A 57,045-nucleotide genomic window follows, 5' to 3' on the forward strand; every position below is an offset into this window, starting at 1 on the left:
GCGGGCGGCCCCCCGCCCGCCCCGCCCCCCCCCCCGGGGCCCCCCCCCGCCCCCCGCGCCGCCCCCCCCCCCCCCGCCGCCCCGCCCCCCCCCCCCCCCCCCCCCCCCCCCCCCCCGGGGGGGGGGCCCCCCCGCTTCGTCGTCGCTGGAACCACAAGACGTTGCCCCGGGTCGCATGCAAGCAGAGGCGAATCCCGGAGCCCACAACAAGCCACTTTACCGTAACACTAGGCAGGAGACTAGAGTGCATGCGACCAGTTTTCCAGTGACCAGGTTTGAGGAGGTGCCGGCGATGTGTTCACACGAATCGCCGCCGTCTGGTGCCACGCACTCAAGTACTCGCGGGATAGACAGCTCGCCAGAAATAGCTATGCCCCGGGCCGCTTGCAAGCAGAGGCGGGTCCCGGGGCGTACGCGAAGAAGGGTAGCACAGCTTCGGCCCAACCTGATCCTGCCGGAGGACTCCCGTGCTCACGTCTGAGGCCGAAGTCGAGTGGGTCAAGAGCTTCTTCTCCGTGCCGCGATTCGCGCCCTACGTTCAAAGCTGCGGAGGTGACGAATCGGCGGCAGTGCGCCTCTACTGGTGGAACGTCGAAGCCTCGGCTGCCTTCTACGCGGCGCTGCACTGTCTGGAAATCGTCTTGCGCAACGCTCTGCACGAGGAGCTGACCCTCTACTACGCGCGATCCGACTGGTGGACGACAGCCCGGCCGGCCGGCGACGGTACCCACCTGATCACCGATGCCTACCAGAAGCTCAGACGGACGAACGGTCGTCCTCCCAATGAGGACGACATCGTGGCGGCGATGCCGTTCGGCTTCTGGGTTTCCCTCACCAGCCGCAGCAACGAGGCGGCCATGTGGCGGCCGGCTCTGTATCGCGCCTTCCGACCGGGCTATCGCAGGTCGCGCCGCGAGATGTACACCCACCTGAACAGCCTCAGGCTGTTCCGCAACCGCATCATGCACCACGAGCCGATTCATATGCGTCATCTTGAGGCGGACCTGCACCGCGTCTGCGAGCTTGCGGAATACCTGGCGCCTGGGGTCACCAAGATTTTGGCGCGGGTGAGCACGATCGAGCGTGTCCTCGCGCGCCGGCCCACACCGAGCAGCGGAGGACGAAGGCGCGTGGCCGGTAGTGGCGGCTAGACGGTGATGTGGGCGAGCAGGTTGTCGACGATTTCGTCGAAGTTGGCTATCAGGGAGAGGTGGCCCTCGTCGGGGCTCAGGTGGACCTCGGCGCCGGGGACGTGGTGGGCCAGCCAGTGGCCGTGGGCGGGTGGGACCATGCGGTCCTGGTCGCCTTGCCAGATGGCTACCGGGACTCGGATGTCGGAAAGGGCAAAACCCCAGTCGGCCAGGAAGGCCAGGTCGTCCTCGCGCCAGCCGGCGATTCCGGCCGAGACGGCGTAGCGGGTCGACTCGGCCAGGTACTCGGCGAAGCCGCCGGTCAGGGCGCGCTTGTCCACCTCGGACAGCAGGTCGCCGAAGGCCGCTACCACGTCGGCTGCGGTTACCCGGGACAGGTCGTCGGCCATGCCGGAGAGGAACTTGTCCAGGGGCTGTACGCCCGTGGCCGCGGCCTGGAACTCGGCGATGTTCTCTTCGCCCATGCCGTCGAGCCAGTCCAGGCCGGAGGCGTCGTAGGGGGCCACGCCGGCGATGGTGGCGGCGCCGACGCAGCGGCCGGGGAGCAGGGCCGCGCAGGCCAGGGCGTGGGGGCCGCCGCCGGACCAGCCGACCGTCACGAAGTGGGCCGCCTCGAGGCCGTCGAGCAGGGCGGCGGTGTCGCCGGCGACGTCGGCCACGCGGCGGCCGGGGTGCGGGGTGGAGCCGCCGTAGCCGGGGCGGCTGGCCTCGACGAAGCGCAGGCCGTGGCGCAGGGCGGACTCGATGAGGGGCTCGTAGCGGACGGCTCCGCTCGGGGTGCCGTGATGCAGCACCAGGGGCAGGCCGCCGGGTGGGCCCTCGACCAGGTATTCGAGCGTGCGGCCGTCAGGCAGGACGATGCGTTCCACGGCACGAATGTACGCATGCGGACGCGTCGCCGCCGCCCAACCGACGGAGCACGACACGAAGGGGCCCGCGTACGGCGTACGCGGGCCCCGAAAGGAGTGACTGGTCAGTTGCGGATGATCGTGAAGGTGGAGGTCGGGTTCTCGATGTCGCGGTAGTTGTTGCTCATCTGCAGGTTGGTGAAGGTGGCCGAGCCCACCGCGGGCCCCTGACCGGCCTCGGGCAGCGGGTTGGCCCAGATGCCGTAGCCGGACTTGGCGTCGTACTCGTCACCGCTCTTACGCGCCCCGGTGATCGTCACGTTGGTGAAGATCGTGTCCTTGACGATGTTCTGCGGCTGCCCGCCCACGTAGTTGGTCTGGAACATGATTCCGGAGTAGGTCGGGTCGACGATGTCGACGTTCGAGACCCGGATGCCCTGAAAGACCTTCGACGCGCTGAACACCCAGATCGCCGGGAAGACCTGCGCGCCCCAGAAGTGGCCGCCGGCCCGGACGATCGAGATGTTGTCGAAGACCGTCGGCGGGTTGGCGCCGAACCCGTTCATCGGGTAGCCGAAGTCGAGCGAGCTGATCGTGATGCCCGAGTAGACCAGGGTGTCCGCGATGTAGATGTTCTTGAACGTGTTGGCGTACCCGCCGTAGACCGCGATGCCCGCGGCCCGCCAGGTCAGGATCGACGTGAGGTTGGAGTAGACGTTGTTGATCTCGTCGGCCCCGCCCGCGTCGATCGCCGAGAACAGCGCGAAGCTGTCGTCGCCGGTGGCCCGGGCCTCGTTGTTGTCGACCAGGTTGCCGACGCTGCCGTTGGTCATGTTGACGCCGTCGGCGAACGTGTTCCGGATCCGGTTGTTCTTGATCACCATGTTGTCGGTGTTGGCGCCCCAGTAGAGGCACACCACGTGCTCGGCCCAGATGTTGTCGATGGTGATGTTGGCCGTGTTGGCGAAGTCGAAGACCTTGCCGGGGCCGTCGATGCGGATCGTGTAGTTGCCGAAGAACGCGAAGTCGGCGAACGTCGACCCGTTGGCCGTGCTGTCGGCCCGGAAGCCGGCGTCCGTCTCGGTCTGCGACGACGGGGTGTTGAAGCGGGTGTACCAGGGCCCGGCCCCGACGACCCGGATCGACTTGCCGTACACCTGGAACTTCGACGACGTCTGGTACTCACCGGCGGGCAGGTAGACGCCGAGCTTCGACGAGTCCTGACGGGCCGTGTCCAGCGCGTTCTGCACCGACTGCTGATCGAAGCCGGAGGGCACGACGTAACGGGCGGCATCCGGGTTGGCCTTCGGCGCGACCTGCTCCAGGTTGATGAAGTCGATCGCGATGCTGCCCGAGTTGGCGCCATCCTTCTGCAGCTTGATCGTGCTGCCGGCCGGGAACGAGCCGGTGAGCAGGATGTTGGCCTCGTCGTAGATGTGCCGCGGCCCGGTGCCCGAGTTCTGCGGGGCCGCCTCGTTGCCGTAGAGCCACGCGTACTTCGAGGTCAGCGGCAGGGTCTTGTTGAGCGTGCCGTTGACGTAGACGTTGATCGAGCTGGTCGTGCCGTCCGGGATCGAGAAGCGCGCGACCACGGTGTTCGTCGCGGCCCGGCTGGTCCACTGCACGTACGCCCCGGTCTGGTTGAGCGTCACGGCCCGCCGCCCCGACGCCTCGCCGGCCAGGTCGCCGACCGTCCGGTTGGGCCCGATCACGGCCGCGCCGCCACCGGTCTGGCCGTCCTCGGCCTCGTACATGTCGAACGGCATGTTCGCGCCCCGGCCCACGAAGAACGGCTTCTCACTCGTGTTGTTGGCCTGCTTCACGGGCAGCTCGTTGGCGTCGTTGGCAATTACTGTACGTACGGTGTAGCGCCCGTTCGCGGCCGTCCACGTGCCCATGTTGATGGCCGGGGACGACGCGCCCGCGGCCAGTGTGCCGGTCCACGAGCCGGTCAGCGTGCGCACCACCGACGACCCGTTGAGCACGGTCAGCGTGACCCCGTGGGCGCCACCGGCCGAGGCCGCCGAGCCCTGGTTCTTCAGCGTGACCGAGAAGGTGACCGTGTTGCCCGCGGCCGGCGTGCCCGGCGACCAGCTGACCGCGGAGGCGACCAGGTCGGAGCTGCTGACCGGGGTCACCACCAGGGCCGAAGGGCTGGTGTACGAGTTGTTGGCCTCGTTGGACTCGATGACCGTGTTCGCCTCGTCGACCTTGGCCACGACCTGGTACGACCCGGCGTCGCGAGCCCCGATGTTGGCCGAGACGGTCGCCTGGGCGCCCGCCGCGAGCGCGCTGACGTTCGCGGTGCCGACTTTGGTCGTACCCAAGTAGAAGTTGACGTTGGAAGCCGGGCCGGCCACGCCGCCCGCGTTGCGCACGGTGGCCGACAGCGTGACGGAATCGGTCTCGACCGGGGAGGCCGGCGAGGCCGTGGTGCCGGTGATCGTCAGGTCCGGGTTGGGGGCCGCGGTGCCGATCGCCTGCAGCTCGGCGACCTGACCGCTGGGCGCGCCCGAGTTCGCGGTGAACGACAACCGCAGATCGGCCGCCGTCGCGCTGACCGGAATGGTCACCGTGTTGCCCGAGGCCGGGTTGAACGAGTACGAGGCCGAGCCCACGATCGTCGTGAACGTGCTCGAGCTCTGCTCACGGCCGAGGATCGAGAACGTCTGCTGCCGGGCGCCCCACGAGCTGTCCGGGTTGAGCTTGACCACGACCGACGACAGGGCCGCGTTCGCGCCGAGCTTGACCGTCAGCGTGGCCGGGTAGGCACTGCCTTCCCAGTACGTGGCGGTGTTGTTGTCGTTCGCGTTGGTGGCCGCGAACGTGTGGATCGTCGACGACGCCTCGATCGGCTTGCCCTGGGCCAGGTTGCTGCCCGGACCGGAGGTGCCGTTGCGGGTGACCGCGGTGCCGAGCGCCGAGGTGTTGCCCGCAGCGTCCTTGGCCCGCACCTGATAGGTGACGGTGGCACTGGCCGGCTGCGTGTCGGTGTAGGTCAGCACATTGCCGGCCACGCTGGTGCGCAGCACGCCGTTGGCGAACACGTCGTAGCCGGTGACGCCGACGTTGTCGGTCGAGGCCGACCAGGTGAGCCGGATCTGGTCGCTACCGGGCTGGGTGAAGGCCAGGTTGCCGGGCACGGACGGGGCCTGGGTGTCGCCACCCGAGACGGGGCCGTAGACCTCGAGCTCGGAGAGTTGCGCCGCGGGCCAGCCGGTGTTGCCGGTGACGTTGACCCGCACGAAGCGCGCGCTGGCGGCGGTGAAATCGATGGTCACGGTGTTGGCGCTCGCCGGGTTGAAGGCGTACCCGGCGCTGGCCTTGAGGGTGTCGTACGACGTGCCGTTGGTGCTGCCCTGCACCGAGAGGGTCTGCGTGCGGGCGGCCCAGGCGGTGGCCGGCGGCAGCTTGAGGACCACCTGGTTGACCTGGGTGGCGGTGCCCAGGTCGACCTGGAGCCACTGCGGGAAGGCGTTGTTGTTGCTTTCCCAGTACGAGCTGGCGTTGCCGTCACCGGCGTTGCCGGCCGAGTAGACGTCGTTGAAGCTACTTGCGCTGAAGGTCTTGCCGGCGGCCAGGTTCGGGCCGGCGGCGTTCGCGGCCGGAGCGTGGACGAGGGCGGCGACCACACCCGCGGCGACGGCCGCCGCGAGGAATCTTCTTCTCAATCTGGACATGCGGGAGCGCACCTTTCTTCGAGGCAGAGCGGGGACGGGCTCAGGAGGGATGGACCTCGAACTCGGAGAGCTGGCCGGCGGGCCAGCCGGTGTTACCGGTGATGGTCACTCGCACGTAGCGCGCGGTGGCCGCGGGGAAGGTGACGGTGGCGGTGTTGCCGGATGCGGGGTTGAAGGAGTAACCGGCGCTCGCCTTCAGGGTGGAGAACGAGCCGCCGTCGGTGCTGCCCAGAACCGACAGGGTCTGGGTGCGGGTGGCCCACGCCGTGGCCGGCGGGAGCTTGAGTACGAGCCGCGCGATCGACCGTGAAGAGCCGAGGTCGACCGTGATGGACTGGGGGAAGGCGTTGTTGCGGCTCTCCCAGTAGGTGTTGGCGTTGCCGTCGGTGACGTTGGCCGGGGCGTAAACATCGGTCTGGCTCGTCGCCGCGGCAGGCCGACCAGCCGCGAGGTTTCCGGCAGGCGGCGTAGTGGGGGGCGTGGTCGGCGGCGTCGTGGGAGGCGTGGTCGGATTGTTGTTGTACTGCGGCGCCGGCCACGGGCCGCAGTACGAGTTGGCGGTCGACCAGCCGGAGTTGCCGCCACCGTCGGCGATCTGCAGACCGGATCCCGCGCAGTTGTAGACGGTCTGGCTCTGCGCGATCCCCGAGGCCCGGACGTTGGTGAACCGGGCCGAAGCCGGCGCCTGGGCCTGCAACGCGAACGTCCCCGCCCCGGCGATGGTCACGTTGGTCAGGTTCAACCCGGTGGTCTGGTTGCCGATCCACTGGATGCCCGCGTACGAGCTGTCGAGGATGTCGGTATCGGTGACGTTGATCGTGGCCCCCGTGATCGGCCCCTGATCACCCCAGAACCACAGCGCCCCGATCCCGAAATTCCAGTTGTAGTCGGAGTTCCCGGCCCGGATCAGCGTGTTCCGGGCCAGCGTCCAGGTGCCCGCGACCGCGGTCGGCCCGGTCACCCCCGGATACCGGTTGCCCACGTGGATCCCGCCGCCGTTGGAGACCGACTCGCTGACCACGTTGTCGGTCATCACGATGTCCCGGCCGCCATAGCTGACGAGGTGGTTGGCCAGGATCGGGGCCACGATCGTGTTGCGGGTGAACGAGTTGCCGACGTTGGGCACGTTCTCGGCCCACATGGCCAACGCGTCGTCCCCGGTGTTGCGTACGAAAGTGTTGGTGACGGTCGAATTGGTGACGCCGATGTGGAAGTTGACGCCGTCGGCCGTCTGGTCCAGGATCCGGCTGTTCCTGATGGTGAACCGGTCCATGGGCCCGTCCATCCACGCCCCGACCTTGGTGTGCTGCATCCACACGTTGTCGATGGTCGAGTTCGACATGGCCCCGCCGAACGCGTTGACCTGGTCGTTGTCGACCCGCTCGCGGATGTCGCCGATCACGGCCAGATCGCGCACCACGACGTTCTGGCTCGGGCCGCCCTCCCCCACGTACTTGCCGTAGATGCCGGCGGCCAGATTGCGTTGCGTCGGGTGCCGCCCGCCGAGCACGCTGTACCAGGGTCCGGCGCCGGCCAGCGTGACCCGGTCGACGATGACGTGGCTGTAGAGCGTGAAGGTGCCGGGCGGAACGTAGACGACCCGGCCCGAGGAGGCGCCCGCGTTCACCGCCGCCTGGAACTTGGCCGTCGAGTCGGTGGCGCCGCTCGGGTCGGCCCCGTAGTCGGCCACCACGTCGATGGCCCCGGACGGCTTGGCGATCGGGCCCGGCACGTTCTCGAAGTCGGCCAGGTCGATGGTGAACGACGGCGACTGCGCGGTCGACGAGACCTGCAGCCGGATCTTGGTGCCCGCCGCATAGGTGGTGCCGAACATTGCCCGCGCCTCGTCGTAGAAGTGGTGCGGCAGCGGGTCACCCGGGTTGTTGGAGAACGGGTAGTAACCGTAGTACCAGCTGTACTTCGAGGTCACCGGGACCGTCTTGATCAGCGTAGAGCCGGTCCGCAGATCGAGCGAGGCGTCGCGACCGGTGCCGGCCGCGTTGTCCGGGATGCTGTAGCGAAAGGTCACCGCGTTGGCCGGCTTGGTCAGCGTGAACTCGACGTACTCGCCGGCCGCGTCGAGGGTGATCGCCTCGCGGCCGGACGCCTCCGACGACAGCCGGCCGTAGACGCGGCTGGTGCCGGTGGAGGTGCCGTTGTGCGCGGCCTTCTCGGCCTCGATCTCGACGAAGGGAACCGTCGCGCCGCGACCGGCGATGTCGAACGGGGACAGTCCGGCCGCCTCGGCCGGGTGAGCGATCCACAGAGAAACTGCGACGGTGGCGCCCGCTGTGAGGGCAGCGAGCGCACGCCGAGTGAAGCGGTTGGCCATGGGGAACCCTTTCTCAGGTGGCCAGCCCCCGAGGTTTCAGGAAAGGCGCATCCAAACGGCGGTGTCCGGGGGGAGGCGGTCACCGTCGAGAGGGCCACTGGCGAGCAGAACGGTCCGGTGCGGCGGGAGGGCGATGGGGGCGCCCGACATGTTGAGAACACAGGCGAAGTCGTGGCCGCGGCAGAACGCGAGCACCGACGACCCGAGGTCGAGCCACGAGAACTCCGGCCCCAGCGAGGCATGGCGCAGCTTGATGGCCGAACGGTAGAGCTCGAGCATCGAGTTCGGGTCGCCGGTCTGGGCCTGGGCCGTGCGGTCCTTCCACTCGGCCGGCTGGGGCAGCCAGGGCGTGGCGGTGGTGAAGCCGAACGGCGCCTCGTCGCCGGTCCACGGCAGCGGCACCCGGCAGCCGTCCCGGCTGTGCCCGCGGCGGCCCCACATCGGATCCTGGAACTGCTCGGGCGGGATGTTCTCGTTCTCCCAGAGCCCGAGCTCCTCACCCTGGTAGATGTAGGCAGCGCCGGGCAGCGACAGCGAGAGCAGCGCCGCCGCACGGGCCCGGCGGGTGCCCAGCTCGAGGTCGACCGGGGTGCCGTCGAGGTTGTTCTCGAAGCTGAACGTGGTGTTCTCGCGGCCATAACGGGTGACGTGCCGGGTGACGTCGTGGTTGGACAGCACCCAGGTGGCCGGGGCGCCGATCGCCTTGTGGGCGAGCAGGGTGCGGTCGACGCTCTCGCGCATCAGCTCCGGGTCCCAGGCGCAGCCGAGCAGGTCGAAGTTGAAGGCCGCGTGCAGCTCGTCGGGCCGCAGGTAGTTGGCGAAGCGCTCGATGTCGGGCATCCACACCTCGCCGATGAGGGCGCGGTCCCCACCGTACGAGTCGGAAACGCGCCGCCACGCCCGGTAGACCTCGTGCACACCGTCGAGGTCGTGGAACGGATGCGGAGTGTCCTCCAGCACCTCGGGCAGTTCGGGGTCCTTGAGCAGCAGCGCGGCCGAGTCGATCCGGATGCCGTCGACCCCGCGGTCGAACCAGAAGCGCAGAATGCTCTCGAACTCGGCCCGCACGTCCGGGTGGTCCCAGTTCAGGTCCGGCTGCTCGGGCGTGAACAAATGCAAATACCAAGAGCCGTCCGGCGTACGGGTCCAGGTGGTGCCGCCGAACTCCCCTCGCCAGTCCGTCGGCATCTCGTCGCCGTTCTCACCTCGCCCCGGGCGGAACCAGAAGTAGTCGCGCTCCTTCGCTTCTTTACTTTTGAGAGCGGCTTTGAACCACGGGTGCTCGCTGGAGATGTGGTTGGGCACGATGTCGACGATCATGCGGATGCCGGCCGCGTGCGCCTCCTCGATCAGCGCCTCGGCCTCGGCCAGCGACCCGAACACGGGGTCGATGTCGCGGAAGTCGGCCACGTCGTAGCCGGCGTCGGCCATCGGCGACGGGTACCACGGGCTCATCCAGATCGCGTCGACGCCGAGGTCACGCAGATGTCCCAGCCGGGCCCGGATGCCCGCGATGTCGCCCACGCCGTCGCCGTTCGCGTCGGCGTAGCTGCGCGGATAGACCTGGTAGATCACCGCGTCGCGCCACCACTGGGAGTCTTTGTCAGACACTGGAAACCCGCTTTCTGTGCACAGTGGGTTCGACGACCTGTCGCAGGCCGCCCGATTTGTGTATTAAGTCAGCCCTTGAGGCTGCCGGTCGTGAGGCCGGACATGATGTTGCGCTGGAAGAGCAGGAAGATGATCACCGTGGGGACGGCGGCGATGACACTGGCCGCGATGACGACGTTCTGCGGCGTGCCCCCGCTGAAGGCGTAGATGCCGACGCTGAGCGTGCGCGTCTCCGGTGACGGCATCACCAGCTTCGGCCACAGGAAGTCCTTCCAGACCGCGGTCACCGCGAAGATCGAGACCACGCCGAGGATCGGCCGCGACATCGGCAGGATGATCGACCACAGCGTGCGCAGCGGCGACGCGCCGTCCACCTGGGCCGCCGCGATCAGGTCCTCCGGGATCGAGTCGAAGAACCGCTTGAGCAGGAAGATGTTGAACGCGTTGGCGATCAGCGGCAGCCAGATGGCCCACGGCGAGTCGAGCAGATTCACGTGGATGATCGGCAGGTCGATGGCCGTCACGTACTGCGGCACGATCAGCACCATGGCCGGGATCATCAGCGTGGCCAGCATCAACCCCAGAATTACGTTGCCGAAGGCCGGGCGGAGCTTCGACAGGGCGTACGCCGCCGCGGTGTCGAAGACGAGCTGGAAGAAGACCGCGCCGGCCGCGTAATAGAACGTGTTGAACATCAGCTTGGCCAGGTCGAGGTTGTTCCAGGCGTCGACGTAGTTCTGCGTCTGCGGGTCCTGGGGCCACAGCGTCGGCGGGGTCTGCGCGATCTCTTGCCCCGACTTGAGCGCGCCCGTGACCATCCAGTAGAGCGGCCCCAGGAAGACGAGCGTGAAGCCGGCGACCACGACTGCGAGCAGCGTCCAGTAGAGGTACTTGCCGCGTCCGCGCCGCAACTGGGCTTGCGAGATGAGGGTTCGGGACATCGTCTCAGTCCTGTTTCGTCGTCAGTCGCACGTACACGGCGGAGAAGGCGGCCAGGACGATCAACATGATCACGCCGAGCGCGGCCGCGCCGTTGAGATCGTTCTGGAAGAAGCCGTGCTGATAGATCAGGTAGGCCACCGAGGTCGCCGAGTCCTGGGTGCCGGCCCCGTTGGCCAGGATCAGCGGCTCGATGAAGAGCTGCATGGTGGCGACGATCTGCAACATGGCCAGCAACGCGAGGATCAGGCGGGTCTGCGGGATCGTGACGCTCCAGATGCGGCGCCAGATGCCCGCGCCGTCGAGTTCGGCCGCCTCGTACAGCTCGCCCGGGATGTTCTGCAGCGAGGCGAGGTAGATCAGCACCGCGCTGCCCATGTTCATCCAGGTCGAGGCGATCACCATGGCCGGGATCGTCATCGTCGGCGACTGCATCCACTCCGAGGTCGGCAGGTGCAGGAACTTCAGGATCGCGTTGAACAGGCCGGCGTCGCTGGGGTCGTACGCGTAGTACTTGAAGAGAAAGAGCGCGGACGCCGGGGGCAGCATCACCGGCAGGTAGACCAGGATCCGCAGATAGCCCTTGGCGTGCCGGAACTCGTTGAGCAGGATCGCCACGAAGAACGGGAGCACGTAGCCGACGACCAGAGCCATGATCGTGAAGATGAACGTGTTCTTCCAGGCGACCCAGAAGCTGGGGTCGGCGATGATGCGGGTGTAGTTGTCCCAGCCGACCCAGGTCGTCTCGCCGCGCCGGGTGCGCTGGAAGCTCATCACGACGCCGCGGATCATCGGGTACCACATGAAGAGGGCGAAGCAGACGACCGCCCCGATCAGGAACGCGTGGCCGGTGAGGTTGTCCCTCAGCTTGCGGCCGCGTTTGGAGACTGTGGGCGCGGGCGTGGGCTTCGTGGTGACGGCCGGCGCTGTCATGATCGCCAACTTTGGCTCCTGTGTTGATGGCGCGGGAGCCGCTTTCCGGCTCCCGCGCGCTCTCGATTAGCTGCCGGCGGCCTGGAGCTGGTTGACCTTGGTCTCGGCCGTCTTGAGCAGGGAGTCGATGTTGGCGTTGGGGTTGGTCAGCACACCCGACATCGCCGAGTCGAGGACCGCGTAGATGGCCTGGGCGTTGCGGGGCTCGCCCACGATCGGCACCGGGTTGTCCTCGAACACCTTGAAGTTGGCGGTGTCGACGTTGGCGTTGGCCTTGCGCAGCTCGAGCTCCTGCTTCTGCGCGTCGCTGCCGTTGGTGAACAGCAGCGGCTGGGGCAGGCCGACCGGGTAGTTCTGCGGCTTGGCCCGGGCGTAGTCGAGCTGGCCCTTGCCCGGCGTCAGCTTCTGGTAGGCGATCCACTTCAGACCGGCCTTGACCTGCTCGGGGGTGAGGTCCTTCTTGAAGAAGTAGCCCTCGCCGCCGCCCAGCGTGCCCTTGGCCGGACCGTCCTGACCCGGCATCGGGCCCATCGCCCAGTCCTCGTACTTGCCCTGGAACTGGCTGACGATGGCCTGCGTGGCGTCGGGGGCGCCGATGAACATGCCCACCTTGCCCGCGCCGGCGTTGGTCAGCAGGTCGCCCCACTGCAGCAGCTGACGGGTGCCCATGCTGTTGTCGCCGTACCGCATGTCCTTGAGGTTCTGCAGCACCTGCTTGCCCGCGGCGTCGTTGAAGGCGGCCTTCTTGCCGTCCTCACCAAGGATCTTGCCGCCCTGCGAGTAGGTCATCGCGGTGAAGTGCCAGCCGCCGGTGTTGCCCGCGCTGTACTCCGAGTAGCCCGCGATGCCGCTGCCGGTCGCGGCGATCTTCTTGGCCGCTTCCCGCACCTCGGCCCAGGTCTTGGGCGGGTTCTCGGCGTCGAGGCCGGCCTTCTTGAACAGCGCCTTGTTGTAGACCAGGCCCATCGAGTAGTTCTTCACCGGGACGGCGTAGAGCTTGCCCTCCTCGGTGAAGACCTCCTTGAGCGCGGGGTCGACGCTGTCCCAGGTCGGGACGGTGTCCTTGGTCGCGTACTGGGTGATGTCCATGGCCTGGCCGCTGTCGAGCACCTGCTGCAGGTCGGTCATGTAGCCGTAGAAGACGTCGGTCATCGTGCCGCCGGCCAGGCGGGCCGTGAAGTCCGGCGGGTTGTTGCACTGCTCGCCGACGCTGACGCTCTTGATCGTGATGTCGGGGTTCTGCTTCTGGAACTCGGCGACGTCGGCGTTCCAGTTGGCCAGCAGCTCTTTCTGCGCGCCGACCGGCTGGCAGTCGACCGTGATGGTGACCTTGCCGGCGGCGTCTGTCCCGCCGTTGTCGTCGCTGCTCTTCGTGGAGCACGCCGTGAGGCTGAGCCCCAGGCCGGCCACGAGCGCGAGCGCCGCTGCCTTCCGGTACTGCGGTACGGACATCTGTCCATCCCTTCGGGAACGGGTATCCATGGCCATCGCTGATAGGCGTGATCTTGTGACTTGGGTCTCGCATGTTTCGTGGACGTGACGATACAAAGTCCAACGGCATCACCGCAAGAAGCCGACTGTAGAAAGAAAAAACGCGACCGCTTGACGATTGGGCCCGCACGACGAAGGGCGGGCCAGTTGGCCCGCCCTTCAGGAAGAAACTTGCTGGTCAGTAGCGCTTACGCGCGGGCGCGGTCGAACCGCGCACCACCAACTCCGGCTCGAAAAGAAGCTCGTCGGGCTCGACGCCGCTGCCCTCGATCTGGTTGACGAGCAGGTCGACGGCCGACTGGCCCATCAGCTCGATGGGCTGCCGCACGGTCGTCAGCGGCGGATCGGTGCAGGTCATGAGGGCCGAATCGTCGAAGCCGACGACCGAGACGTCACCCGGCACGTCGAGGCCGAGCCGGCGCGCGGCCCGGATCGACCCCAGCGCGAGCACGTCGGACGCGCAGATCATGCCGGTGACGCCGCGGTCGATCAGTTTGGCCGCGGCCAGGCGGGCGCTCTCCATCGAGAAGTTGGTCCGCTCGACCTGGATCTCCTTGCCCTCCAAGGCGGCCAGCTTGCGGCGCGAAGGCACGTGATCCTCCGGGCCCATGACCATGCCGATGCGTTCGTGCCCCAGCGACCGCAGATGCCCGTACGCCTGCTCGACCGCCACCGCGTCGTCCGTGGAGATGTGCGGGAAGCCCAGGTCGGAGACGCCGGCGTTGACCATGACGACCGGCATGCGGCGGTCGGTCAGCGCCCGGTAGTGCCCGTGCTCGGCGTCGGCCAGCGCATAAGAACCACCGGCGAAGACGACCCCGGAGACCTGATGGTCGAGCAGCATCTCGATGTAGTCGCGCTCGGGGACACCGCCTATGGTGCGGGCGGCCAGCAGCGGTGTGAAGCCGCGCTGGGCCAGCGAGGCCGTGACCACCTCGGCCAGCGCCGGGAAGATCGGATTCTGCAGCTCGGGCAGGACGAGACCGACCAGGCGGCCGCGCTCACCGCGCAGCTTGGTCGGGCGCTCGTAGCCCAGGACGTCGAGCGCGGTCAGGACGGACGCGCGGGTCGCCTCGCTCACGCCGTTGCGACCGTTGAGCACCCGGCTGACGGTCGCCTCGCTGACGCCCGCCTTCTTGGCCACCTCGGCCAGACGTTTGGTCATTCGGCAATACTAGGGCAGATTGCTGCAATTTTCGAACTAGGTCTTGCAGCGCAGCCGCGCACTTGCTTCGACCTTGCAAGAGCCAGCGGAGCGGTCCGACCGGACTACGGCCCGAAGTCGCACGCTGTCGCCGGCCACCCCCGATGAAACGATTAAGTCGTCGCTCACCGCAATGACGCACCGGACATCGACTTGCGCCACGGTTCCATAACGCCGTCCGCCGAAATCCGACGCCGCTCGCCCTCCGCCCTCCGCCCTCCTTCGCTGGAAACTCGGCAGACGGGAACTTCGCCCGACGGGGAACGATGGCGCGATGGCATTGGTGGAGGAGGCTGCCCGGGGCGGCGGGCCAGCGCTCGACGCGCTGTAGGAGTCACTGGCGTTCGGCCGGACCGAACTGGCCGTACTGATCGACCGCCCTCGGCTCACGGTCCGGCTCGACCAGGATCGCCGGCGCCGGCCGCCCGCTCCGGCCGAGCGCGACTTCTGGTTCGACCGGTTGCCGGCGGCGGGCCGCCCCGAGCCGGACCCGATGCCCCCGGTCGTGGCCGCGCGGCGGCCGATCGCGCGGCGACTCGCCTACACCGTCGGCGCCGAGCAAGGCCGATGGAACCAGGCTGACCTGCTGCAGTTCGCCCGGCGCGACCCCGACTCGGTGATCCGGCTGCGCGCGGCCGAACGGATCGGGCCCGAGGTGGCCGACCGTGTGCGTGCGATGCGGGTCGGCTGAGAGGATGAGCCCATGGCGTCGACGAAGCTTTGTCCCTGTGGCCGCGGGCTGCCCTACGCCGAGTGCTGCGAGCCGGCCCACCTGGGTCAACCCCCGGCCACGGCCGAGGCGCTGATGCGATCGCGCTACACGGCCTTCGCCCTCGACGACGACGCGTACGTGCTGAAGTCGTGGCACCCGAAGACCCGGCCGGCCCGCATCGAGCCCGACTCGAAACTGCGCTGGACGGGTCTCGACATCATCGGGACCAGCGGTGGCGGCCTGTTCGACGCCGAGGGCATCGTCGAGTTCCGCGCCCACTACAAAGATCACGGCAAGCCCGGCGACATGGTCGAGCGCAGTCGTTTCGTCCGGTCCGACGGACAATGGGCGTACTGGGGCCCGATCCTGGCCGACGGCTCGCTGAGCAACGTCTGACCAGGTGTGCTTCCCTTCAAGGGATGATCCGAGGAGGGATTTCGGCGTGGAGGAGAACCAACGGCCGATCGAGGACTCCGTGGTCCGCGATTTCAGGGTCAACCTGTCGTACGGCGCCTACCTGCACCTGGACGAGCTGCTGAACGCGCAACACCCGGTCAGCGTGCCCGAGCATCACGACGAGCTGCTGTTCATCCTGCAGCACCAGACCTCCGAGCTGTGGCTCAAGCTGGTGCTGCACGAACTGCGCGAGGTCACCCGCCGCCTGGCCAAGGACGAGTTGCGCCCCGCGCTGAAGGGCCTGGCCCGGGTCAAGCACATCCAGCGCACGCTCACCGAACAGTGGTCGGTGCTGGCCACGCTGACCCCCAGCGAGTACGCCGAGTTCCGCAGCTTCCTCGGCACGTCCTCAGGCTTCCAGTCGTATCAATATCGCGCCGTCGAATTCCTCCTGGGCAACAAAGACCGGCGCATGCTGTCGCTGTTCGAAGACGACCAGAGCGCTCTCGAAATGCTGACCGAAGCCCTGGAAGCCCCCAGCGTGTACGACGAGTTCCTGCGCTTCCTGCACCGCCACGGCCACGACGTGCCGGTCGAACTGTTGCAGCGCGACGTGACCTTGCCCTACCGCTACAACGACGACCTGGTCCCGGTGTTCGTCCGCATCTACAGCGACCCGGAGCAGTTCTGGGAGGCCTACGAGGCCTGCGAAGAACTGGTCGACATCGAGGAGAACTTCCAGCTGTGGCGGTTCCGCCACCTCAAAACGGTGGAACGCACCATCGGCTTCAAACGCGGCACCGGCGGTTCGAGCGGCGTCGCCTTCCTCAAGGCAGCGCTGGACCTCACGTTCTTCCCCGAGCTCTACGCCGTACGCACAGAAATCGGAACCCGCCACTGACCGTCACCCTCAACAACACGGCGGCCGCGGCCCGGGCATCACGGCCCCGCCGTCACGGCGCGGCGGTCATCAGTGAGCGCAGGGCGGGGACGAGTTCGTCGAAATCCGACGGGCGCCCGGTGAAGAACTCGGCATAGAAAAACGCCCCGACCATACGCACGTAGAGAAAAGCGAGATGCGGCAAATCGGTACCCGGCGGCAAATCGTCGGCCAGACCGGTCTCGCGGAAAATCTGAATCTGATTCGCAACAGCGCTCTCGTGCACCCCACCGGCCGGCGTGAACAATACTCGCGATGCCGCCTCGGGCTCTTGCCACAGAAAAGTCTCCAGCACCGGCGAGCGCAGCTGCTCCCCGAAATGCCGTGAAATCTCGACCACTCCGTCGAAACCCGCCGCCCGGCGAGCCGCCCGCGACTCGGCGAACATCACCTCGGTGAGCGCCCGCAGAACGTCGTCGAGCAGCGCATCCCTGCTACCCGCGACGCGATACAAGGTGGCCCGGCTGATCGCCATCCCGGCCGCCAGCGCCTCCATGTCTATTGTCGATCGCCCCAGGAATTGATCGACCCCGGCCCGCACGACCTGATCATGCGTGACCACCCGGCGGCTCGCCTTTTCCTCGCCCACTACCGCCGCCATGACTCGCATCCGATCCGATGCTCACCCCGTCCAGCACGGTGCAGTTTTCCTCTGCCGAATCTCATCCCCCACCGGCCCCTCTGTCCGCAATACCGTCGGACATCGAAGGCTGCCGCTACAGCCGCCGCCTCGCGATTCCCGCTCGCCGGTGAATACGGATCGGACCGTCCTCAGGATCGATTCCCCCGCGATTCGATCCCGCTCTCCCCTCGCTCCGCCCTCCCCGTTGCGCCCTGCTCTCGTCGTGCCGGCGCCTCGCACTCCCTCTTCCCGCGGGCCCCCGCTCGCTTCCGATGCCCCACTCTGCACCGGTCGGCGGCTGTCCGGAATGAGGCCAGCACCCGTTCCAGGGGTGTGGTTTTCCGCAGCAGAGCTCGGCGGCCGGCTTCATGGCCGGGTGCCTCCCCGATCCCTAGGGCGTATCTGGTCCACCTTCCAAAAGGCCGTGATCGTCGTCTGCGGCGTGGCCGTGGCCGCCTTCTCCGCCGTCCGCCTGACCCGGCGCCATCGCGTACGGTGACCGAGATGCTTTCTCGCGCTCGCCCACCCGGGCCGGGGGCCGGCGATGTGGCCGCTCGCCCGGGCCGGCCCGCGACGGCCCGGGCGCTCCGCCTGGTCATGCGAGCCGGGCGACCGCTGCCCGTGGTGTCGCTCGGTGCGCTGAGCGGGGTCGTCGAGGCGGTGTTCCTGGTCATCGCGGGCCTGGTGTGGGCGACGCGAGGGCGAGCCGGTGTGCTCGAGAGCGCGCGCGGCATCGTCGCGTGGGAGATGCGACGGCTGTCGCTCCCGCCCGTGAGCACCGACGGCCCGCGGATGCTGGGATTCACGGCCTTCGTCGCTCTGGCCCTTCGCGCTGATCGCCTGGCCGACTTCAGCTTTGCGGGTTCGGTCAGGCGACCTTCGTCCAGGTGGTGCAGCTGCTGGTCTTGAACACGCCGCCGGGCTTGATCGTGACCAGCAGCTGCCCCTGGGCGATCTCGTTGGCGATGATGTTGCTGGAGGCGCCGTCGGCCGAGCGGGAACGTTCCCAGTAGCAGAACTCCTTGTTGGCCGTTGAGCGGTAGGTGCCGGGGGTGAAGTCGGCTCCTACGAAGTAGACGCCGTTGCCGGGGATCGTCGTCCTGGTGGACTTAGCGGTCATCGCGGCGGGGGTCACGCGGGTGAAGGTCTTGCAGCCGCTGGTCTTGAAGACCTTGTCGGTGGGCTTGACGTAGACGAGCCGCTGGCCGTCGCCGATGTCGTTGGCGATGATGCTGCTGGTGGCGCCGGTGGCATCGGTCGCACGCTGCCAGTAGCAGGCGCTGTTGCCGACCGAGCGGTAGACGCCGGCCTGAAAGTCCTTGTTCACCAGGTACGTGCCGGTGCCCGGGATCGTGGCCTTGGGCGCGGCGGCCGCGGGAGCCAGGCCCGTCGACAGGCCGGCGATCCCGCCCACCAGGTACACGGCCGCCACGACGACCTGCCGCGTCGCCATCCCACGCCGAAGTGAAGCGCTCATCATGTTCCTTCGTTCTTGCCGGTAGCCGAGCCCGCACCACCGCCTTTGCCGGACGCGGAGAGCGTGCCGACAAATGCCCATTAACGGTCAAGCTAACCAAATCGGATTGCGCGGCCTCCTGCGCCCCGAACAGGCCCGGATCGACCATCCGCGTCCAAGATCGGCCCGAACGACCGACACCGTTCAGGTTCCGCGAGTCGACCCACGAACGAGCCTTTCCGGCAAGGCCCAAGCCTGGGGAGAGACAGCGCGTAACGCGCCCAGAAAACAGCACAGCTGGACAGCGGCGCGCAGCACGACGACAGCAGGGCCAGATGAAGGCACGGCAGCGCGGCTTGACGATTGGACGGCGTGGGAGCCAGACGGCGAGGGACGTCCGTGGGGTGGTGGGTGGCTGGGCCGCGTACAAAGGGGGGATGGGTTTGATCGTGATCACGGGTGCCAGTGGGCGTCTGGGCGGGCGGGTTGCTCGGAGGCTGGGCGGGGCGAAGCGGCTGATGGTGCGGAATGCCGCGCGGGCGCCGGAGGTGGCGGGGGCCGAAGTCGTCGTGGCCGAGTACCGGGACGGGGAGGCCGTGCGGCGCGGGCTGGAGGGGGCCGAGACCGTGTTCATGGTTTCGGCGGCCGAGACGCCGGAACGGGTGGATGAGCACCGGAGCTTTGTGGATGCGGCCGTGCGGGCGGGGGTTCAACGGCTCGTCTACACGTCGTTCATGGGGGCGGCGCCGGATGCCTCCTTCACGCTCGCGCGCGATCACTGGGCGACCGAGGAGCACATTCGGGGCAGCGGACTCGACTTCACGTTTCTGCGGGACAACCTCTATGCCGACTTCCTGCCGTTCATGGTGGGTGAGGACGGTGTCATCCGCGGGCCGGCGGGGGACGGGCGGGCGGCCGTCGTGGCTCAGGACGACATCGCGGACGCGGCTTTGGCGGTGCTGCGCGATCCGAGGGCGCATTCCGGGCGTACGTATGACCTGACCGGGCCGATCGCGCTGAGCCTGACCGAGGTGGCGGCGGCGATCACCGCGGCCACCGGGCGGACGGCCCGCTTCCACAACGAGACCCTTCCCGAGGCGTACGCGTCGAGGGCCTCCTACGGCGCTCCGGAGTGGCAGGTCGAAGCGTGGGTGAGCACCTACACCGCGATCGCCGACGGCGAACTGGAAGCAGTGAGCACGGCGATCCCCGACCTCACCGGCCACCCCGCCACGAGCCTCACCGAACTCTTGAAGCTGAACTCGACGACCCAGGCGTGACATGACATCATTGTTGTCATGTCTAGAGGGGCTTCGCTTTACGAGGTGCTGCGGAATGTGCGGCCGCTCGTGCTCAACTCGGTGCGGGTGGTCGAGGCGGACAGTGGGCTGACCGCCGGCACCCGGGCCGTGCTGGAAGTGCTGGCCGAACACGGCCCGGCCACCGCGCCGGCCATCGGCGAGCGGCTCGACCTCGCGCGGCAGGGCATCCAGCGGCACGTCAACGATCTTGTCGCGCTCGGGCTGGCCGTGGCTCGGGAGAATCCGGCGCACCGGCGGTCGGTGCTGATCGAGCTGACCGACACCGGCGCGAAGCGGTTCGAGCGCATCCGCGCCGATGAGCTCGGGCACCTCGACGCGATGGCCGCCGACTGCACGGACGACGAGATCGCCACCGCGCTCAAAGTGCTCCGCAGCCTCAACCGCGATGTGCGACGCCGGGCCGAGCGATGATCTACGAGCTCACCCGTCAGAACCGGCTCATGATCGCCGACCTGCTCGACACCCTCGACGACACGCAATGGGAGGCGGCGACCTTGTGCCGCGGGTGGACCGTACGCCATCTCGCCGCCCACTTCGTGCAACCGATGCTGGTCGGGTTCGGGCAGTTCTTCGTGGCCTCGATCCGGTTCCGGGGCGACACCGACCGGACGGTCGACCACTTCACTCGTAAGCTGGCCCGGCGTCCGCGGGCGGAACTGATCGCCCTGTTGCGCGCGCATGCCGGTGACCACGTCGATCCGCCGCGGGTCGGGCCGATGGGGCCGTTCGCCGAGACGTGCGTGCACCTGCGCGACATCGCCCGGCCGCTGGGCCTGACCGCCGACGTGCCGATCGAGCATTGGCGCCGGCTGCTCGACTACCTCTGTTCGCCCGGCGTCGCACCCGCACTGGTCCCGCCCGGCCGCCTGATCGGGCTGCACCTGGTCGCCACCGACACGGATTGGACCAGCGGCGCCGGCCCGACGACGGTGACCGGCCCGATCGAAGCCCTGGGCATGGCAGTAACCGGCCGCCGCGCCGCCCTACCCGACCTCAGCGGCCCGGGAGTCGAGCAACTCGCTTGAGGGGACGGGTTCGGCGGGCGACGGCTCCAAGCGTTGTCCACAAACGCGGTCTGTCCACAGGACGCCCGCGTGATCATGCAGAACCCGACGATAATGTCGAGCGGGGGCCTACCCCCTTGGGTGGGCGGGTTCTGGCCGGTTGGGCGTGCACTGGTTCGGACGTCGACGAATCACCAGCGCTGAAAGCTGGGCCAAGCCCGGCGTCTGACTACGTTGCGTTCACAGGCAACGGCTCGCGAACCCGGCGGTCCGGATCGACCGTGTACATGCGCGCCTCGGCCAGGTCGAAGTAGAGCCCGGTCAAATTCAACCTGCCCTCCGCCTCGGCCGAACGCACCACCGGATACGTCCGCAGATTGACCAGCTGCTGGGCCACGTTGGCCGTTACGCAGTGCTCTTCGTCGTCGCAGTCCGCGAAATCCACCCCCGACTGCGCCAGCCAGCGCCCCAGATCCTGGTCCTTCGCGAACCCGCCCTCCATCAGCGCCCGCACCGCCCCGCACCCCGAGTGCCCGCACACCGTGATCGCGCCGACCCCCAGCACTCCCACCGCGAACTCGATGGCCGCCCCCACCGACGAGTCCCCCGTCCCGTGCGGCGGCACGATGTTGCCCACGTTCCGCACGCAGAACAGGTCGCCCGGCCCGCTGGTCGTGATCAGGTTCGGCACCAGCCGTGAGTCAGCGCAGGTGATGAAGAGTTGTTCCGGCTGCTGCCCGTCGCGGGCCAGCCCGGCCAGGTGCGGCCGCACCAGTGGCGCCACGCTGCGTTCGAACTCGCGGATCCCGGTTTCCATCGCGTCGCGGCGCTGACGGTCGCGGCGCTGCCACTGCGTCCACGAGCCGAACCGGCGGGCGGGGGTGGTCTTGCCGTCGCCGAGGCGATCGTGGGTGGCTCGGGAGAACCAGCCGTCGTTGGTCTCGCGCATGGTCACGGTTCCGCCCGCACGCGTGTAGGCGGCGCGCCAGTCGTCGATCACCTGGAAGGCGCCGTGGTCGAGGTAGTCGAGGTGCAGTTCGACAGTGACCTTCTCGCCCGCCGGCACCAGGGCCAGCGCCTTCGCGACCCGGCCCGAGCCGACGAAGGCGAGCGAGCCGCTGATCGTGACCGTCCACTCGCCGGGGCCGCCCGCCAGCACCCGGGTTTCGCAGCGGGCGAGCCGCCACAGCATGACCAGCACCGCCGCGCCGAGGCCGAGCGCGACCCCGGTGAGCAGGTCCGTGGCCACCACGCCGGCCGCGGTGATCAGGTACGTCGGCAGTTCGCGGTGCCGGACGTAGGTGCGGATCTGAGCCAGGCTGATCAGCCGCAACCCGACCACGACCAGCACCGCGGCCAGCGCCGCCATGGGGATGGTCTCGAGCAGCGGCGCGCACAGCAGCACGAAGACCGCGATCCACAAGCCGTGCAGAACGGCCGACGTGCGGGTGCGGGCACCCGCGGCCACGTTGGTCGAGCTGCGCACGATGACGCCGGTGATCGGCAGGCCGCCGAGCAGGCCGGAGACGGTGTTGCCGGCGCCCTGGGCGACCAGTTCGCGGTTGAGGTCGGCCCGGGGGCCGTCGTGCATGCGGTCGACGGCCACGGCCGAGAGCAGGGATTCGACGCTGGCCACGAGGGCGATGGTCAGCACGGCCAGGGCGATCGCGCCCGGTCCGGCGTCGGGCCAGCGGGGGAAGATCAGTTCGTCGAGCGGCCGGTCGGGCAGGTCGACCCGTTTGACGTCGGCCCCGAGGGCGGCGGCCAGGGCGGTGGTGACCACGACGGCGGCCAGCGCAGCCGGCAGCAGCGAGGTTCTCACCAGGCGGGGCCAGACCAGCAGGATGGCGATGGCCAGCACGCCGAGCAGGGTCGAGACGCCGTGACCGCCGACGATCTGGGCCGGCAGGTCGCGCAGGTTCTTCCAGGCCTCGCTCTGGGCGTCGCCGCCGAGCAGCACGTGGATCTGGCTGAGCGCGATGACCAGGCCGATGCCGGCCAGCATGCCGTGGACGACGGCGGGTGAGAGAGCCAGGGCGGCGCGACCCAGGCGGGCCACACCAAGAATTATCTGTACGCCACCAGCCAGCGCGACGACGGCCGCAGTCCCCGCGAAGCCGAACTCGGCGATGGTCCCGGCGACGATCACCGTGAGCCCCGCCGCGGGCCCGCTGACCTGCAACGGCGCCCCACTGAGCAGGCCCACCACGACGCCCCCGACCACCGCCGCTATGAGGCCGGCCAGCAGCGGGGCGCCCGAGGCGGCCGCGATGCCGAGCGAGAGCGGGATGGCGATCAGGAAGACGACGATGGACGCCGGTACGTCATGCCGGAATGCCTTCAAGACGGACATTCCGGCAATGTACCCATATTGAGTTAACGCGCAGTTACGCCACCCGCACGCTCAGGAAGCTGCCCGGTAGTTCTAAGAAACCTTCCAGACGTCCTGGTTCGCCTCGTACATCTCGCGCAGGATGGCCGGGACGTCGTAGGTCAGCTTCCAGTCCGGGTAGTGCTGCTCGAACCGAGCCGTGCTGCTGATCCACCACTGGTGGTCACCGGTGCGGGCCTGGTCGACGTAGTCGGTGCGCGCCTCGAGCCCGGTGATCTCCGACGCGATCTGGAACGCCTCGATGTGGCTGCAGTTCGAGAAGCGCCCGCCGCCCATGTTGTAGACCTCGGCCACCCGCGGCGCCTTGTGGAAGGCCTCGAACGCCGACACCAGGTCGTGCGAGTGAATGGCGTCGCGCACCATTTTGCCCTTGTAGCCGTAGATGTGGTAGAGCCGCTGCTCCATCACACACCGCATCACGTACGCCAGGAAGCCGTGCAACTCCGCGGCCGAGTGACCCGGCCCGGTCAGCGTGCCCCCGCGGAACACGGCCGTCGGCATGTCGAAGTACCGGCCGTACTCCTGAACCAGCACGTCGGCCGCGACCTTGGACGCGCCGAACACCGAGTGCAGCGTCTGGTCGATCGACATCTCCTCGTCGATCCCCGCGTGCCACTGGTGGCCCTCGGGCAGCTCGTACCGCGTCTCCTGCTCGACCAGCGGCAGCCGGTTCGGGGTGTCGCCGTAGACCTTGTTGGTCGAGGTGAAGATGAACGGCGCGCTCGGCGCATGAGCCCGGGCCGCCTCGAGCATGTTGAGCGTGCCGACCGCGTTGACGTCGAAGTCGGTGAACGGCTCCTTGGCCGCCCAGTCGTGCGAGGGCTGCGCGGCGGCGTGGATGACCAGGCCGATGTTCTTACCGAGCGAGGCGAAGAGCTTGGCCAGCCCGTCCCGGTCGCGGATGTCGATCTCGTGGTGGGTATAGCGGTCGCCGACCTCCTTGGTCAGGCGGTCCAGGTTCCACCGGGTGGAGCCGTCCTTACCGAAGAAGTAGCTGCGCATGTCGTTGTCGATGCCGACGACATCCATGCCCAGACCGGCGAAGTGCCTCACGGACTCGGAGCCGATCAAACCGGCGGATCCGGTCACCACGACGACATTGCTCATCAAACAACCTCCTGGTGAGAGTTCGGCCCGAGGTTACAGCGTGTGTGCACAGACCCGGGTCACCGGCCGCTGTGTCGTCACAGTCATGCATGGCACTGATGTGAAACGGGCACGTGACAGATTCGGCACATGTGATGGCAAGGCTCCGACGAGGGCCACATGAGAGGCGGTCGGAATGACGGAGTCCCTGAGCGTCACGCCGGAACAGAACACGGCCGTCAACGGCCTCGACCTCGGCGTCGAGGAGGAGTTGCACGTCGTCGACCTGGTCACCCGCGAGCTCGTGCCGCGGGCCCAGGAGATCCTCGACCAGCTCGATCCGGCCCACTTCTCGGCCGAACTGCACCGGTCGGTGGTCGAGACGAACACCCCGGTGGCGCTGACGCTGGACGGCCTGCGCGACGCCATCGTCGGGCGCCGCCGCACCGCGATCACCGTGGCCGAGTCGCTCGGGCTGGGCCTGGTCGCCGCGGGCACGGTCCCGTTGGTCGACCTGGAGTCACTGCCCGTGACGCCGACCTCGCGCTATCGGCGGATGCTCGACGACTACCAGATGCTGGCCCGGGAGCAGCTGATCTGCGGCGCCCAGGTCCACGTCGGCGTCCACGACCGGGACGAGGCAGTGGCCGTCACGCAGCGGGTCGCCTCCGCGCTGCCGACCCTGCTCTCGCTGAGCACCAGTTCGCCGTACTGGATGGGTGAGGACTCGGGGTACGCCAGCGTGCGCTCGCTGGTCTGGCTGCGCTGGCCCACCGCGGGCGACCCGGGCGGGCTGAACAGCGCGGCCGAGTTCGACGAGCTGGTGGCCGAGCTGATCGCCTCGGGCACCATCACCGACCCCAAGATGGTCTATTTCGACGTCCGCCCGTCGGCCCATGTGCCCACCGTCGAGCTGCGCGTCACCGACTCCAGCCCCGACGTCGACACCGTCGTGCTGATCGCCGGCCTGTTCCGGGGCCTGGTGCTGCGGGCCCAGCAGGACTACCGCGCCGGGAAGCCGAACACCGCGACCCGGCCGCCGCTGCACCGCGCGGCCATGTGGCGGGCCGCCCGCTCCGGGCTCGAGGGTGAGCTGCTCGACCTGCCCCGCTCCCCCCAGCCGGTGCCGGCCGCGGTCGCCGTCGAGCAGCTCGTCGGCGACCTGCGCCCGCAGCTGGAGGAGCTGGGCGACTGGGAGCAGGTGTTCGACCTGTCGGTGCGGGCGCTGAGCCGGGGCAGCTCGGCCGCCCGCCAGCGCCGCGCCCTGGCCCGCCGCGGCCGCATCTCGGACGTGGTCGACCTGCTGGTGGCCGATACGCGCGGCGGCGCCACCGGCATCGGCCCCGAGGGGCAGAGCGTGCCGGCCGGGCTCTTCCCGTACGCCGCCGCTGGTGACGAGGCCTTCCCCTCCGGTGAGGTCGACCCGGCGTACACGGGAATCGCCCAGGTTCTGACCGCGCTCGGCTCGGCCGGTCTGCGGCGGCGGGAGGACGCCCGGGACGACGAGCAGCGCTCGCGGGGCATCACGTTCAGCGTGGCCGGCGAGGCCGCGACCCGGCTCTTCCCGTTCGACCTGGTGCCGCGCATCGTGCCCGCGGCCGACTGGGCGGCGCTGCGGATCGGGCTGGTGCAGCGGGTGCGCGCGCTCGACCTGTTCATCCAGGACGTCTACGGCGACCGCAACGTCGTGCGCGACGGCATCGTGCCCGAATGGGTGCTCGACGGCTCGCCCGAGCTGCGGCCCAGCGGCGCTCTGGTCACCCATGAGGGCGTACGGGCCCAGGTGGCCGGCGTCGACCTCGTGCGCGACGCCGACGGGGGCTGGTGCGTGCTCGAGGACAACCTGCGCGTGCCGTCGGGCATCGCGTACGCCATGCAGAACCGCCGCCTCACCCACAGCGTGCTGCCCGAGCTGCCCGAACCGGACGGCCTGATCTCGGTCGAGCGCACCCCCGAGCTGCTGCGCCGCGCGCTGGTCGAGGCGGCCCGCCCGGCCGCCGGCGACGATCCCGAGCTGGTCGTGCTCAGCCAGGGCCCGGACGACTCGGCCTGGTTCGAGCACCGGATGCTGGCCGAGGAGATGGGCGTCCCGGTCGTGCGCAGCACCGAGCTGTTCGTCGACGACACCCGGGTGTTCCGGATCCGGGACGGCAAGCGCTACCCGGTCGACGTGATCTATCTGCGGATGGGCGAGGACAGCCTGGTCCACTCCCCCGGCGCCGACGGCATGCCGCTGGGTCCGAGCCTGGTCACCGCCCTGCACGCCGACACCGTGGTGCTGGCCAACGCGCTGGGCAACGGCATCGGCGACGACAAGGCCGTCTACGCCTACGTGCCCCAGCTGATCGAGTACTACCTGGGCGAGAAGCCGCTGCTGGCCGACGTGAAGACCTATCTGTGCGGCATCCCCGAGCAGCGGGCCGAGGTGCTCGACCGCCTCGACGAGCTGGTCTGCAAGCCGGTCGACGGCTACGGCGGCGACCGCATCGTGATCGGTCCCCACGCGACACCGGAAGACCTTTCGGCCGTACGACGCCAGATCCGCACGGCCCCGCACCGGTGGGTCGCCCAGGAGGTCGTCAACCTGTCGACCCACCCGGTCTTCGACGGTCACCAGCTCGGCCCGCGGCACGTCGACCTGCGCGCCTTCGTCTTCACCGGCGCGGAGTCGGTGGTGGCCCCGGCCGCGCTGACCCGGGTCGCCCCGGCCGGCTCGATGATCGTCAACTCGTCGCGCGGAGGCGGCTCCAAGGACACCTGGTTGCTGGGGTGATCGGCGCGTTACGGCCCGGTGACCTGATCGAAACCGTCAACAGGGAGGTTCGGTAAATCATGTGCGGAATCGCGGGCGAACTGCGGTACGACGGCCACCTCGCGGACCCCGAGGCGGTCCGCCGGATGCTGCCGTGCCTCCAGACGCGCGGCCCCGACGGCGAAGGCCTGTGGGCCCGTGGCCCGGTCGCGTTCGGCCACCGCCGCCTCAAGATCATCGACCTCTCCGAGGCCGGCGGCCAGCCCATGACCGACGACGAGCTGGGTCTCACGCTGGTCTTCAACGGCTGCATCTACAACTACAAGCAGCTGCGGGAAGAGCTTCAGGGGTACGGCTACAAGTTCTTCTCCACGTCGGACACCGAGGTCATCATCAAGGCGTACCACCGCTGGGGCGCCGACTGCGTGCAGCACTTTCTGGGCATGTTCGCCTTCGCCATCGTCGAGCACGACACCGGAACGGTGACGCTGGCCCGCGACCGCCTCGGCATCAAGCCGCTGTATCTGACCGAGACCCGGGGCCGGCTGCGGTTCGCGTCGACGCTGCCCGCCCTGCTGGCCGCGGGTGACGTCGACAAGTCGATCGACAAGGTCGCGCTGCAGCACTACATGACATTCCACTCGGTGGTGCCGGCCCCGCGCACGATCGTCAACGGCGTCCGCAAGCTGCCCCCGGCCACCGTCCGGGTGATCCGCACCGACGGCACCACGACCGACCAGGTGTACTGGGAGGCCTCGCACACGCGACGGCCCGAGATCGCCGACGCCGAGTGGCCCGAGCTGATCCACGAGAAGCTCAAGCTCGCGGTCGAGCGCCGGATGGTGGCCGACGTGCCGGTCGGCGTGCTGCTCTCGGGCGGCATCGACTCGAGCTACATCGTGGCCCTGCTGGCCGAGCAGGGGCAGCGCGGGCTGACGACGTTCAGCATCGGCTTCGAGGCGGCCGGCGGCGAGACCGGCGACGAATTCGCGTACTCCGATATCGTCGCGAAACAGTTCGACACCGTGCATCATCAGATCCGGATCGGGAAAGACCGCTTCCTGCCCGCAGTCGACCGCACCGTGGCGGCGATGAGCGAGCCGATGGTGTCGCACGACTGCATCGCGTTCAACCTGTTGAGTGAAGACGTTTCGAAATCCGTCAAGGTCGTGCAATCTGGTCAGGGAGCGGACGAGATCCTGGCCGGCTACAGCTGGTATCCGCCGCTCGCGCACGTGACCTACGACGAAGCCGTGGATGCGTACGCGCAAGAATTTTTCGACCGCCCGCACAGCGACCTGGCCCGGCAGCTGAGCCCGGAGTGGCTGATCGGTGACGACGTCAGCCGGGAGTTCGTGGCGGCGAGTTTCGGCCGGTCCGGGGCCGAGACCGCGGTCGACGCGGCGTTGCGGCTCGACTCGCAGGTGATGCTGGTCGACGATCCGGTCAAACGGGTCGACAACATGACTATGGCGTGGGGCCTGGAGGCTCGCGTACCGTTCCTCGATCACGAGTTGGTGGAACTGGCCGCGGCCTGTCCGCCCGCACTGAAACTGGCGCACGGCGGCAAGGGGGTGCTCAAGCAGGCGGCCCGCGGGGTGGTGCCCGACGAGGTGATCGACCGCACCAAGGGTTACTTCCCGGTTCCGGGCATCCGGCACCTCGAAGGAGCCATGCTCGAGAAGGTGCGGGACGCGCTCCACGCACCGGCCGCCCGCCAGCGGGGGCTGTTCCGGCCCGAGTACGTCGACGCGCTGCTGGCCGACCCGAACACGCCGCGCACCACGCTCGGCGCCAACCAGTTGTGGCAGCTCGCCCTGCTGGAGATGTGGTTGCAGGACAAAGGAATCTAGACAACGAGGGAGGACCCGTATGACCGGTCAGTTCAACCGTGTCGACGTCACCGTGCTGCCGATGGGCTGGACGAATCGCGAGACGGGCTCCTTCCCCTCGGAAGTGTCGGGCAGCTGGTCGCCGGCGTTGTCGCCGGACGGCCGGCACGCCGCGTACGTCTCGGACCGCAGCGGCCGCCCCCAGGTGTGGGTCCAGCCGGTCGGCAGCGACCTGACCTTCCTGGTCGACACGGGCGAGGCCCCGGTGGCCGCCGTGCAGTGGTCGAGCGGCGGCGGCTGGCTGGCCTGCCTGGTCGCCCCGGGCGGCGCCCCCCGGCACGAGATCTGGCTGGTCCGGCCGGACGGCTCCGAGCTGCACCAGATCGCCGGGTTCGCCGACGGCACCGCCGACAACATGCGCTGGCTGCCGGGACGGCCGCTGCTGGCCCTCACCGAGAACCTGAACACCGCCCTGCTGGTCGACGCGGTCTCGGGCGAGCGGTCGGTGATCGCCCGGGGCGAGCTGATCTCACTGCTCGACGTCTCCCCCGGCCGCGAGCGCGCGCTGCTGCGGATCGGCCCGCGCGGCGACCGCCACATCGTGGTGCGCGACCTGCTGACCGGCGCCGACGAGTTCGTCACGGCGGGCGAGCAGGCGGTCTTCGGTCCGGACGGCGAGACCGTGTACGCCCGCAGCGAGTCCGGTGAGCTGCCGGTGCTCGTGCGCGTGAGCAAGGGCAGCGTGGAGGTGCTCGCCGCGTCCGCGACCGACGAGGTCGAGTCGTTCACGGTGACGGCCGACGGGCGTACGGCCGCCGTGTTGTGGAACGTGCGGGGCGGACTGTCCGAACTGAGCCTGCTCGACCTCGACTCGGGCGCGGCCCGGCCCGTCACCCCGCTGCCGGGCCTGGTCGTCAGTGGCCCGTCCTGGTCGTTCGACGCCTCGGCCCTGACCTTCACGGCCGAGGGACCGGGTCAGCCCCACGGCGTCTGGGTGTCGACCGCGTCCGGCGTGGAGGCGGTCGCGGCCGAACCGGCGGCGCCGAACGCGGTGCGGCCCACCCTCGAGACGTTCGCCGCGCACGACGGGCTGACACTGACCGGCTGGCTGTTCCGGCCGGCCGGCCCGGGCCCGCACCCGACCGTGCTGTGGTTCCACGGTGGCCCCGAGGCGCAGGAGAGGCCGGGTCACGGGCCGCTCTTCCAGTCGCTGACCGACCGCGGCATCGCCGTCTTCGCGCCCAACGTGCGCGGGTCGTCGGGCTTCGGGCGCAGCTTCGTCAACGCCGACAACCTGGCGTTGCGCTACGCGGCGATCGAGGACGTGCGGTCATGTGCTGTTTTTTTGGTGGAAACCGGCGTCGCTGCTGAAACAAAGCTGGGCGTCATGGGCCGCTCGTACGGCGGATACCTCACGCTGGCCGCGCTCACGACGTTCCCCGACCTGTTCGCGGTCGGCATCGACGTCTGCGGCATGTCCAACTTCGCCACGTTCTACGAGCACACCGAGCCGTGGATCGCCGCCGCCGCCGTCTCGAAGTACGGCGACCCGGTGGCCGACCACGACCTGCTGGCCGACCTGTCGCCGATGACCCGCATCGACCGGCTGCGGACGCCGCTGATGATCGTGCACGGCGAGAACGACAGCAACGTCCCGGTCATCGAGGCCGAGCAGGTGGTGGCCGCCCTGGCCGAGCGCGGCGTGCCGCACCGCTACCTGCTCTTCCCGGGCGAGGGCCACGAACTGCTGCACCGCTCGTCTCGGGCCGACTATCTGCGCGAGACCGTCGACTGGCTCACGACACACCTGTTCAAGTAAGAGGAAGCGCCGGCCCCGCGCGGTCCCCTCCCGCTGCGGTGCCGGCGCTCCCGTTCCATTCATCTGCGTGGCCGCCGCCCCGAACCCCACGCTCGGGACGGCATCGCAGACGTCTCTATCCGGTCAGACGTCTCTGTTCGGTCAGACGTCTCTGTTCGGTCAGAACGGCGAGAGCGTGATCCCGGCCTGACGCGGGTCGCCGCTGTGCACGAGCGACTCCTGGGCCTGCACGTCGTCGAAGGCGAACGCGTACGCCTTGCCGTCCACCATGTTCTCGTGGATGACCTTGCCGTACAGGTTGGCCGGGTTGCCCTGGTAGAAGTCGGCCGCCGTGCCGCTGGGCTGGGTGTCGAGCCGGCCCAGCGTGGTGCGGGTCAGCGCCGCGCACAAAGTGCGGGCGATCGGCCCCACGACCAGGTCGTTCGGTGCGCCCAGGGCGCCGTCGCAACCCCACACGTTCGCGGTGGACGGTTTGGTGAAGGAGGCGACCGTCTTGCCCGAGCCGTCGGTGAAGTTCATGACGTTGCCGCTGGTGCGACCCAGGAACTTCGTGTCCGGCCGATCGGTGAACGGCACGACAGTCAAAGTCTTTCCCGCGTACGCGGACCAAGCGCTCGAGATGTAGGAGTCCAGGTACGTGGGGCTCATCAGGCCCGCGTCGGCCGCCTTGCCCGGCGCCAGCACCCGCAGCACGGTCCCGTCGCCCCGAGTGACCACGCTCTTCGCGAAGTCGGGCGAGGCCTTGATCGCGTTGATGACCCGCTGCCGGCCGCCCGCCTTGACCTCGCCGGTCTTCGCGGTGCGCCCGTCGCCCCCGGTCACGCTGACCACGTGCGGCACGGCGAACATGTCGACCTGCGAGCTGTTGAGCCACAGGCCGGAGTCGTTGAGCGTGAACTCGCTCCAGTCGAACAGGATGTCGCGGTTGGGGTCGCCGCCCGCCCACGGGGCCGGCTGCACCAGGCCGTCGGTGGTGAGCCGGAAGTCCAGCTTCTGCCCGAACGACATGTAGATGCGGCCGGACAGGTTCTTCGGCACCTTGATGGTCGTGGTCGCGCCGTTGGCCGGGCCGCCGATCGACACGTCGGGCGCCGGCACCGGGACGGGCCCGCCGCCGGTCCACGCGGTGAAGGCGCCGGCCGCGTTGACGTAGCCGAGCTTGCCGGTGCTCAGGTTGGTGCCCAGCACGTACAGGAAGACGTTGTCGCCGCGGCCCGTCTCGTTCTTGACCGCCACCGGCAGCGTGCTGCCGGCCGGAGGCACCTCGGCTGGCTTTGTCGGCGTCGGCGCGGTGGTCGGCGCTTTGGTCGTCGGCGCGACCGTGGGCGCCTTTGTGGTGGGCGCGGTGGTCGGCTGCGTCGTCGGGGTACTCGCCCCGCCCTCGCACGACACGCCGTTGAGCTTGCAGTTCGTCGGCTTGCCGCCCGAACCCACGAAGCCGAACGTCACGCTGCCGCCGACCGGGACGCTGCCGTTCCAGCCCCGGTTGGTGAAGGTGCGGTGGTTGCCCGCGGTGACCAGGTCAGCGTCCCAGTAACTGCCGATCGCGCCGCCGGCCGGGAGGTCGACCTCGACCTTCCACGACGACATCACGTCCGCGCCGGTGTTCTTGATCGTGACTTCGCTCTGCCAGCCCGATCCCCAGTCGGAGACCACGCGCAGCGAGGCGGTCGGCGCGGCGGCCGACGCCGGCAGGGCGATCCAGGTGGTGACCCCGACCACCGCCGCGACCACGGCGGACAGGATGAAACTTCGTTGGCGACGCATGGGCCCCATTTTTTGGAGCCGCCCGCCGATCCACCCCATCAGAGTTGATCTTTAAGGTCTGTTTAAGGTCGGATTGCCCCTAAGACCTGCCCGCCCTGCCCGCCGGCCCCTCAGCCCAGTTCTTTGAGCTGCGCCTCGATGCGCTCGCGGCGCTGCTCGAGGACGTCGATGACGGCCTCGGTCTCGGCCAGACCGGTCAGCTCGGTCGCGACCTCCTCCGGCTCCTGCAGCTCGATCGAGGTGTCACTGCTGCGCCCCCGCCGAGCGGTGACGTCACCGGTCAGCCGGCGCAGCTCGGCCAGCTCCTCGTCGACGTCCTTGAGTTCCTGGCGCAGCTGGTCAGCCGTCTTGTCACTGGTCATGACGGCCATCCTAGGCGCGCGCCTCAGGAGTCGCGCAGGGACGGCTCGGTACCCGCTCAACGACTGCCTCGCACCCCCGCGGCACTGCTCAGGCCCCGCGCAGGGACTCGTAGTACGGCTTCATTGACGGGTAGTAGTCGTTGAAGTCGGGCAACGGCGCGTCGTCGCGGGCGGCGACCAGGTTGTCGAGGTAGTACTCCCAGCCCGGCCCGACGTCGCCCACGCCCTCGGTGGTCGTGAGGTGATGGATGAACTGCAACTCGGTCCCGCCGCCGGCCGTGGTGAGCAGCAACTCCATGTGCCACGCACCGGCCTCGTCGACCGTCGAGAGCACCAGCCGGTGCGGCGGCTCGCAGGCGTCGATCCGCGCCTCCATCCAGGGCGTACCTTCCTCGTACGCCATCTGGACCTTGATCGTGCGGCCGGGCCCCGCCTCGCCGCTCCACTGGCCGAACCACCGCGCGGTGCGGCTCGACTCGGTGACACTGGCCCAGACATCGTCGATGCCGGCCCGGAACGTACGGCTGAGAATGAGGTCGTTGCCGTCGAGCCGGCCGGTGGGTGCGTTGGTCATGCCGTTCGCTCCTCTTGGTCTGCGTCCTTGGGCGTTGCTGGGCTGAGTGCCGCTTCCCGGTGGTCGCGGCGGGTGCGGTAGACCTCGGTCTCGAGAGCGTCGAGCCGGCGGCTCCACACGTCGGCCGCGGAATCGGGGAACCCGGCCAGCCAGGTCTTGACCGCGGTCAGCGGCGCGGGGTCGAGCCGGTAGACGCGCTCGCGCCCCTCGGCCGTGTCGTGCACCAGCCCGCACTCGCGCAGCACCCGCAGGTGCCGGCTGACCGCGGGCCGGCTGATCGGGAAACGCCCGGCGATCAGCCGCGCGGGCAGAGGCCCGCCCCGCAACACCTCGAGAATCACCCGGCGCACCGGGTCGGCGAGGGCTGCCACGACGTCGTCCACCCCGGAAGCGTAACTCATCGGTTACGCTTCCGGCCATGACAGAACGCTTCCCGGCCCTGCGCGATCGCTTCCACGCCCTGCATCAGAGCGGCACCTTCCTGCTGCCGAACCCGTGGGACGTCGGCTCGGCCCGCCTGCTCGAATCCCTGGGCTTCGTCGCCCTGGCCACCACGTCCTCCGGCCTGGCCGCCACCCTGGGCAAGCAGGACCAGCAGGTGACCCGGGGCGAACTGCTGACCCACGTGGCCGCCGTCACCGCCGCGATCGGCATCCCGCTCAACGTCGACGCCGAGCGTTGCTTCGCCGATACCCCCGAGGGCATAGCCCAGACGGTCGACCTGCTGGCTGAGGCGGGCGCGGCCGGAATCTCCATCGAGGACTACGACCCCACCACCGCGCGCATAGAGACCCTGGAGGCGGGAATCGAGCGGGTCGCCGCGGCGGCCGAGGCGTGTGCCCGCCACAACATCGTGCTCACGGCCCGGGCCGAGAACCACCTTTACGGGTACGACAACCTGGACGACACTATCGAGCGGCTCCGCGCCTACCGGGCCGCCGGCGCCGACGTCGTCTACGCCCCCGGCCTGCGCACCCCCGACGAGATCGGACGCCTGGTGACCGAGGTCGCCTGCCCGGTCAACGTCCTGGCCGTGGCCGGCGCCCCGACAGTGGCCGAGCTGGCCGAACTGGGCGTCCGCCGGGTCTCCACCGGCGGCGCCCTGGCCTGGGCCGCCTACGGCGCCCTACGCGACGCAGCCCGCGAGCTGCTGGACACCGGCACTACAACCTTTCGCACCCGCTCGATGACCGAGGAAGAAATCGAGAACGCGCTGGGCTGAGGCCGCCGCTGTCGCGGGTTGCCGGGCCTCAATCTCCTCTTGCAGCCCGGCGGCCAACCCGTTGCGACAACCGACCAGGCAGCCCAACCGAGTGGGATCGTCACGATCCGAGGCAGGCTGGACATCTCCCCTCGCAAGCGGCCTCGCGGCCCGGCCGAGTGCAGCCGGGGTCTGGGCAGCTCACCACTCAAGCCCAGCGGGGCACCACGCGAGCCCAGCTGGGTGGAGCCGTTGCGCTGCGAGACGGGCCGGGCAGCTCCCCGTACGAGCAGCGTCGTGGCCCAGCGGAGCGCAGCCCGTCGCTACAAGGGGGCTGAGCAGTCCACCAAGCAGGCGGCGTCGCAGCCCAGCCAAGTACAGCCCGTCACGCCATAAACAGCGACCAGCTCACCACGCCGGCACCGTCGCAGCCCAGCCAAGTACAGTCCGTCACGCCACAAACAGCCGACCAATTCGCCATGGGCCGCGTCGCAGCCCGTCGCGCCACCAGAGGGCCCCGCAGGTCACCACGCGAGCAGCCTTCAGACCTAGCTGAATGAGGCCGCCCCCGCTATGAGACAGCTGGCAGCTCACCATGCCAGTGCCGTCGCGGGCCGGCCGAGCGCAGCCCTTTCCCGCTCGGAGGCGGCAGGGCAGCTCACCAAGACTGGTCGGCGGCGCCTGCCGGAGTTCTGAGTGCCACCGGCTGCGAGGCAGGCGAGTTCTATATGCCAAGCCCGGAACTTTCGAAAGACAATCCAGGCACAGAATCTTAGCCCGAGTCGATTTCGAATATAGCGCGGAGCCAGGTGGCCGCCTACGCTTCGCGTCCAATCTTCTGTCCTTCAATTAAAGGGTGGCCGGCGCCTTTCCAGTTGCAATGGAAGGGCGACACTAAGTCGATACAAAACCGCGACCCGGCCTCAAACTCAATCAAACGAGCGATCCGACTAATCCCGACCGGCCCGACCAGCCCCAACCGGCACGGCCAGCGCCAGCGGCTGCTGCAGCAGCGGCTGCTGCAGCAGCGGCTGCTGCAGCGGCGGCGGCAGCGGCAGCAGCGGCAGCAGCGGCAGCAGCGGCAGCAGCGGCAGCAGCGGCAGCAGCGACGGCAGCGACGGCAGCGACGGCAGCGACGGCAGCGGCAGCAGCGGCAGCAGCGGCAGCGGCAGCGGAGCAGCGGCAGCGGCAGCGGCAGCGGAGCAGCGGCAGCGGCAGCGGCAGCGGCAGCGGCAGCGGCAGCGGAGCAGCGGCAGCGGCGGACCAATAGCCCAAACACCCCATCTAGCCCAAGCGCGGGCACCGGATGGTGCAGTTCGTCGGTAGTCAGCCCAACCAGCCGCCCCGCCCAACCAGGCTGCTCAGCTAGGCCGAGCAGCCTCAGCCGGGCCAGCCAGCCCGCAAGCTGCTTGAGCACGTAACCGGACGCGCCGGCCATGACCCATCAACCCGCGCCCGCCAACCCGGCCAACCCGGCAACCCGCGCCCGCCAAACCGGCCAACCCCATCAACCCGCGCCCGCCAACCCGGCCAACCCGGCAACCCGGCAACCCGCGCCCGCCAACCCGGCCAGCCCGGTTGCTCTGATTTGGCTGCCGAATCCCGCTGATCAGAACTGACAATAATCGACTCGATTTAATCCTGGACCGAACGGTGGGTGCTCCGAATTGGCATGATCGACACTCCCGGCGAGTTAGCGTTTCGCCCTTCCGGGCGGGACAATATTGGCATGCGGCAGCTTCAGTTGTTCAGCACGTCAGAGTTGGCGAAAATGCGCGACCGGCCTCGGCGCCGGAACTATTCTGTCGCTGGTGAAGAATTTCGTCGTGAGCACGAGCGGCATCGGGCTTGGGGCTTGCAGCAGAGGCACGCCGCCAAGTTGAGCCGTCTTCGCCGAGCCGCCGCTGAAGATCCGAAGACCGCCTCCGCGGCGCGGCTCGCACTGATCGACCGTCTCGTGTCCGACCGCGACGACAGCCCCGCGCCGCCTCAGGTTCCCACCGCCACCGTCGCGGAACGCCGACCCGTCCTGGCCTCGGCGTCGCGACTGGCCGAAGCGCGGACCGCTCCCCCGACCGACACCGTTTCCGTCGCTCGACCCTCAGCGCCACCATCCGTAACAGCTCGGCCGGGCGGATCAGGTGAGGCGTGGCCAGTACCTTCGAACCCGCCACCTACCGCAGTCCACAAGTCGGGCAGCTCTACCCTGACGGCATCCGCCTCGTGCCCATGTGCCCGTTTCCTGCAGTCGGCCACAACCTCAGGTCAGCCGCGACACCACCGACCCGGGGCTGCGACAGCCAGCCAGGCCACGGCAACCCTCGCCCCGCCGGCAGCCCGGACTTCCCGTTACCGGAACCCGACGGAAACACCCCGCCTGCGGCAGCCCGCTCCGGCCGGCAGCCCGACTCTGTGCTGGAACCAACGGAAGCGCCCCCGCCCGCGACAGCCCGCACTTGCCACTCGTCAAGCGCCCCGGCGCATGGGCGGCGCGACTCCCAGGACCGACTACGGCCTGGAGTCGTACGTCAAGGAAATGAACATCCGCGGCGCGCGTCTGACGCCACAACGCCGGCACCCCGCCCCCGACACCCGGCCGATTCAACTACACACCGGCAACCGACCGCACCTCACACCAGCAGCCCCTCCCGAAAGCCCAGCCCAGCCCCGTCACCGACACTCACGACCGACCGCACCCAGCCCGATCACCCACACACGACCGCACCCAGCCCGGTCACTCACACACACGAGCGACCGCAGCCAGCCCGACACCGCAGCGCTGCCAGGTCGATAAGCCCTCAACCCCAAAAGGTGGCACCCCACCCAGCGGGCGGGATGCCACCGAAAGCTCGGCTCAGCCGGAACCCCAGGCGAGGCGCAGCCCACTGCGCCCGGTCCCGATGGGAGGCGTGGTGCCGCTGCCGCGACGGCACCACGCCGGATCAGGGGTGGGTCAGCCGCGGCGCCACTTCTGGTTGGCTCCGCCGGTGCACTCCCAGAGGACGAGTACGGCGCCCTCGTTGGCGTTCCAGGCGTCGATGTCGACGCACTTGTTGGCCTGGGGGTTGACCAGGTCGCCGGCGGCCGAGAGGACGAACTGCTGGGCGGGGTTGCCGCTGCAGTTCACGATCTGGATGGCGGCGCCGTTGGCTGTTGAGCCCCACGCCACGTCCAGGCACTTGTTGTTCGAGGTCTGCAGGGTGCCGTTCACGAAGTTCCAGCGCTGGGCGGCCGTGCCGTTGCAGTTCCACATCTGGACGCGTACGCCGTCGGAGAAGTTGCTGTTGGGGACGTCGAGGCATTTGCCGTTGAGGTTGCTGATCACGGCCGAACCGCCTGAGCCGCCGCCGGTGGTGGTCAGGGACAGGCCGTAGACCGACAGGATCTCGTTGACCGGCTGGAACCACATCGTGCCGCCGCTGGAGCAGTTGCCGGTGCCGCCCGAGGTGACACCCTGGGCCTGGTTGCCCGAGATCCAGCTGCCGCCGGAGTCGCCCGGCTCGGCGCACGCGTTGCTGCGGGACAGGCCTGACACCGCGCCCTGCGAGTACACGATCGTCTCGTTGCGGCCCAGCAGCGTGCCGCAGCGCCAACCCGTCGTGCGACCGGAGCGGCAGATCGAGCTGCCGATGGCCGCGTCCTGCGAGCCGGCGACCGTCACGTTGCCGCCCGAGTAGTTGTTGACCCAGGGCTGGGAGGTCCAGTTGCCGTTCGTACGCACCCAGGCGTAGTCGTTGCCGGGGAACGAGGACCCGGCGAAGTTGCCCTGCGACACGTTGTTGTACCCGAGTGTCGGGCTACCCGTGCCGCCGCAGTGGCCGGCCGTGACGAAGCCGCCCGCGACCGAGAAGCCGACCGAGCACAGCGTGTTGCCGTTGATCACGTACTGGTCGCCGCCGCGGGTGTCGTACATCGGGCGGGGCTGCTCGGCCGACGTGACCACCGTCACGTCACCGGCGCCCGCCGCAAAGTCACGGGCCGCCGAGGACGAACCCGGCGCGGCCATGACGACGACCCGGTTGTTCGGGGTGTCCACATACCAGCCGCGCACCACCGACGAATTGGCCGATTTGGCCCGTTTGTCAAGAGAAGCCCGCGTCGCGGCCAGTGAGGCGCCGCTGTGGGCCACGACACGAGCGTCAGCCCCTTCCGCCCGTACGGTCGAAGCAGCGGAAGCGTCGGTGACCGCGACCGTCAGTCGCGACGCGCCGGCGGGGATCCAGGCGCCGGCGAAGGACGAGCCGAGCTTGGTCCTGAGGCGCTTCTCGACCACGGGGGCCGCCGCCTCGGTGCGAAGCCGGGCCGCGATCTCGCCGTTGTCGATCTTGAGGTCCCGGCGCATCGCGCTGAGCATGCCGGGGTCGAGATCGATCGAGGGGTCGGCAGCGTACGCGGGCACGGGACTGAGGGTGCCGATCGTGATCGCCGCTGAGGCGACCGCGAGCCAACGAAGGCGCATGTCGGGGGTCCTTTCAGTGCGCCGGAACTTCGGGGATACATCGGAGGCTGTCTATGTGTGACAACGCTGTCAAGAAACAGGAAGGAACCCTGCCCGAACGAACCACGTGTGCTCCGTCGCCTGCCCTCGCCGATCGGGCGCCCGGCGTGCAAGGCTGTGCTCGGACAAAAAAGACGAGGACGGGGTAACACCGGATGGGCATGGTCAAGGTCGTCGGCCTGGTGCTGCACCCGAGGCGCGACTGCGGGTCGGCCATAGAGGCCATCGTGAAGTGGGCCGAGCGCCGCGACGTCACCGTATTGGGCCTGCACGACGAGATCGACCGGATCGACTGCGAGGCCGTCGCGGTCACCTCGGAAGAGATGGTCGAGCGGGCCGGTCTGCTGGTCAGCCTGGGCGGCGACGGCACCATGCTGCGCACCATGCGGCTGGTCGAGGGGCGCAAGACCCCGGTGCTGGGCGTCAACGTGGGCCGGCTGGGCTTCCTGGCCGAGGTCGACCTGCCCGATCTGCCGGCCGCCCTCACCGCGATCGACGAGCACAAGTTCACGATCGAGGCCCGCACCGCCGTCCGCACCACGCTGCCCGACGGCCGCGAGGTCTCGGCCTTCAACGACATCGCGATGGTGCGGGTGCCCGGCGAGGGGCTGGCCGCGATCGGCATCTCGGTCGAGAAGAAGAACTTCGTCAACTACGCGGCCGACGCGGTCATCGTGGCCACCCCGACCGGCTCGACGGCCTACAGCTTCTCGGCCGGTGGCCCGATCGTCTCGCCCAACGTCGAGGGCCTGATCGTCACGGCCGCGGCCGCACATTCCTCGTTCAACCGCCCGCTCATGCTGGCCCTGCAAGAGCAGCTCGACCTCGACGTCCTGCCGACCAGCGGCCGCCTCGCCATCGAGGTCGACGGCATCGTCGAGGGCTACGCCAGCCCCGACGACCGGCTCTGCATCGAGCCCGTCCCGGCGGCGGCCCAGGTCATCCGGCTCGGCCGCACCAGCTTCTACGAGCGGGCCCGGCGCAAGCTACGGGTCGAGGGCAGCGCCCAGGTCGGCGTGCCCGACGCGGACGACGCCGTCGTGGTCGACAGCTTCGAGCACCAGCGCTACGAGCTGCTGCTCGGCGGCGAGGTGGCCGGTGTGCTGCACTACCGCCGCCACGGCGACACCATCGAGCTCATGCACACCGACGTCGAACAGTCCTTCTCCGGCCGCGGTCTGGCCGGCCGGCTCGCGTCGGCCGCGCTCGAGGACGCCCGCGGCCGCGGCACCCCCGTCGTCCCCTCCTGCCCCTTCGTCATCGGATATCTGGACCGCCACCCCGAATACGCCGACCTGCTGGCCACGCCACCTGCCGATAGCTGAGGTATCTGCCATGGGCCACCCCGCGATCCTGACCGTCGACGACGACCCCGCGGTCTCCCGGGCCATCGCCCGCGACCTGCGCCGCCGCTACGGCGACTCCTACCGCATCGTCCGCGCCTCCTCGGCCGCCGAGGCCCTCGAGGCGCTGCGCGAGCTCAAGCTGCGCGGCGGGCGGGTCGCCGTCATCCTCGCCGACTACCGCATGCCCCAGGTCAACGGCATCGAGTTCCTCGAGCAGGCGATGGACCTGTTCCCCAACGCGCGGCGGGCCCTGCTCACCGCGTACGCCGACACCGACGCCGCCATCCAGGCCATCAACGTCGTCGACGTCGACCACTACCTGCTCAAGCCCTGGGACCCGCCGGAAGAGAAGCTCTACCCGGTGCTCGACGCGCTGATCGACGCCTGGCAGGCCACCGGCGACCGCGAGACCGAGGACATCCGCGTCGTCGGCCACCGCTGGAGCGAGCCGTCGTACGAGATCCGCGACTTCCTGGCCCGCAACCTGGTGCCGTACAAGTGGCTCGGCGCCGACGAGCCCGAGGGCCGGCGCCTGCTCGAGGCCGCGAGCGTCGGGCCCGAGTCGATCCCGCTGGTGGTGACGGCCGACGGGCGCGCCATGGCCCAGCCCACCACGACCGAGGTGGCCGAGGCGGTCGGCCTGTCCACCGCCCCCGGGCGCGACTTCTACGACCTGATCATCGTGGGCGGTGGCCCGGCCGGGCTGGGCGCGGCCGTCTATGGCGCCTCCGAGGGCCTCAAGACGCTGCTGGTCGAGCGGCGCGCGGTCGGCGGCCAAGCCGGGCAGAGCTCGCGCATCGAGAACTACCTGGGCTTCCCCGACGGCATCTCGGGCGCGCAGCTGACCGACCGGGCCCGCCGCCAGGCCGGTAAGTTCTCGGCCGAGGTGCTGACCACGCGCGACGTCACCGGCCTGCGACCGGACGGCTCGGCCCGCACGCTGACCTTCGCCGACGGCGGCGAGATCTCGGCCCACTCGATCGTGCTGGCCACCGGCGTCTCGTACCGGCCGCTGATCGCCGACGGCGTGGCCGAGCTGACCGGTTCCGGCGTCTACTACGGCTCGGCCTCGACCGAGGGCCCGTCCTGCGCCGGCACCGACGTCTACATCGTGGGCGGGGCCAACTCGGCCGGTCAGGCCGCGCTTTTCTTCTCGCGCTACGCGAAAACCGTCACCCTTCTCGTACGGGGTGATTCGCTCGAGTCATCGATGTCGTACTACCTGATCCAGCAGCTCAACAAGATCGACAACATCCGGGTCCGCACCCGGTGCGAGGTGCTCAGCGCCCAGGGCAACGGGCACCTCGAAGCCATCACCATCTGCGACAGCAAGGAAGGCGTGAGCACCACCGTCGAGTGCGGTTACCTCTTCGTCTTCATCGGCGCCGAGCCCCGCACCGACTGGCTGGGCCAGGCCGTCGCCCGCGACGAGAAGGGCTTCGTCTACACCGGGCCGGACCTGCTCTCGAACGGCACCCGTCCGAAGGGATGGAATCGCGAGCGGGATCCGTTCTACCTGGAGTGCAGTGTTCCCGGCATCTTCGCGGCCGGCGACGTCCGGGCCAACTCGGTCAAACGGGTGGCCTCGGCGGTCGGCGAGGGCGCGATGGCCGTCACGCTGGTCCACCGCTACCTGGAGGCTCAGTAAGCCATGGCTGACCCGACCGACGAAGTCCGCCTCGTCCCCTGCGAGCCCGGCGCTCTCACCCCCGACGAGCTGCGCACCCTGTTCCTGTTCGAGAAGCTGACCGACGAGCAGCTCACCTGGATCTCGCAGCACGGCTGCACCATGAGCATGCCCGCCGGCGGCGTCGTGATCCGCGAGGGCGACCCCGCCGAACAGTTCTTCGTGCTGCTCAGCGGCACGATCGCGCTGACCCGGCGGATCGGCCAGGACGACGTCGAGACGACCCGCACCGAGCAGCGCGGCGTCTACATGGGCGCCACGCAGTCCTACCTGCGCGACGACGGCGTCGAGCGCAAGTACATGGCGTCGATGCGCGCGCTCGACGACTCCGAGTTCTTCGTGCTGACCGCCGACGACTTCAGCCACATCATGCGCGAGTGGTTCCCGATGGCCCTGCACCTGCTCGAGGGGCTGACCCTGGGCATGCGCAGCACCCAGGCCGCGGTCAGCGAGCGGCAGCGCCTGACCGCACTCGGCGCGCTCTCGGCCGGTCTGATGCACGAGCTCAACAACCCGGCCGCGGCGGCCGGGCGGGCCACCAGCGCGCTGCGCCAGCGGGTGGCCGGCATGCGGCACAAGCTGGCCATGCTGGCCGCGGGCAAGGTCGACCCGGAACGCCTGGTGGCGCTGGTCGAGCTGCAGGAAGACGTGATCGAGCGGGCGGCCAAGGCCAAAGTGCTGACCGCGATGGAGATGTCCGACCGCGAGGACGAGCTCGGCGACTGGATGGACGAGCGCAACGTCACCGGCGGCTGGGACCTGGCCCCCGTCTTCGCCCAGGGCGGCATCGACATCGAATGCCTCACCCTGATCGAGGAGCGGGTCGGCGGCCGTGAGCTGCTCGACCAGGCCATCCACTGGATCGGCTACGCGCTCGAGACCGAGCAGCTGATGACCGACATCGAGGACGCCACGAGCCGGGTGTCGTCGCTGGTGTCGGCGGCCAAGCAGTACTCGCAGATGGACCGGGCGGCCCACCAGTGGATCGACGTGCACACCGGCCTCGACAGCACGCTGGTCATGCTCACCCACAAGATCGGTGACGGGGTCAAGGTCGTGAAGGACTACGACCGCTCGTTGCCGCAGGTGCCGGCCCACCCGGCCGAGCTCAACCAGGTCTGGACCAACCTGATCGACAACGCGGTGCAGGCCATGAGCGGCGCCGGCACGCTGACGGTCAAGACGTACCGCGAGGACGACCACGTCGTCGTCGCGATCGGCGACACCGGCCCGGGCGTGCCCGACGAGTTGAAGAAGCGGGTGTTCGAGCCGTTCTTCACGACCAAGCCGGTGGGCGAGGGCACGGGGCTAGGCCTCGACATCTCGTACCGGATCGTGGTCAACGGGCACGGTGGGGACATCCGGCTCGAGTCGAAGCCGGGCGACACCAGGTTCCTGGTGCGGCTGCCGCTCACCGAGCCGTCGTCGGCCTGAGAACAGCGGGCGGGGACATTCCCCGCCCGCTCAACTACAACAACCCTCGTAGGTACGCGGCCTGGCCCGCGTGCTGCGCGTCGTCGTCGTACACGCTGATCAGCCGCACCCCCAGGGTGACCGGCGGATCCCAGTTGTCGTCGACCACCCGGTCGAGGTCGTCGCCGGTGAGGCCGGCCAGATAGCCCACCGTGCGGTCGTGGACCGCCCGGTAGTAGTCGAGCAGGACCTGCGCGCTCTCCGGGGCCACGGCCGCCACCTGCGCGGCATCGTGGCCGTACCCGGTCTCGCTCGCGTCCTTCAGCCCGAACCGGGCCGGCCAGTCACCGCTCGCGTAGACCTGCTCGGTCCCCATCACCTCGGCCACGTGGTCGTCCTGGACCCGGGTCAGGTGCCAGACCAGCCAGCCGATCGAGTTGGCGCCCTTGGCCGGCTGATAACGCAGTTGCTCGGGCGTGAGGCCCTGCACCGCCGTCTCGACCAGCTCCGGGAGCCGTCCGAAGGCCTCGGCCAGTACGTCTTTCGCGTCCATCCGTCACTCCCCGCTCTGCTGCTGGGTCGAGCCGTCCTGGGTCGAGCCGTCCTGGGTCGAGCCGTCCGTCGTCGACCCGTCCGGCTGATCCGGCCCGTCAGTGGGCTGGTCGGTGGGCGCTGTGCCGGGGTCGGTCCCCCCGGTCTGCTGCGGGTCGGCGGGCTCGGTCGTCGGGGTCGGTGTGGCCGAAGGAGCGCCGGTGGGCTCGCCGGTCGGCGCCTCGGTCGGCTCGGTGGCCGGACCGGGCCCCTCGGAAGGCTCGGTCGACGCGGACTCCGAGGGGGTCGGAGTGGTCGCGTCCCGCTTGCCGTTGTCGCCGCTGAACGCGGAGCCGAGTGTCGTGCTCGAACTGGTCTTCACCCCGACCGCGTCGGCCATCGAGCGCTGGGTCAGCAGCTCGAAGGTGGTCAGCGTGCCCACGGCCAGCACGAAGACCGCGCCCGCGACGGCGGCGATCCGCCCCCAGCGCATCTTCTTCGGGCCCGTGGGGGCCGGCGCCGGCTCGTCGGACGGAACCTCGTCCTCGGCCGCCACCACTGCCGGGGTGCCGACGGCAGCCGGCGCGGTCACGAAGGTGGACGCGATGGTCTTGGTCCCGCGATTGATGAACCGGGTGTAGAGCTCAGTGCCGACCGATCCGATGACGCTCGCGACGGCCGCGCCGATCAGCGTTCCTGCGACGCCGAGAAAGGAACCCACGACCGCGGCCGAGACCGCGGCGAGTGTTCCGGCGATGGTCTTGGGGATGTCGATGCCGGACCACAGACGATCCGGTGCGTGCTCGGTCATGTCCTCCTCAGCCTCTTACTTCGGTCCCGTGGAAGCCTTGGCCTTCTCCGCACGGGCGATTTGTAAACCCCGCCGATGCGCCCATACCTCGCGCAGGGGACGGACGACGACACCCTCCTCGGCCATGCGCCGCCGGGCCAACCTGCGGGTTCGCAGGATTCCGACGACGCCGATCACGATGAAGGTGTATTGCACCGACATGGCCACTTTGAAGTCGGCGATGTCATAGTTCGTGCCGCCGCCGGTGCGCGCGTCGAGAATCAGGCCGATCAATTCGATCGACAGCAACGAGGCGACGAACCCGCCCACGTTGACGACGCCGGTGGCCGTGCCCAGCCGATGCGGCGGGTTGAACGTCCGCGCGTAGTCGAAGCCGATCATCGAACCCGGCCCGCCCAGACCCAGCGCCACGATCAGCAGCACCAGCACCGGCAGCGGCGCCTGTCCGGGCCAGGCCAGCACCAGGGCCCAGCCGGCCGAGTTGACCGCGATCACCCCCAGCACCAGCCACGAGCGGCGCAGCGGGTGCCGCTGCACGAGGATCCCGATCAGCGGGCCGGCCGCCATGCCGACCAGGACGAAAAGGGTGAGCAGCACGCTCGCCGTCTCGCGGGGCAGCCCCTGCCCGGCGACCAGGAACGGGAAGCCCCACATGAGCGCGAACACCGTGCCCATGAACTGGGTGGTGAAGTGCGTCCACAGACCGAGCCGGGTGCCCGGGTGCCGCCAGGCGCTGCCCAGGCTCTCGGCGAGCTGGCCCATCGTCATCGACTCGCCCCGGTTCATCCGCCGGTCCGGGCTGTCGTGCAGGGCGGCGAACGCGGCCACGGCCACGAAGACCCCGGCCCCCGCGGTCGCGAAGAACGCGGTGCTCCAGCCCGGGCCGGCCAGCAGGATCGCCAGCGGCACGGCCGACAGCACCTGCCCGGCCTGACCGACGATGCCGGTCATCTGGGTCAGCACCGGCACCCGCTTGGCCGGGAACCACTGCGGCACCAGGCGCAGCACGCTGATGAAGGTCATCGCGTCACCCGCACCGACCAGGACGCGGGCCAGGACGGCGCCACCGACATGATCGGTGGTTGCCATGATCGCCTGGCCGGCCGCCATCAGCACACCGCCGCTGACCACCAGTCGCAGTGACCCGAAGCGGTCGAGCAGCAGCCCGACCGGCACCTGAAGACCGGCGTACACGAGAAGTTGCAGCACGGCGAACGAGGCGAGCGCTCCGGCGCCGATGCCGAAGCGGTGCTGCGCATCCAGCCCGGCCACGCCGAGCGAGGTGCGGTGCAGCACTGCGACGATGTACGCGGCGAGGCCGACGGCCCAGACCGCCCAGGCCCTCGTTGAGGGACGCAGGGGCATGAGACGCCTTCCACTCGCTTTCTTGCACGTACGGATCCCAGCCTTGTCCGCCGGGCCGCCGATCAGCAACCGAATCCGGCCGAAACCACACGTGCGTCCGGTCACTGATGGACTGAGCAGGGCGTCAAGCCCATTTCCGCGATTCGAGCAGGTTGTGACCACTATTACCGGGCGGAAGAAAGCCGCCCGACGGAGGCTTGAACACGAATATGCGCCAAGACCCTGCCGGCCGCCGCTTAGGCGTGGTCCTCGTCCTCGGTTTTCTGTCCGCTCTCGGGCCGTTGACCATCGACATGTACCTTCCGTCCCTCCCCACGATCACCACTGACCTGCAGACCACCGAGGCCGCGGTGCAGCTCACGCTCACCGGCACGCTCCTCGGTCTGGCGCTCGGCCAGTTGCTGATCGGCCCGCTGTCCGACGCCATCGGCCGCCGGACACCGCTGCTCATCGGGGTCGGCGTGCACGTGCTGGCCTCGGTCCTGTGCGTCATCGCGCCCAACCTGGCCGTCCTCGGCACCCTGCGCGTGCTGCAGGGCCTGGGCGCCGCGGCGGCCGCGGTCGTCGCCATGGCGATCGTGCGCGACCTGTTCAGCGGGTTCGCCGCGGCCAAGCTGCTCTCCCGGCTGATGCTGGTCATCGGCGTGGCCCCGATCCTCGCGCCGACCATCGGCGGCACCGTGCTGCACTGGACGTCCTGGCGCGGCGTCTTCGTCGTGCTGACCGTGGTCGCGATCGCGATCCTGACCGCCACGGCGCTGTTCCTGCCCGAGACGCTGCCGGTCGAGCGCCGGCGCAACGGCGGGGTCGTGGGCACGCTGAAGGACTACGGCACGCTGTTCACCGACCGTACGTACGTGGGTCTGATCGTGGTCGCCGCGCTCGCCTTCTCGGCCCTGTTCGCCTACGTGAGCGGCTCCTCCTTCGTCTTCCAGGAGGAGTTCGGGATGAGCGAGCAGCAGTTCGCGTACGTCTTCGCCGGCGGCGCGATCGGGCTCATCGGCGCCACCCAGCTCAACGTGCGGCTGCTCCGCCGCTGGTCGCCGGCCCGCATCCTGGGCTCGGCGCTGATCGCGGGGGCCGGCTTCGGCGTCCTGCTGCTGATCACCGCCACCACCGGCTTCGGCGGCCTGGCCGGCATCCTGGTGCCGCTGTGGCTGGTGCTGGCCACCGTCGGCCTGGCCATGCCGAACGCGCCCGCGCTGGCCCTGTCCCGCCACGGCGAGGCCGCCGGCACCGCGGCCGCCCTGCTCGGCGCGGTGCAGTTCGGCGTCGGTGCGCTGGCCGCCCCGCTGGTCGGTGTGCTCGGCAACAGCTCGACGGCCATGGCCATCGTGGTCGCGGGCGGCATGAGCGGCGCGGTGGTCGTGCTGTGGACCGTCGTCCGCCCCAGCCGGCTGCCGGCTGAGGTCGAGACGGGCGAGCCCGTGATGGCTGTCGCACACTGAGCGACGCGCGTCGCATTACCGTGAGTCGATCCCGGCGGTGGGGTAGCAGCGTGCCATGCGCGAACACACCCCCCGCCGGTGGGCCTGGCTCGGCGTCCTGGTCACCGGTCTTGCCCTGTACGCCGTCGTGCTGTGGACGCTGGTCCACACGCAGAACCCCAACTTCGTGCCGGCCCTGATCCTGCTCGGCGCGACCGTCGTACCCCTCGCCTTCCTCACCTTCGCCCAGGCCCGCACCGGCCGCTGGCAGGTGCCGACCTCGGCCCTGGTGATCTCCGCGTTCTTCGGCGGGGTCATCGGCATCGTGGTCGCGGGCACCCTCGAGTACGACACGTTGCGCGGCCTCGGCGTGCTGCCGATGGTGCTGGTCGCGGTCATCGAGGAGTCGGCCAAGCTCATCGTGCCGCTGATCCTGCTGCTCACGATCATGAGCCGGCACGAGCGCCGCCTCCCGTCGGACGGCCTGATCATCGGCGTCGCGTCGGGCATGGGCTTCGCCGCCCTGGAAACCATGGGGTACGGCTTCACGGCGCTGCTCGCCTCGGGCGGCAACATCGGCAGCGTCGAGCAGACCCTGTTCCTGCGCGGGCTGACCTCGCCGGCCGGGCACACAGCGTGGACCGGGCTGACCGCCGGGGCGCTGTGGGCCCTGATCGCGGCGCCCAGCCTGCGGCGAGCGCTCGCCTTCATCGGCACCTTCGCCGGGGCCGTCGTCCTGCACACCTGCTGGGACACGTTCGGCGCGCCGATCCCGTACGTCATCCTGGCCGCCATCAGCCTCGGCTGGCTGTTCCTGGCCCTGCGCCACTACCGCACCTTCGCCGAGCACTCCCCCGCCGCCGTCTCGCTACGGCCCCTCACGATCTAGATCTTTTCGCTACGGTCTCCCCCATGCGCAGTCCTACCCAACCACTGATCGACGTCGATGACATCGCCGGGATCGTCCACGACGGTCTCGGTGTCGGCGTGACCGGGGCGTCGGAGCTGAGCGGGGGCGGGTTCGCCGCAGTCTGGCGAGCTTCGCTCACCGACGGGCGCGAGGTGGTGGTCAAGGTGGGGCCGCCGGCGTCGGCTCGACTACTGGCGTACGAACGGAAGTTGATCCCGGCCGAGGCCGTGTACTACTCCCTCGTACGCGAAAAAGCCCCCGTGCCGGCCGTGCTCGCCCACAGCGACAACTGGATCATCTCGACGCTGCTGCCCGGCGAGCCGCTCACGGCGGTCGAGTCGGCCGTGGCCCGGCAGCAGCTGGGCGCGGCGGTCGCGCGGGTCCACACGATCACCGGGCCGTTGTTCGGCTACACCGGCGACCGCCCGTCCGGGCCGGACTGGCCCACCGCCTTCCACGCGATGATCGAATCGCTGCGCTCCGACGCGGCCGACTGGGACGTGCCGCTGCCCCCGCTGGACGGACTGGTCGACCGGCACCGCACCCTGCTGGCCGAGGCGACCCGGCCGGCGCTGCTGCACTTCGACCTGTGGGACGGCAACGTGCTGGTGGCCGACGACGGCTCGCTCAGCGGCCTGGTCGACGGCGAGCGCTACCTGTACGGCGACCCGCTGCTCGACTTCGTGTCGCCCGCGCTGTTCCGGCGCATCGACGAATCGCATCCGTTCGCCCAGGGGTACGGGGCCGGGCCGTTCACCGCGGCCGAGCTCACCCGCATCGCCCTGTACCGCGTGCACCTCTACGTGCTGATGCTGGCCGAGGGGCCGAGCCGGGGCATCGCGCTCGACGCCGACCGCCAGCAGCTGGTGACGTCCCTGCTCGAGGCCGAACTGGCGGACCTCTGATGCAGATCACCTGGACGACGGACGTGGCCCGGGTGGCCGTGCTGTTCGACGAGTACCGGGTCCACTACGGTCAGCCGGCCGACGTCGCGCGCACCCACGCCTGGCTGACCGACCAGGTCACGGCCGGTCACCTGCGCCTGGCCGACGCCGGCGACGACGGCTTCGTCACGGTCGCGGTGCTGCCCGCCTCGCTGACGCTGGGGCAGGCCTGGCTCGTCCGCGATCTGTACGTCCCGCCGCGGGCCCGCCGCCGTGGCGTGGCCCGGGCGCTGCTGAACCACGTCGTCGAGGAGGCCCGGGCGGGCGGCGCGCGGCGCGTCTCCCTGCAGACCGAGAGCGACAACGGGTCGGCGCTGGCCCTCTATGCGTCGGCCGGCTTCCGCCCGGTCCCCGGCCTCGAGATGCTCAACCTGACTCTCTGACCCGATCCAGGCTCCAGTCGCCTGGTCGAGGCTGGTCGGCCGATCGTTCGGGCCGTCGCGGGGTCGAGGCCGCCCGCCGGCCGCTGGTTCGCGCCGTCACGGAATCGGGGCCGCCCGCCGGCCGCTGGTTCGCGCCGTCACGGAGTCGAGGCCGCCCGCCGGCCGCTGGTTCGCGCCGTCACGGGGACGGGGCCGTTCGTGCCGTCACGGGGACGAGGACGGCCTGCTGGCCGTTCGTTTGGGCCTCTTGTCCGTCCGGACCAAGGCGCCCCTTGCGCCCAACTGGTTGAGTAGAGTGCGGCCGAGTTCTGTCGACCGGGGACCGCCGCTGCTCATCCGCCACCGGTCTGCTCGGAGCGCTCGTGTCCAACCCGCCGCCCCCGTACGGTCAGCCGCAACCTCCGTACGAGCCGCCGCCGTACGGTCATGAGCCGTCCCCTTACGGTCAGCAGCCGCTTTACAACGGCCAGCCCCACCCCCCGGTGCAGCCGTACGCCCCGGTGCAGCCGTACGCCCCGGTGCAGCCCTACGGCGCGCCGCCGCCCGGCCATCCGGCGCCGCCGCTCGGTTCTGTGCCGCCGCCCGGCAATGTGCCGCCGCCCGGTTGGGTGCCACCGCCCGGGTTTGTGGCGCCGCCGCCGCGGAAGCCCGACAAGACTCTGCGGGCCGTACTGATCGGCATCGCCTGTCTCTTGGTCTTCTGCTCGGGTGCCGCCGTCATCGCGGGCATCACCACCAACTCGGTGCCCGACATCGACGCCGCCCCGACCGAGGCTGCTGAGGTCGGCCAGTTCGACCTGGAGCTGGGCGCGACCGCGAAGTTCTCGGACAGCGACGGCGCCCAGTCGGTGACCGTCAAGTCGGTCAAGTCGTTCAAGGAACCCTGCAACATGTTCGCGCCGGAGCCGGACAACGACCTCTACGTCGTCGTCGACGTGGTCGTTTCGGTGACGGCGGGCACGGCCTCGGTCAGCTCGATGAACTTCGAGTGGATCGGCGACGACGGCGTCGCGGTCAGCGCCCTGTCGGGCGCTCTTTCCGGCTGCGCCAAGAACAGTCTGAGCTCGGCCAACGACGTCCGCGCGGGTCAGAAACGGGCCGGCCAGGTCGTCTTCGACGTGCCGTCGGCCCGGGGCTCGATCGAGTTCACCCCCAAGACGTTCGGGCCCGCCAAAGCGTCCTGGAAGGCTTAGCCGACGCCCCGCTGATCATGCGGAACGGCAGCACGGCCCGCACGGCAGCACGGCCCGGACAGCAGCACGGCCCGGACAGCAGCACGGCCCGGACAGCAGCACGGCCCGGACAGCAGCACGGCCCGGACAGCAGCGCGGGCGCGGCCGGGCCCGCGGCTGAGGGCACGGCGCGGGGCGCGAACTAGGTCCGGTGGGTGCGGTGGCGGCGTTCGATGTCCTGCTGGATCTCGGGGTCCCAGGCCGAGGCGTCCCAGTCGCGGGGCTGGATCTCGACCGGTGGCAGCAGCGGGCGATGGAACGGCTGGGCCCCGGCCCCCGGCGGCTCGGCGCGGACCTCACCCGGGGTGTGCGGCTCGGCCAGCCAGCGCTGCAGCTTGGCCCGGCTGATCAGCACGCCGACGAGGAACAGCAGCGCACCGGTGGCCCGGCCGACGTGGAACACCGCCGAGGTGCTCGCGGTCAGGAAGACCGACAGCAGAAGGACAACAGACCCGCAGTACATGGCCCAGTTGCGGATCACCGTGCCCCGCCCGCCGTAGGTCTCGACGACCCGTTTTGTGAGCCGGGCCCACACGATGATCGACACACCCAGGGCCACCGACACGACCAACGACAGCACGATCACGAGCGGCCCGGCCGTGATCACCGCTTGCAGCAACGAGAACGCGGCGAACAGCAGCGTCAGCACCACCACCGCGCCGAGGGCGACCCGCCAGTGTCGCGGCGGCTGCGCCCCGGCAACCGGGCCGTTGTGGCACGGGTGGCCCTGGCCCGCGTGATCGAGCCGGGTGCCGCACCGGGGACAGTTCATAGTGGACGACCTCCGTGCGTGACCGGGCTGCGACGGCACGTTGTCAAGGCGCCGCCGTCCTGGCGACCCCTTCGATCAGGATCGATCGAGCCGAAGCAGCATGGTGTCGGAGTTGCCGACCCGGCCCACCATTGTGAAGCCGGCCCGTTCGTACAGCCGGCGGGCGGTGTTGCCGTCCTCGACGCTGAGGCTCAGCCCGGGCAGTCCACGCTGCCCGGCCGCGTCGATCACAGCAGCCAGCAGACTAGTGGCCACACCGCGCCCCCGGGCCGCAGGCAGCACGCCGAGGGTCAACTCGGGAGTGCTCTCGTCCACAAAGCCGTACCCGGCCCGCTCGGCCGGCAGCGCCCGCCCCCACACGGCACCGACCGGCGCACCGTCGATCAGGGCCAGCACACCCAGGTCACCGAGCGACGGAAACCCTTCGAGATAACGCCGCGCCATCTCATCGGCGCGGATCTCGTCGAGGGTGAAGCGCTCCGCCGACCAGTTGTAGGCCGCCAGCAGGATCTGCTCCAGAAAGAACACGTCGCGGGCGTCGGCCTCCCGTAGTTGCATCCGCCCAAGCTACCGGCCGGTCATCGGCCACCAACTGCCGCCCGGACAGCGGGACGGAGCTCTACTCTGCTGCTGTGATCGACGTTCAGGTGCGTAGCGAGAACGGAAGCATCCTCGAGCACGGAACCCATGGCATCGAGTGGACCCAGGACCTGATCGACCTGGACGCCGCGACCTTTCCGATGCTGGCCGGACTCTGCGCCTATCTCGACACCATCTTCAACCAGCGACAGGTCTATCAGTTGCTGGATGAACTACAGCGACTGCCGACCGGCGTGATCCCGGAGCCGGCCACGACCGAGATCCAGCGGCTCGCCACGAAAGTCGGGGAAGGCCAGCACCTGTACCTGTGGTTCTGTGGCGACTGACGAGCTGAAGGCCAGGTCAGCTGCGGGTGTTGTCGTAGGTCAGGGTGGTGGTGAGGGCGCCGTCGGTGGTGGCGGCGAAGAACATCCGGTCCGTGTTGCCGTAGCTGGTGATAAGGCCTCGCCGACCTCGGCCGGGTCGGGGTGGGCCACCGTGCGGACGGCCCAGGCGGCCAGGACCTCGCACGCCGATGGCATGTCCACTGTGGTGGTCCAGGTGGCGGTGAACCCTGTCTCGGCCTTGCCGTCTCGGTGGATGCCGACCAGGATGCCGTCGCGGGTTTCCGTCCGGCCGGTCGCCGGCGAGGGGGGCGCATCGATCGACATGCCCTCATGGTGCGCCGGGCGTGCAACAGGCCCTACCGGGCCAGCCACGGGCCGGTCACGCTGGCCGGGTTCGCGGCGACCTCGGCCGGGGTGCCCTGGGCGATGATGCGGCCGCCGCCGGGGCCGCCGGTCGGGCCCATGTCGATGATGTGGTCGGCGGCGGCCAGCACGTCCAGGTCGTGGTCGATGACGACGATCGTGGCGCCGGCGTCGAGCAGGCGGTCGAAGACGCCGGCCAGGGTGCCGATGTCGACCGGGTGCAGGCCGGTCGAGGGCTCGTCGAGCACGTACAGCACGTTGCGCTGGCTGCTGCGCAGGCGGGCGGCGATGCGCAGGCGCTGGGACTCGCCGCCGGACAGGGACGGGGTGGGTTCGCCGAGGCGCAGGTAGTCGAGGCCGACGTCGAGGATCGGGCGCAGCGGGCGGACGATCGCGGGCACGTCGGCGAAGTGGTCGAGGGCCTCGCGGACGGTCATCGTGAGCACGTCGGCGATGGTGCGGTCGTCCACGCGTACGGAAAGGGTGTCGTCGTTGAATCTGGCGCCGTGACACGTGGGGCATTCGACGTTGATGTCGGGCAGATATTGCACGTCGAGGTCGATGGAGCCCAGGCCCAGGCAGGTCGGGCACTGGCCCTGCTTGGTGTTGAACGAGAAGTGGCCGGCGGCCCGGCCCGACGCGGCGGCGAAGTGGGCGCGGATCGCGTCGAAGGCGCCCGAGTACGTGCTGGGGGTGGACCGCGCGTTCAGGCCGATCGGGGTGGCGTCGATCTCGACCACCTGGCGCAGCGGGCCCAGGTCGAGCGACTTCACGTGGGCCGGCAGCGGCTCGCCGGCCACCTGGGCCCGGGCCGCCGGCACCAGACTGTCGAGCACCAGTGCGGTCTTGCCCGCGCCGGACGGGCCGGCCACCCCGGTCAGCCGGTTGACCGGGAAGGAAGCGGTCACGCTGCGCAGGTTGTACAGCCGCTCGACGGCAATGTTGATCACCGAGTCGGTGGCCGGCCGCGGCGACCGTGAGACCGCGGGACGGCCGGCCAGGTACGGCCCGATGATCGACCGGGGGTCCCGCGTGACCGCGGACACCGGGCCCTGGGCCAGGATCGTTCCGCCCAGCCGGCCCGCCCCGGGTCCCATCTCGATGAGCCAGTCGGCGGTCCGGATCACGTCCAGGTCGTGTTCGACGATGACCACCGAGTTGCCGTTGGCGGCCAGCGCGTCGATCGTCCTCCACAGCCCTTCGACGTTGCTCGGGTGCAACCCGACCGACGGCTCGTCCAGCACGTAGAGCATGCCCGTGGTGTTCGTCCGCACGGTCGAGGTCAGCTCGATCCGCTGCCGCTCGCCGGTCGACAGCGTGGCCCCGGCCCGGTCGAGCCCCAGATAGCCGAGCCCCAGGTCGAGCAGCGGCTTGATCGACCCGGTCAGCTCCCCGATCAGCCCGGTGGTCAGGCGCGCCAGCTCGGCCGGGAAGGAAAGCCCGGCCGCGAAGTCGACCAGTTCGTCGAGGTCGAGCGCGCTGATCTCGGCCAGGTTCCGGCCGTCGAGCCGCGAGGTCAGCGCCTCGGGCCGCAGCCGGCTGCCGTCGCAGACCGGGCAGGTGTGCGAGTTCAGATACTTGCTGTTCCCGGACTTCTGGGCCGCGGTCACGGCATTGTCGTACGTGACATTGAGCCGGACCGGACGGCCGTCCCGCCCGGACACGGTGACCGTCTGTTTCACCGGCTCACCGGTCATGACCTGCTCTTTCTCGCGGCGCGAGAGTTTTCCGTACGGCACGTCGAGCCGAACCCCGAGCTCGCCCGCCGCGAACAGGCTGAGCCGCCGCCCGCCCACGTTCCAGGGCTGCACCGCCCCCTCGTTGATCGTCTTGCCGGGATCGGGCACGAGCGCTGCCGGGTCGACCTCGTAGACCGTGCCCAGTCCGGTGCAGCGCGGGCAGGCCCCGATCGAGTTGAAGGCGAACGTCTCGGCCCCCGGCGCCTCGAACCGGACGCCGCAGGTCGGGCACTGGATCTCCATGGCCTGGGTGGCGATCGACGGCGGCACTTCGTGCCCGTTGGGACAGCGGTGGGTGCCGAGCCGCGACATGGTCAGCCGCAGCACGTTGAGCACCTCGCTCATCGTGCCGACGGTGCTGCGCGGCCCCGGCACGGGCGGGCGCTGGCGCAGGGCGAGGGCGGGCGGCAGGTTGTCGATGCGGTCGACGTCGGGGCGCTCGGCCTGGATCAGGCGCCGGCGACTGTACGTACTCAAGCCCTCGAGAAACCGGTGCAGGCCCTCGGCGTAGAGCGTGCCCATGGCCAGCGACGTCTTGCCCGAGCCGGACACCCCGGCGATGACGACGGTGCGCCACAGCGGCACATCCACATCGAGGTCGCGCAGGGTGTTGTGCCGGATGCCCCGCGCCTGGATGGCCCGCGGCAGCGAGTCAGGCGGCGGCGGGATCTTGGAGGTGGCCATGACTCCTCTTCATAGCCGCAATCGGCCGCCGATGGCTGTCACTTGCCTCACAGCCGGACGGCGAGCGCGAGAAAGCGGTCGTCGTCGTCCTCGTACCGCGACAGACTCCAGCCAGCGCCGTCGAGCAGCGAGGCGAGGTTGGCGGAATTCAGGGGCTCGTCGGCGGTCAGCGTGCGGCCGTGGCGGGCGGCCAGGGCGGCCCGGCCGCTCGGATGGAAGAGCACCAGCCGCCCGCCGGGCCGGGTCACCCGGGCCAGCTCGGCCAGGCCCGCCGCCGGGTCGGGCAGGTGGTGAACGAGACCGGCCGCGAAGACCACGGCCGCTGTCGCATCGGGCAGCGGCAACCGCCGGGCGTCGGCCTGGATCAGGTCGGCCGAGCGGTCGCGCCCCTGGGCCCGGGCCTCGGCCAGCATGTTCCGCGTGCAGTCGAGCCCGAGCACCCGGCCGGTCGGGCCCACCGCCGCGGCCAGCGCCGGCAGCGCCCGCCCGGTGCCGCAACCGATGTCGAGGACCACGTCGCCCGGCTCCGGCTCGGCCGATTCGACCGCCTCGGCGTACGCGGGCAGGTCGTCACCGAACTTCTTGTCCCAGCCCGCCGCCCGCGGGCCGAAGAAGGCCTGGCTCTCGGCCAGGTGCCAGCGCTCGGGGTCGGCCAGGCGCGGGTGCAGCTCGCGGATCACCGGCCACTGGGGATCGTTGTTGTCGATCACCACCTGGGCCCGCCGCTCACCCACCCCGGCCGGGCCGCGCGGGCCCGAGCGCAGATAGACGATCACCCGGTCGGCCGCCGGTTCGAGCACGTTCAGGGCCGAGTCGAGCACTCCCCCGGACGGCCCGGTGAGGCCGAGCACGGCGTCGACGTTCCAGGCGCGGGCCGAGGGCGGGAACGCCGCCGCCAGCCGCGCCGCGAACCTGGTGGCAGCGCCGTGATCGCCGCCGTCGACGATGACGGTGAGCGGCGCGCGGGGCGTGAGGATCTCGGCCAGGAACGCCGTGACCTCGGTGACTCGCTGGGACACGCCCTCCAGCATGCCGTCGCGGATGTGAGCTCGGCAACGGTTCCGCATCTGCGAGCCCGATCGGGTTCTCAGCCTCGCAGATGCAGGCCTATGGTGATCCCTGTGACGACATACCGCATCGGCGAGGCGGCCGAGCTGCTCGGCGTCAGCGTCGACACTGTCCGGCGCTGGGTCGACGCGGGCCGGCTCGCGGCCGATCGCGACGAGCACGGCCATCGGCACATCGCCGGGGCCGGCCTGGCCGCGTTCGCCCGTTCGATCGCCGACGAGCCCGATCCGGGCATCGGCCGTTCGTCGGCCCGCAACCGGTTGCGCGGCATCGTCACCGCGATCGCCCGCGACTCAGTCATGGCTCAGGTCGACATCCAGGCCGGCCCGTTCCGGGTCGTGTCGCTGATGAGCCGCGAGGCGGTCGACGAGCTGGGGCTCGAGGTGGGTTCGACGGCAGTGGCCGTGATCAAGTCGACGACGGTGGTCGTGGAGCGAGGGGACGACAGATGAAGCGCGCGCTCATCGGTTTGGCGCTGGTCGCCACACTCGCCGCCTGTGGCGGCGAGGCGAGCAACGAC

Annotated in this window: 49 protein-coding genes (1 of these 49 only partly in view); 23 read left to right on the top strand and 26 right to left on the bottom strand. The window is 69.8% G+C overall.

Annotated elements, in window-relative coordinates; genetic code table 11:
* The first annotated feature begins 467 nt into the window (after positions 1-467).
* Positions 468-1,151: a hypothetical protein gene (locus M1L60_RS08080; protein ID WP_253236692.1), complete on the top strand. Its 684-nt coding sequence runs from the start codon at positions 468-470 to the stop codon at positions 1,149-1,151.
* Here the strand turns inward: M1L60_RS08080 and M1L60_RS08085 are convergent.
* The 8 genes from M1L60_RS08085 to M1L60_RS08120 form a co-directional block, all read right to left on the bottom strand.
* Positions 1,148-2,020: an alpha/beta fold hydrolase gene (locus M1L60_RS08085; protein ID WP_253236693.1), complete on the bottom strand. Its 873-nt coding sequence runs from the start codon at positions 2,018-2,020 to the stop codon at positions 1,148-1,150. The genes M1L60_RS08080 and M1L60_RS08085 overlap by 4 nt on opposite strands.
* A gap of 104 nt (positions 2,021-2,124) precedes the next feature.
* Positions 2,125-5,679, bottom strand: a complete 3,555-nt coding sequence (locus M1L60_RS08090) for a galactose-binding domain-containing protein (protein WP_253236694.1) — start codon at positions 5,677-5,679, stop codon at positions 2,125-2,127.
* A 40-nt stretch (positions 5,680-5,719) separates the two neighbouring features.
* The gene (locus tag M1L60_RS08095; protein WP_253236695.1) at positions 5,720-8,011 is read right to left on the bottom strand and encodes a galactose-binding domain-containing protein; all 2,292 of its coding nucleotides are present in this window, start codon (positions 8,009-8,011) and stop codon (positions 5,720-5,722) included.
* A 36-nt stretch (positions 8,012-8,047) separates the two neighbouring features.
* Positions 8,048-9,622: a glycoside hydrolase family 13 protein gene (locus M1L60_RS08100; RefSeq protein ID WP_253236696.1), complete on the bottom strand. Its 1,575-nt coding sequence runs from the start codon at positions 9,620-9,622 to the stop codon at positions 8,048-8,050.
* 68 nt (positions 9,623-9,690) lie between these two features.
* Complete coding sequence (locus M1L60_RS08105; protein WP_253236697.1) at positions 9,691-10,563, bottom strand: carbohydrate ABC transporter permease; 873 nt, start codon at positions 10,561-10,563, stop codon at positions 9,691-9,693.
* A gap of 4 nt (positions 10,564-10,567) precedes the next feature.
* Positions 10,568-11,503 (bottom strand): carbohydrate ABC transporter permease, encoded by a 936-nt coding sequence (locus M1L60_RS08110; protein ID WP_438862082.1) that lies wholly within the window; start codon positions 11,501-11,503, stop codon positions 10,568-10,570.
* A 57-nt stretch (positions 11,504-11,560) separates the two neighbouring features.
* Complete coding sequence (locus M1L60_RS08115) at positions 11,561-12,946, bottom strand: ABC transporter substrate-binding protein (protein ID WP_253236699.1); 1,386 nt, start codon at positions 12,944-12,946, stop codon at positions 11,561-11,563.
* Positions 12,947-13,163: 217 nt separating this feature from the next.
* Positions 13,164-14,150, bottom strand: a complete 987-nt coding sequence (locus tag M1L60_RS08120; RefSeq protein ID WP_253236700.1) for a LacI family DNA-binding transcriptional regulator — start codon at positions 14,148-14,150, stop codon at positions 13,164-13,166.
* A gap of 532 nt (positions 14,151-14,682) precedes the next feature.
* Between M1L60_RS08120 and M1L60_RS08125 the strand changes: the two genes are divergently transcribed.
* Genes M1L60_RS08125 through M1L60_RS47740 form a run of 3 tightly spaced genes read left to right on the top strand, consistent with a single transcriptional unit; the run spans position 14,683 to position 16,198 of the window.
* Positions 14,683-14,880, top strand: coding sequence for a hypothetical protein (locus tag M1L60_RS08125; protein WP_253236701.1), 198 nt, complete (start codon positions 14,683-14,685; stop codon positions 14,878-14,880).
* A 12-nt stretch (positions 14,881-14,892) separates the two neighbouring features.
* Positions 14,893-15,297, top strand: coding sequence for a YchJ family protein (locus tag M1L60_RS08130; RefSeq protein WP_253236702.1), 405 nt, complete (start codon positions 14,893-14,895; stop codon positions 15,295-15,297).
* Between the two features lie 46 nt (positions 15,298-15,343).
* Complete coding sequence (locus M1L60_RS47740; protein WP_253236703.1) at positions 15,344-16,198, top strand: tryptophan 2,3-dioxygenase; 855 nt, start codon at positions 15,344-15,346, stop codon at positions 16,196-16,198.
* Between the two features lie 52 nt (positions 16,199-16,250).
* On the opposite strand, the gene M1L60_RS08140 is transcribed toward M1L60_RS47740, so the two are convergent.
* Positions 16,251-16,838 carry a QsdR family transcriptional regulator gene (locus M1L60_RS08140; RefSeq protein ID WP_253236704.1) on the bottom strand — a complete coding sequence of 196 codons (588 nt, stop codon included), beginning with the start codon at positions 16,836-16,838 and terminating at the stop codon, positions 16,251-16,253.
* 525 nt (positions 16,839-17,363) lie between these two features.
* On the opposite strand from M1L60_RS08140, the gene M1L60_RS08145 reads away from it, so the two are divergent.
* Positions 17,364-17,768 (top strand): hypothetical protein, encoded by a 405-nt coding sequence (locus tag M1L60_RS08145; protein WP_253236705.1) that lies wholly within the window; start codon positions 17,364-17,366, stop codon positions 17,766-17,768.
* On the opposite strand, the gene M1L60_RS08150 is transcribed toward M1L60_RS08145, so the two are convergent.
* Positions 17,728-18,312: an Rv1352/Rv1906c domain-containing protein gene (locus M1L60_RS08150; RefSeq protein WP_253236706.1), complete on the bottom strand. Its 585-nt coding sequence runs from the start codon at positions 18,310-18,312 to the stop codon at positions 17,728-17,730. The two genes, M1L60_RS08145 and M1L60_RS08150, sit on opposite strands and share 41 nt — an antisense overlap.
* A gap of 410 nt (positions 18,313-18,722) precedes the next feature.
* On the opposite strand from M1L60_RS08150, the gene M1L60_RS08155 reads away from it, so the two are divergent.
* From M1L60_RS08155 to M1L60_RS08165, 3 genes are read left to right on the top strand one after another with little or no spacing between them, the layout of a single operon-like run.
* Positions 18,723-19,595 (top strand): SDR family oxidoreductase, encoded by an 873-nt coding sequence (locus M1L60_RS08155; protein ID WP_253236707.1) that lies wholly within the window; start codon positions 18,723-18,725, stop codon positions 19,593-19,595.
* An 18-nt stretch (positions 19,596-19,613) separates the two neighbouring features.
* Positions 19,614-20,048 carry a MarR family winged helix-turn-helix transcriptional regulator gene (locus M1L60_RS08160; protein ID WP_253236708.1) on the top strand — a complete coding sequence of 145 codons (435 nt, stop codon included), beginning with the start codon at positions 19,614-19,616 and terminating at the stop codon, positions 20,046-20,048.
* The gene (locus M1L60_RS08165) at positions 20,045-20,662 is read left to right on the top strand and encodes a maleylpyruvate isomerase family mycothiol-dependent enzyme (RefSeq protein ID WP_253236709.1); all 618 of its coding nucleotides are present in this window, start codon (positions 20,045-20,047) and stop codon (positions 20,660-20,662) included. The genes M1L60_RS08160 and M1L60_RS08165 overlap by 4 nt, the downstream gene beginning before the upstream one ends.
* 208 nt (positions 20,663-20,870) lie before the next feature.
* Here M1L60_RS08165 and M1L60_RS08170 read toward each other — a convergent pair whose 3' ends face one another.
* Together M1L60_RS08170 and M1L60_RS08175 are read right to left on the bottom strand one after the other, a co-directional pair.
* A complete protein-coding gene (locus tag M1L60_RS08170) occupies positions 20,871-22,994 on the bottom strand; it encodes a bifunctional SulP family inorganic anion transporter/carbonic anhydrase (protein WP_253236710.1) in 2,124 nt (707 codons plus the stop codon).
* A 72-nt stretch (positions 22,995-23,066) separates the two neighbouring features.
* Positions 23,067-24,140, bottom strand: coding sequence for an NAD-dependent epimerase/dehydratase family protein (locus tag M1L60_RS08175; RefSeq protein ID WP_253236711.1), 1,074 nt, complete (start codon positions 24,138-24,140; stop codon positions 23,067-23,069).
* A 175-nt stretch (positions 24,141-24,315) separates the two neighbouring features.
* Here M1L60_RS08175 and M1L60_RS08180 point away from each other — a divergent pair, with 175 nt between their 5' ends.
* The 3 genes from M1L60_RS08180 to M1L60_RS08190 are packed head-to-tail and all read left to right on the top strand — an operon-like array spanning position 24,316 to position 30,522.
* Positions 24,316-26,892 carry a carboxylate--amine ligase/circularly permuted type 2 ATP-grasp protein gene (locus tag M1L60_RS08180; RefSeq protein ID WP_253236712.1) on the top strand — a complete coding sequence of 859 codons (2,577 nt, stop codon included), beginning with the start codon at positions 24,316-24,318 and terminating at the stop codon, positions 26,890-26,892.
* A 59-nt stretch (positions 26,893-26,951) separates the two neighbouring features.
* Positions 26,952-28,724 (top strand): N-acetylglutaminylglutamine amidotransferase, encoded by a 1,773-nt coding sequence (locus M1L60_RS08185; RefSeq protein WP_253236713.1) that lies wholly within the window; start codon positions 26,952-26,954, stop codon positions 28,722-28,724.
* Between the two features lie 19 nt (positions 28,725-28,743).
* Positions 28,744-30,522, top strand: coding sequence for a S9 family peptidase (locus tag M1L60_RS08190; protein WP_253236714.1), 1,779 nt, complete (start codon positions 28,744-28,746; stop codon positions 30,520-30,522).
* Positions 30,523-30,681: 159 nt separating this feature from the next.
* On the opposite strand, the gene M1L60_RS08195 is transcribed toward M1L60_RS08190, so the two are convergent.
* From M1L60_RS08195 to M1L60_RS08210, 4 genes are all read right to left on the bottom strand, one after another.
* A complete protein-coding gene (locus M1L60_RS08195) occupies positions 30,682-32,289 on the bottom strand; it encodes a beta-1,3-glucanase family protein (RefSeq protein ID WP_253236715.1) in 1,608 nt (535 codons plus the stop codon).
* A gap of 110 nt (positions 32,290-32,399) precedes the next feature.
* Positions 32,400-32,651, bottom strand: coding sequence for a hypothetical protein (locus M1L60_RS08200; RefSeq protein WP_253236716.1), 252 nt, complete (start codon positions 32,649-32,651; stop codon positions 32,400-32,402).
* 88 nt (positions 32,652-32,739) lie between these two features.
* Entirely contained in the window at positions 32,740-33,225 is a 486-nt protein-coding gene (locus M1L60_RS08205) for an SRPBCC family protein (RefSeq protein WP_253236717.1), read from the bottom strand.
* Positions 33,222-33,608: an ArsR/SmtB family transcription factor gene (locus M1L60_RS08210; protein WP_253236718.1), complete on the bottom strand. Its 387-nt coding sequence runs from the start codon at positions 33,606-33,608 to the stop codon at positions 33,222-33,224. The genes M1L60_RS08205 and M1L60_RS08210 overlap by 4 nt, the downstream gene beginning before the upstream one ends.
* Positions 33,609-33,643: 35 nt before the next feature.
* Here M1L60_RS08210 and M1L60_RS08215 point away from each other — a divergent pair, with 35 nt between their 5' ends.
* A complete protein-coding gene (locus M1L60_RS08215; protein ID WP_253236719.1) occupies positions 33,644-34,447 on the top strand; it encodes an isocitrate lyase/PEP mutase family protein in 804 nt (267 codons plus the stop codon).
* A gap of 929 nt (positions 34,448-35,376) precedes the next feature.
* On the opposite strand, the gene M1L60_RS08220 is transcribed toward M1L60_RS08215, so the two are convergent.
* Both M1L60_RS08220 and M1L60_RS08225 read right to left on the bottom strand, forming a co-directional pair.
* A complete protein-coding gene (locus M1L60_RS08220; protein WP_253236720.1) occupies positions 35,377-35,778 on the bottom strand; it encodes a hypothetical protein in 402 nt (133 codons plus the stop codon).
* A 1,601-nt stretch (positions 35,779-37,379) separates the two neighbouring features.
* Positions 37,380-38,885, bottom strand: a complete 1,506-nt coding sequence (locus M1L60_RS08225; protein ID WP_253236721.1) for a ricin-type beta-trefoil lectin domain protein — start codon at positions 38,883-38,885, stop codon at positions 37,380-37,382.
* Between the two features lie 194 nt (positions 38,886-39,079).
* On the opposite strand from M1L60_RS08225, the gene M1L60_RS08230 reads away from it, so the two are divergent.
* The 3 genes from M1L60_RS08230 to M1L60_RS08240 are packed head-to-tail and all read left to right on the top strand — an operon-like array spanning position 39,080 to position 43,391.
* On the top strand, positions 39,080-40,249 hold the full coding sequence (locus M1L60_RS08230) for an NAD(+)/NADH kinase (RefSeq protein ID WP_253236722.1): 1,170 nt from the start codon (positions 39,080-39,082) through the stop codon (positions 40,247-40,249).
* Between the two features lie 10 nt (positions 40,250-40,259).
* Complete coding sequence (locus M1L60_RS08235) at positions 40,260-41,918, top strand: NAD(P)/FAD-dependent oxidoreductase (RefSeq protein WP_253236723.1); 1,659 nt, start codon at positions 40,260-40,262, stop codon at positions 41,916-41,918.
* A 3-nt stretch (positions 41,919-41,921) separates the two neighbouring features.
* Positions 41,922-43,391: an ATP-binding protein gene (locus tag M1L60_RS08240; protein WP_253236724.1), complete on the top strand. Its 1,470-nt coding sequence runs from the start codon at positions 41,922-41,924 to the stop codon at positions 43,389-43,391.
* A 34-nt stretch (positions 43,392-43,425) separates the two neighbouring features.
* Here M1L60_RS08240 and M1L60_RS08245 read toward each other — a convergent pair whose 3' ends face one another.
* Genes M1L60_RS08245 through M1L60_RS08255 form a run of 3 tightly spaced genes read right to left on the bottom strand, consistent with a single transcriptional unit; the run spans position 43,426 to position 46,077 of the window.
* Positions 43,426-43,923, bottom strand: a complete 498-nt coding sequence (locus M1L60_RS08245) for a mycothiol transferase (protein ID WP_253236725.1) — start codon at positions 43,921-43,923, stop codon at positions 43,426-43,428.
* A 3-nt stretch (positions 43,924-43,926) separates the two neighbouring features.
* On the bottom strand, positions 43,927-44,712 hold the full coding sequence (locus M1L60_RS08250; RefSeq protein WP_253236726.1) for a prolipoprotein diacylglyceryl transferase: 786 nt from the start codon (positions 44,710-44,712) through the stop codon (positions 43,927-43,929).
* 15 nt (positions 44,713-44,727) lie between these two features.
* Positions 44,728-46,077, bottom strand: coding sequence for an MFS transporter (locus M1L60_RS08255; RefSeq protein WP_253236727.1), 1,350 nt, complete (start codon positions 46,075-46,077; stop codon positions 44,728-44,730).
* 209 nt (positions 46,078-46,286) lie between these two features.
* Between M1L60_RS08255 and M1L60_RS08260 the strand changes: the two genes are divergently transcribed.
* The 5 genes from M1L60_RS08260 (at position 46,287) to M1L60_RS47745 (ending at position 50,934) form a co-directional block, all read left to right on the top strand.
* A complete protein-coding gene (locus tag M1L60_RS08260) occupies positions 46,287-47,525 on the top strand; it encodes a multidrug effflux MFS transporter (protein WP_438862083.1) in 1,239 nt (412 codons plus the stop codon).
* A 55-nt stretch (positions 47,526-47,580) separates the two neighbouring features.
* Positions 47,581-48,393 (top strand): PrsW family intramembrane metalloprotease, encoded by an 813-nt coding sequence (locus M1L60_RS08265; RefSeq protein ID WP_253236729.1) that lies wholly within the window; start codon positions 47,581-47,583, stop codon positions 48,391-48,393.
* Positions 48,394-48,416: 23 nt separating this feature from the next.
* Positions 48,417-49,319, top strand: a complete 903-nt coding sequence (locus M1L60_RS08270) for a phosphotransferase family protein (RefSeq protein ID WP_253236730.1) — start codon at positions 48,417-48,419, stop codon at positions 49,317-49,319.
* A complete protein-coding gene (locus M1L60_RS08275) occupies positions 49,319-49,741 on the top strand; it encodes a GNAT family N-acetyltransferase (RefSeq protein ID WP_253236731.1) in 423 nt (140 codons plus the stop codon). Before M1L60_RS08270 ends, M1L60_RS08275 begins: the two co-directional genes overlap by 1 nt.
* A 362-nt stretch (positions 49,742-50,103) precedes the next feature.
* Positions 50,104-50,934, top strand: a complete 831-nt coding sequence (locus tag M1L60_RS47745) for a DUF4352 domain-containing protein (protein ID WP_308208437.1) — start codon at positions 50,104-50,106, stop codon at positions 50,932-50,934.
* Positions 50,935-51,115: 181 nt separating this feature from the next.
* Here the strand turns inward: M1L60_RS47745 and M1L60_RS08285 are convergent, their stop codons facing one another.
* Both M1L60_RS08285 and M1L60_RS08290 read right to left on the bottom strand, forming a co-directional pair.
* Positions 51,116-51,745 (bottom strand): hypothetical protein, encoded by a 630-nt coding sequence (locus M1L60_RS08285; RefSeq protein WP_253236732.1) that lies wholly within the window; start codon positions 51,743-51,745, stop codon positions 51,116-51,118.
* Between the two features lie 75 nt (positions 51,746-51,820).
* The gene (locus tag M1L60_RS08290) at positions 51,821-52,303 is read right to left on the bottom strand and encodes a GNAT family N-acetyltransferase (RefSeq protein WP_253236733.1); all 483 of its coding nucleotides are present in this window, start codon (positions 52,301-52,303) and stop codon (positions 51,821-51,823) included.
* 74 nt (positions 52,304-52,377) lie between these two features.
* On the opposite strand from M1L60_RS08290, the gene M1L60_RS08295 reads away from it, so the two are divergent.
* Complete coding sequence (locus M1L60_RS08295) at positions 52,378-52,671, top strand: hypothetical protein (protein ID WP_253236734.1); 294 nt, start codon at positions 52,378-52,380, stop codon at positions 52,669-52,671.
* 39 nt (positions 52,672-52,710) lie between these two features.
* Here the strand turns inward: M1L60_RS08295 and M1L60_RS08300 are convergent, their stop codons facing one another.
* The 3 genes from M1L60_RS08300 to M1L60_RS08310 are packed head-to-tail and all read right to left on the bottom strand — an operon-like array spanning position 52,711 to position 56,476.
* A complete protein-coding gene (locus M1L60_RS08300; RefSeq protein WP_253236735.1) occupies positions 52,711-52,995 on the bottom strand; it encodes a hypothetical protein in 285 nt (94 codons plus the stop codon).
* Between the two features lie 32 nt (positions 52,996-53,027).
* On the bottom strand, positions 53,028-55,457 hold the full coding sequence (locus tag M1L60_RS08305; protein WP_253236736.1) for an excinuclease ABC subunit UvrA: 2,430 nt from the start codon (positions 55,455-55,457) through the stop codon (positions 53,028-53,030).
* A 47-nt stretch (positions 55,458-55,504) separates the two neighbouring features.
* Complete coding sequence (locus M1L60_RS08310) at positions 55,505-56,476, bottom strand: class I SAM-dependent methyltransferase (RefSeq protein WP_253236737.1); 972 nt, start codon at positions 56,474-56,476, stop codon at positions 55,505-55,507.
* 102 nt (positions 56,477-56,578) lie between these two features.
* Here M1L60_RS08310 and M1L60_RS08315 point away from each other — a divergent pair, with 102 nt between their 5' ends.
* Together M1L60_RS08315 and modA are read left to right on the top strand one after the other, a co-directional pair.
* Positions 56,579-56,977, top strand: coding sequence for a TOBE domain-containing protein (locus M1L60_RS08315; protein ID WP_253236738.1), 399 nt, complete (start codon positions 56,579-56,581; stop codon positions 56,975-56,977).
* Positions 56,974-57,045, top strand: partial view of a molybdate ABC transporter substrate-binding protein gene (gene modA / locus M1L60_RS08320; protein WP_253236739.1) — the 5' portion only. It continues 714 nt past the right edge of the window; only the first 72 of its 786 coding nucleotides appear in the window; the start codon lies at positions 56,974-56,976; the stop codon falls past the right edge of the window. Before M1L60_RS08315 ends, modA begins: the two co-directional genes overlap by 4 nt.

This window comes from Paractinoplanes aksuensis (genome assembly GCF_024137025.1).
GTDB classification, from domain to species: Bacteria; Actinomycetota; Actinomycetes; order Mycobacteriales; family Micromonosporaceae; genus Actinoplanes; species Actinoplanes aksuensis.

What these genes read in the sequence shown, in the direction of transcription:
- M1L60_RS08090 (WP_253236694.1), bottom strand. Translation starts at nt 5,679, where the DNA reads ATGTCCAGATTGAGAAGAAGATTCCTCGCGGCGGCCGTCGCCGCGGGT.
- M1L60_RS08095 (WP_253236695.1), bottom strand. Translation starts at nt 8,011, where the DNA reads ATGGCCAACCGCTTCACTCGGCGTGCGCTCGCTGCCCTCACAGCGGGC.
- M1L60_RS08105 (WP_253236697.1), bottom strand. Translation starts at nt 10,563, where the DNA reads ATGTCCCGAACCCTCATCTCGCAAGCCCAGTTGCGGCGCGGACGCGGC.
- M1L60_RS08115 (WP_253236699.1), bottom strand. Translation starts at nt 12,946, where the DNA reads ATGTCCGTACCGCAGTACCGGAAGGCAGCGGCGCTCGCGCTCGTGGCC.
- M1L60_RS08120 (WP_253236700.1), bottom strand. Translation starts at nt 14,150, where the DNA reads ATGACCAAACGTCTGGCCGAGGTGGCCAAGAAGGCGGGCGTCAGCGAG.
- M1L60_RS08125 (WP_253236701.1), top strand. Translation starts at nt 14,683, where the DNA reads ATGCCCCCGGTCGTGGCCGCGCGGCGGCCGATCGCGCGGCGACTCGCC.
- M1L60_RS08130 (WP_253236702.1), top strand. Translation starts at nt 14,893, where the DNA reads ATGGCGTCGACGAAGCTTTGTCCCTGTGGCCGCGGGCTGCCCTACGCC.
- M1L60_RS08140 (WP_253236704.1), bottom strand. Translation starts at nt 16,838, where the DNA reads ATGGCGGCGGTAGTGGGCGAGGAAAAGGCGAGCCGCCGGGTGGTCACG.
- M1L60_RS08145 (WP_253236705.1), top strand. Translation starts at nt 17,364, where the DNA reads ATGCTTTCTCGCGCTCGCCCACCCGGGCCGGGGGCCGGCGATGTGGCC.
- M1L60_RS08150 (WP_253236706.1), bottom strand. Translation starts at nt 18,312, where the DNA reads ATGGCGACGCGGCAGGTCGTCGTGGCGGCCGTGTACCTGGTGGGCGGG.
- M1L60_RS08160 (WP_253236708.1), top strand. Translation starts at nt 19,614, where the DNA reads ATGTCTAGAGGGGCTTCGCTTTACGAGGTGCTGCGGAATGTGCGGCCG.
- M1L60_RS08165 (WP_253236709.1), top strand. Translation starts at nt 20,045, where the DNA reads ATGATCTACGAGCTCACCCGTCAGAACCGGCTCATGATCGCCGACCTG.
- M1L60_RS08170 (WP_253236710.1), bottom strand. Translation starts at nt 22,994, where the DNA reads ATGTCCGTCTTGAAGGCATTCCGGCATGACGTACCGGCGTCCATCGTC.
- M1L60_RS08175 (WP_253236711.1), bottom strand. Translation starts at nt 24,140, where the DNA reads ATGAGCAATGTCGTCGTGGTGACCGGATCCGCCGGTTTGATCGGCTCC.
- M1L60_RS08180 (WP_253236712.1), top strand. Translation starts at nt 24,316, where the DNA reads ATGACGGAGTCCCTGAGCGTCACGCCGGAACAGAACACGGCCGTCAAC.
- M1L60_RS08185 (WP_253236713.1), top strand. Translation starts at nt 26,952, where the DNA reads ATGTGCGGAATCGCGGGCGAACTGCGGTACGACGGCCACCTCGCGGAC.
- M1L60_RS08190 (WP_253236714.1), top strand. Translation starts at nt 28,744, where the DNA reads ATGACCGGTCAGTTCAACCGTGTCGACGTCACCGTGCTGCCGATGGGC.
- M1L60_RS08195 (WP_253236715.1), bottom strand. Translation starts at nt 32,289, where the DNA reads ATGCGTCGCCAACGAAGTTTCATCCTGTCCGCCGTGGTCGCGGCGGTG.
- M1L60_RS08200 (WP_253236716.1), bottom strand. Translation starts at nt 32,651, where the DNA reads ATGACCAGTGACAAGACGGCTGACCAGCTGCGCCAGGAACTCAAGGAC.
- M1L60_RS08205 (WP_253236717.1), bottom strand. Translation starts at nt 33,225, where the DNA reads ATGACCAACGCACCCACCGGCCGGCTCGACGGCAACGACCTCATTCTC.
- M1L60_RS08215 (WP_253236719.1), top strand. Translation starts at nt 33,644, where the DNA reads ATGACAGAACGCTTCCCGGCCCTGCGCGATCGCTTCCACGCCCTGCAT.
- M1L60_RS08225 (WP_253236721.1), bottom strand. Translation starts at nt 38,885, where the DNA reads ATGCGCCTTCGTTGGCTCGCGGTCGCCTCAGCGGCGATCACGATCGGC.
- M1L60_RS08230 (WP_253236722.1), top strand. Translation starts at nt 39,080, where the DNA reads ATGGGCATGGTCAAGGTCGTCGGCCTGGTGCTGCACCCGAGGCGCGAC.
- M1L60_RS08235 (WP_253236723.1), top strand. Translation starts at nt 40,260, where the DNA reads ATGGGCCACCCCGCGATCCTGACCGTCGACGACGACCCCGCGGTCTCC.
- M1L60_RS08240 (WP_253236724.1), top strand. Translation starts at nt 41,922, where the DNA reads ATGGCTGACCCGACCGACGAAGTCCGCCTCGTCCCCTGCGAGCCCGGC.
- M1L60_RS08245 (WP_253236725.1), bottom strand. Translation starts at nt 43,923, where the DNA reads ATGGACGCGAAAGACGTACTGGCCGAGGCCTTCGGACGGCTCCCGGAG.
- M1L60_RS08250 (WP_253236726.1), bottom strand. Translation starts at nt 44,712, where the DNA reads ATGACCGAGCACGCACCGGATCGTCTGTGGTCCGGCATCGACATCCCC.
- M1L60_RS08255 (WP_253236727.1), bottom strand. Translation starts at nt 46,077, where the DNA reads ATGCCCCTGCGTCCCTCAACGAGGGCCTGGGCGGTCTGGGCCGTCGGC.
- M1L60_RS08260 (WP_438862083.1), top strand. Translation starts at nt 46,287, where the DNA reads ATGCGCCAAGACCCTGCCGGCCGCCGCTTAGGCGTGGTCCTCGTCCTC.
- M1L60_RS08265 (WP_253236729.1), top strand. Translation starts at nt 47,581, where the DNA reads ATGCGCGAACACACCCCCCGCCGGTGGGCCTGGCTCGGCGTCCTGGTC.
- M1L60_RS08270 (WP_253236730.1), top strand. Translation starts at nt 48,417, where the DNA reads ATGCGCAGTCCTACCCAACCACTGATCGACGTCGATGACATCGCCGGG.
- M1L60_RS08275 (WP_253236731.1), top strand. Translation starts at nt 49,319, where the DNA reads ATGCAGATCACCTGGACGACGGACGTGGCCCGGGTGGCCGTGCTGTTC.
- M1L60_RS08285 (WP_253236732.1), bottom strand. Translation starts at nt 51,745, where the DNA reads ATGAACTGTCCCCGGTGCGGCACCCGGCTCGATCACGCGGGCCAGGGC.
- M1L60_RS08290 (WP_253236733.1), bottom strand. Translation starts at nt 52,303, where the DNA reads ATGCAACTACGGGAGGCCGACGCCCGCGACGTGTTCTTTCTGGAGCAG.
- M1L60_RS08300 (WP_253236735.1), bottom strand. Translation starts at nt 52,995, where the DNA reads ATGTCGATCGATGCGCCCCCCTCGCCGGCGACCGGCCGGACGGAAACC.
- M1L60_RS08305 (WP_253236736.1), bottom strand. Translation starts at nt 55,457, where the DNA reads ATGGCCACCTCCAAGATCCCGCCGCCGCCTGACTCGCTGCCGCGGGCC.